This window comes from Streptomyces sp. NPDC038135 (assembly GCF_055601245.1).
The window spans coordinates 808,021-863,508 of record NZ_JBVJXS010000002.1 but is presented as its reverse complement, the minus strand read 5'-3'; the positions used below and the strand labels follow the sequence as shown (position 1 = coordinate 863,508).

Annotated in this window: 54 protein-coding genes (2 of these 54 cut by a window edge); 34 read left to right on the top strand and 20 right to left on the bottom strand. The window is 71.4% G+C overall.

All coding sequences use genetic code 11. The features are described 5' to 3' along the window. Nucleotides 1-718, bottom strand: the 5' portion of a protein-coding gene (locus ACZ7JA_RS08240; protein WP_470807699.1) for a hypothetical protein. The gene continues 47 nt to the left of window position 1, outside the view; the window shows 718 of its 765 coding nt (coding positions 1-718); it begins with the start codon at nucleotides 716-718; its stop codon lies beyond the left edge, outside the window. Between the two features lie 91 nt (nucleotides 719-809). On the opposite strand from ACZ7JA_RS08240, the gene ACZ7JA_RS08235 reads away from it, so the two are divergent. The 9 genes from ACZ7JA_RS08235 to ACZ7JA_RS08195 all read left to right on the top strand — a co-directional run bounded on the left by ACZ7JA_RS08235 (nucleotide 810) and on the right by ACZ7JA_RS08195 (nucleotide 12,941). Next, nucleotides 810-1,595: an adenosylcobinamide-GDP ribazoletransferase gene (locus ACZ7JA_RS08235; protein WP_351670717.1), complete on the top strand. Its 786-nt coding sequence runs from the start codon at nucleotides 810-812 to the stop codon at nucleotides 1,593-1,595. Nucleotides 1,596-1,622: 27 nt separating this feature from the next. Then, nucleotides 1,623-2,297, top strand: a complete 675-nt coding sequence (locus ACZ7JA_RS08230) for an RDD family protein (RefSeq protein WP_351670714.1) — start codon at nucleotides 1,623-1,625, stop codon at nucleotides 2,295-2,297. Nucleotides 2,298-2,463: 166 nt separating this feature from the next. Continuing rightward, nucleotides 2,464-3,990, top strand: a complete 1,527-nt coding sequence (locus ACZ7JA_RS08225; protein ID WP_351670711.1) for a leucyl aminopeptidase — start codon at nucleotides 2,464-2,466, stop codon at nucleotides 3,988-3,990. 283 nt (nucleotides 3,991-4,273) lie between these two features. Beyond that, entirely contained in the window at nucleotides 4,274-5,662 is a 1,389-nt protein-coding gene (gene lpdA, locus ACZ7JA_RS08220) for a dihydrolipoyl dehydrogenase (RefSeq protein WP_174266524.1), read from the top strand. A gap of 62 nt (nucleotides 5,663-5,724) precedes the next feature. Further along, nucleotides 5,725-7,527 carry a 2-oxoglutarate dehydrogenase, E2 component, dihydrolipoamide succinyltransferase gene (gene sucB / locus ACZ7JA_RS08215; RefSeq protein WP_403678373.1) on the top strand — a complete coding sequence of 601 codons (1,803 nt, stop codon included), beginning with the start codon at nucleotides 5,725-5,727 and terminating at the stop codon, nucleotides 7,525-7,527. A 175-nt stretch (nucleotides 7,528-7,702) separates the two neighbouring features. Next, nucleotides 7,703-8,326, top strand: a complete 624-nt coding sequence (locus ACZ7JA_RS08210) for a GntR family transcriptional regulator (RefSeq protein WP_351670704.1) — start codon at nucleotides 7,703-7,705, stop codon at nucleotides 8,324-8,326. 272 nt (nucleotides 8,327-8,598) lie between these two features. Beyond that, nucleotides 8,599-11,301, top strand: a complete 2,703-nt coding sequence (aceE, locus tag ACZ7JA_RS08205) for a pyruvate dehydrogenase (acetyl-transferring), homodimeric type (protein WP_470807698.1) — start codon at nucleotides 8,599-8,601, stop codon at nucleotides 11,299-11,301. A 78-nt stretch (nucleotides 11,302-11,379) separates the two neighbouring features. Next, the gene (locus ACZ7JA_RS08200; protein ID WP_470807697.1) at nucleotides 11,380-12,366 is read left to right on the top strand and encodes a helix-turn-helix transcriptional regulator; all 987 of its coding nucleotides are present in this window, start codon (nucleotides 11,380-11,382) and stop codon (nucleotides 12,364-12,366) included. Nucleotides 12,367-12,422: 56 nt separating this feature from the next. After that, nucleotides 12,423-12,941, top strand: a complete 519-nt coding sequence (locus ACZ7JA_RS08195; protein WP_351670785.1) for a DUF4240 domain-containing protein — start codon at nucleotides 12,423-12,425, stop codon at nucleotides 12,939-12,941. 549 nt (nucleotides 12,942-13,490) lie between these two features. Here the strand turns inward: ACZ7JA_RS08195 and ACZ7JA_RS08190 are convergent. Continuing rightward, nucleotides 13,491-14,318: a peptidoglycan recognition protein family protein gene (locus ACZ7JA_RS08190; RefSeq protein WP_389306154.1), complete on the bottom strand. Its 828-nt coding sequence runs from the start codon at nucleotides 14,316-14,318 to the stop codon at nucleotides 13,491-13,493. Nucleotides 14,319-14,517: 199 nt separating this feature from the next. Here ACZ7JA_RS08190 and ACZ7JA_RS08185 point away from each other — a divergent pair, with 199 nt between their 5' ends. Continuing rightward, a complete protein-coding gene (locus ACZ7JA_RS08185; protein WP_470807696.1) occupies nucleotides 14,518-15,711 on the top strand; it encodes a MarP family serine protease in 1,194 nt (397 codons plus the stop codon). A 75-nt stretch (nucleotides 15,712-15,786) separates the two neighbouring features. On the opposite strand, the gene ACZ7JA_RS08180 is transcribed toward ACZ7JA_RS08185, so the two are convergent. Then, entirely contained in the window at nucleotides 15,787-16,269 is a 483-nt protein-coding gene (locus ACZ7JA_RS08180) for a GNAT family N-acetyltransferase (protein ID WP_351670689.1), read from the bottom strand. A 56-nt stretch (nucleotides 16,270-16,325) separates the two neighbouring features. Between ACZ7JA_RS08180 and ACZ7JA_RS08175 the strand changes: the two genes are divergently transcribed. Both ACZ7JA_RS08175 and ACZ7JA_RS08170 read left to right on the top strand, forming a co-directional pair. Then, complete coding sequence (locus tag ACZ7JA_RS08175; protein WP_351670686.1) at nucleotides 16,326-17,219, top strand: TIGR01777 family oxidoreductase; 894 nt, start codon at nucleotides 16,326-16,328, stop codon at nucleotides 17,217-17,219. 214 nt (nucleotides 17,220-17,433) lie between these two features. Next, the gene (locus ACZ7JA_RS08170) at nucleotides 17,434-18,798 is read left to right on the top strand and encodes an NAD(P)/FAD-dependent oxidoreductase (RefSeq protein ID WP_351670683.1); all 1,365 of its coding nucleotides are present in this window, start codon (nucleotides 17,434-17,436) and stop codon (nucleotides 18,796-18,798) included. Between the two features lie 108 nt (nucleotides 18,799-18,906). Here the strand turns inward: ACZ7JA_RS08170 and ACZ7JA_RS08165 are convergent, their stop codons facing one another. After that, a complete protein-coding gene (locus ACZ7JA_RS08165; RefSeq protein ID WP_351670680.1) occupies nucleotides 18,907-20,373 on the bottom strand; it encodes a regulator in 1,467 nt (488 codons plus the stop codon). A gap of 239 nt (nucleotides 20,374-20,612) precedes the next feature. Here ACZ7JA_RS08165 and lipB point away from each other — a divergent pair, with 239 nt between their 5' ends. The 4 genes from lipB (at nucleotide 20,613) to ACZ7JA_RS08145 (ending at nucleotide 23,671) form a co-directional block, all read left to right on the top strand. Continuing rightward, the gene (gene lipB, locus ACZ7JA_RS08160; RefSeq protein WP_351670677.1) at nucleotides 20,613-21,410 is read left to right on the top strand and encodes a lipoyl(octanoyl) transferase LipB; all 798 of its coding nucleotides are present in this window, start codon (nucleotides 20,613-20,615) and stop codon (nucleotides 21,408-21,410) included. Nucleotides 21,411-21,517: 107 nt separating this feature from the next. Beyond that, nucleotides 21,518-22,483, top strand: coding sequence for a lipoyl synthase (gene lipA, locus ACZ7JA_RS08155; RefSeq protein ID WP_389306146.1), 966 nt, complete (start codon nucleotides 21,518-21,520; stop codon nucleotides 22,481-22,483). 227 nt (nucleotides 22,484-22,710) lie between these two features. After that, the gene (locus tag ACZ7JA_RS08150; RefSeq protein WP_351670671.1) at nucleotides 22,711-22,908 is read left to right on the top strand and encodes an SCO2195 family GlnR-regulated protein; all 198 of its coding nucleotides are present in this window, start codon (nucleotides 22,711-22,713) and stop codon (nucleotides 22,906-22,908) included. 61 nt (nucleotides 22,909-22,969) lie between these two features. After that, nucleotides 22,970-23,671, top strand: a complete 702-nt coding sequence (locus tag ACZ7JA_RS08145; RefSeq protein WP_351670668.1) for a DUF4191 domain-containing protein — start codon at nucleotides 22,970-22,972, stop codon at nucleotides 23,669-23,671. A 72-nt stretch (nucleotides 23,672-23,743) separates the two neighbouring features. Here ACZ7JA_RS08145 and ACZ7JA_RS08140 read toward each other — a convergent pair whose 3' ends face one another. Beyond that, nucleotides 23,744-24,211 carry an RDD family protein gene (locus ACZ7JA_RS08140; RefSeq protein WP_351670665.1) on the bottom strand — a complete coding sequence of 156 codons (468 nt, stop codon included), beginning with the start codon at nucleotides 24,209-24,211 and terminating at the stop codon, nucleotides 23,744-23,746. A gap of 209 nt (nucleotides 24,212-24,420) precedes the next feature. Between ACZ7JA_RS08140 and glnA the strand changes: the two genes are divergently transcribed. Both glnA and ACZ7JA_RS08130 read left to right on the top strand, forming a co-directional pair. Further along, entirely contained in the window at nucleotides 24,421-25,830 is a 1,410-nt protein-coding gene (gene glnA / locus ACZ7JA_RS08135; protein WP_351670662.1) for a type I glutamate--ammonia ligase, read from the top strand. 237 nt (nucleotides 25,831-26,067) lie between these two features. Continuing rightward, complete coding sequence (locus tag ACZ7JA_RS08130; protein WP_470807695.1) at nucleotides 26,068-27,000, top strand: SRA domain-containing endonuclease; 933 nt, start codon at nucleotides 26,068-26,070, stop codon at nucleotides 26,998-27,000. Between the two features lie 373 nt (nucleotides 27,001-27,373). Here the strand turns inward: ACZ7JA_RS08130 and ACZ7JA_RS08125 are convergent, their stop codons facing one another. From ACZ7JA_RS08125 to ACZ7JA_RS08075, 11 genes are all read right to left on the bottom strand, one after another. Beyond that, the gene (locus tag ACZ7JA_RS08125; protein ID WP_470807694.1) at nucleotides 27,374-28,615 is read right to left on the bottom strand and encodes a tyrosine-type recombinase/integrase; all 1,242 of its coding nucleotides are present in this window, start codon (nucleotides 28,613-28,615) and stop codon (nucleotides 27,374-27,376) included. A gap of 79 nt (nucleotides 28,616-28,694) precedes the next feature. Continuing rightward, nucleotides 28,695-28,934 carry a helix-turn-helix domain-containing protein gene (locus tag ACZ7JA_RS08120; protein WP_470807693.1) on the bottom strand — a complete coding sequence of 80 codons (240 nt, stop codon included), beginning with the start codon at nucleotides 28,932-28,934 and terminating at the stop codon, nucleotides 28,695-28,697. A gap of 446 nt (nucleotides 28,935-29,380) precedes the next feature. Then, nucleotides 29,381-30,856, bottom strand: coding sequence for an ATP-binding protein (locus ACZ7JA_RS08115; protein ID WP_470807692.1), 1,476 nt, complete (start codon nucleotides 30,854-30,856; stop codon nucleotides 29,381-29,383). A 2-nt stretch (nucleotides 30,857-30,858) separates the two neighbouring features. Further along, nucleotides 30,859-31,719, bottom strand: coding sequence for a bifunctional DNA primase/polymerase (locus tag ACZ7JA_RS08110; protein ID WP_470807691.1), 861 nt, complete (start codon nucleotides 31,717-31,719; stop codon nucleotides 30,859-30,861). 89 nt (nucleotides 31,720-31,808) lie between these two features. Next, a complete protein-coding gene (locus ACZ7JA_RS08105) occupies nucleotides 31,809-32,012 on the bottom strand; it encodes a hypothetical protein (RefSeq protein ID WP_470807690.1) in 204 nt (67 codons plus the stop codon). Between the two features lie 13 nt (nucleotides 32,013-32,025). Next, nucleotides 32,026-32,490 carry a hypothetical protein gene (locus ACZ7JA_RS08100; protein ID WP_470807689.1) on the bottom strand — a complete coding sequence of 155 codons (465 nt, stop codon included), beginning with the start codon at nucleotides 32,488-32,490 and terminating at the stop codon, nucleotides 32,026-32,028. A 204-nt stretch (nucleotides 32,491-32,694) separates the two neighbouring features. Then, on the bottom strand, nucleotides 32,695-34,812 hold the full coding sequence (locus ACZ7JA_RS08095; RefSeq protein WP_470807688.1) for an ATP-binding protein: 2,118 nt from the start codon (nucleotides 34,810-34,812) through the stop codon (nucleotides 32,695-32,697). A 34-nt stretch (nucleotides 34,813-34,846) separates the two neighbouring features. Next, nucleotides 34,847-35,164 carry a hypothetical protein gene (locus ACZ7JA_RS08090; protein ID WP_470807687.1) on the bottom strand — a complete coding sequence of 106 codons (318 nt, stop codon included), beginning with the start codon at nucleotides 35,162-35,164 and terminating at the stop codon, nucleotides 34,847-34,849. 1 nt (nucleotide 35,165) lies between these two features. Next, on the bottom strand, nucleotides 35,166-35,507 hold the full coding sequence (locus ACZ7JA_RS08085; RefSeq protein ID WP_470807686.1) for an RRQRL motif-containing zinc-binding protein: 342 nt from the start codon (nucleotides 35,505-35,507) through the stop codon (nucleotides 35,166-35,168). Next, the gene (locus ACZ7JA_RS08080; RefSeq protein WP_470807715.1) at nucleotides 35,507-36,580 is read right to left on the bottom strand and encodes a conjugal transfer protein; all 1,074 of its coding nucleotides are present in this window, start codon (nucleotides 36,578-36,580) and stop codon (nucleotides 35,507-35,509) included. The genes ACZ7JA_RS08085 and ACZ7JA_RS08080 overlap by 1 nt, the downstream gene beginning before the upstream one ends. Nucleotides 36,581-36,639: 59 nt before the next feature. Then, nucleotides 36,640-36,909: a DUF6284 family protein gene (locus tag ACZ7JA_RS08075; RefSeq protein WP_470807685.1), complete on the bottom strand. Its 270-nt coding sequence runs from the start codon at nucleotides 36,907-36,909 to the stop codon at nucleotides 36,640-36,642. Between the two features lie 443 nt (nucleotides 36,910-37,352). Here ACZ7JA_RS08075 and ACZ7JA_RS08070 point away from each other — a divergent pair, with 443 nt between their 5' ends. The 3 genes from ACZ7JA_RS08070 to ACZ7JA_RS08060 all read left to right on the top strand — a co-directional run bounded on the left by ACZ7JA_RS08070 (nucleotide 37,353) and on the right by ACZ7JA_RS08060 (nucleotide 39,701). Beyond that, a complete protein-coding gene (locus tag ACZ7JA_RS08070; RefSeq protein ID WP_470807684.1) occupies nucleotides 37,353-38,147 on the top strand; it encodes a GntR family transcriptional regulator in 795 nt (264 codons plus the stop codon). Further along, nucleotides 38,144-38,809, top strand: a complete 666-nt coding sequence (locus tag ACZ7JA_RS08065; protein ID WP_470807683.1) for a YdcF family protein — start codon at nucleotides 38,144-38,146, stop codon at nucleotides 38,807-38,809. The genes ACZ7JA_RS08070 and ACZ7JA_RS08065 overlap by 4 nt, the downstream gene beginning before the upstream one ends. A 235-nt stretch (nucleotides 38,810-39,044) precedes the next feature. After that, nucleotides 39,045-39,701 carry a hypothetical protein gene (locus ACZ7JA_RS08060; RefSeq protein WP_470807682.1) on the top strand — a complete coding sequence of 219 codons (657 nt, stop codon included), beginning with the start codon at nucleotides 39,045-39,047 and terminating at the stop codon, nucleotides 39,699-39,701. Between the two features lie 446 nt (nucleotides 39,702-40,147). Here the strand turns inward: ACZ7JA_RS08060 and ACZ7JA_RS08055 are convergent, their stop codons facing one another. Both ACZ7JA_RS08055 and ACZ7JA_RS08050 read right to left on the bottom strand, forming a co-directional pair. Then, nucleotides 40,148-40,669 carry a hypothetical protein gene (locus ACZ7JA_RS08055; protein ID WP_470807681.1) on the bottom strand — a complete coding sequence of 174 codons (522 nt, stop codon included), beginning with the start codon at nucleotides 40,667-40,669 and terminating at the stop codon, nucleotides 40,148-40,150. A gap of 2,070 nt (nucleotides 40,670-42,739) precedes the next feature. Continuing rightward, entirely contained in the window at nucleotides 42,740-42,985 is a 246-nt protein-coding gene (locus tag ACZ7JA_RS08050; RefSeq protein WP_351670659.1) for a hypothetical protein, read from the bottom strand. Between the two features lie 271 nt (nucleotides 42,986-43,256). On the opposite strand from ACZ7JA_RS08050, the gene ACZ7JA_RS08045 reads away from it, so the two are divergent. From ACZ7JA_RS08045 to pspAB, 3 genes are all read left to right on the top strand, one after another. Then, nucleotides 43,257-43,514, top strand: a complete 258-nt coding sequence (locus ACZ7JA_RS08045; RefSeq protein WP_470807678.1) for an SCO2583/SCO2584 N-terminal domain-containing protein — start codon at nucleotides 43,257-43,259, stop codon at nucleotides 43,512-43,514. A 102-nt stretch (nucleotides 43,515-43,616) separates the two neighbouring features. Beyond that, complete coding sequence (gene htpX, locus ACZ7JA_RS08040; RefSeq protein WP_351670782.1) at nucleotides 43,617-44,537, top strand: zinc metalloprotease HtpX; 921 nt, start codon at nucleotides 43,617-43,619, stop codon at nucleotides 44,535-44,537. Between the two features lie 2 nt (nucleotides 44,538-44,539). After that, the gene (gene pspAB / locus ACZ7JA_RS08035) at nucleotides 44,540-45,124 is read left to right on the top strand and encodes a PspA-associated protein PspAB (protein ID WP_470807675.1); all 585 of its coding nucleotides are present in this window, start codon (nucleotides 44,540-44,542) and stop codon (nucleotides 45,122-45,124) included. Nucleotides 45,125-45,174: 50 nt separating this feature from the next. Here pspAB and ACZ7JA_RS08030 read toward each other — a convergent pair whose 3' ends face one another. After that, complete coding sequence (locus tag ACZ7JA_RS08030; RefSeq protein WP_351670651.1) at nucleotides 45,175-45,447, bottom strand: hypothetical protein; 273 nt, start codon at nucleotides 45,445-45,447, stop codon at nucleotides 45,175-45,177. A gap of 131 nt (nucleotides 45,448-45,578) precedes the next feature. Here ACZ7JA_RS08030 and ACZ7JA_RS08025 point away from each other — a divergent pair, with 131 nt between their 5' ends. Next, the gene (locus ACZ7JA_RS08025) at nucleotides 45,579-47,237 is read left to right on the top strand and encodes an alpha/beta fold hydrolase (RefSeq protein ID WP_470807714.1); all 1,659 of its coding nucleotides are present in this window, start codon (nucleotides 45,579-45,581) and stop codon (nucleotides 47,235-47,237) included. 80 nt (nucleotides 47,238-47,317) lie between these two features. Continuing rightward, on the top strand, nucleotides 47,318-48,499 hold the full coding sequence (locus ACZ7JA_RS08020) for a winged helix DNA-binding domain-containing protein (RefSeq protein WP_351670776.1): 1,182 nt from the start codon (nucleotides 47,318-47,320) through the stop codon (nucleotides 48,497-48,499). A 45-nt stretch (nucleotides 48,500-48,544) separates the two neighbouring features. Here ACZ7JA_RS08020 and ACZ7JA_RS08015 read toward each other — a convergent pair whose 3' ends face one another. Continuing rightward, complete coding sequence (locus tag ACZ7JA_RS08015; protein WP_389306137.1) at nucleotides 48,545-48,859, bottom strand: hypothetical protein; 315 nt, start codon at nucleotides 48,857-48,859, stop codon at nucleotides 48,545-48,547. A gap of 259 nt (nucleotides 48,860-49,118) precedes the next feature. Between ACZ7JA_RS08015 and ACZ7JA_RS08010 the strand changes: the two genes are divergently transcribed. The 8 genes from ACZ7JA_RS08010 to ACZ7JA_RS07975 form a co-directional block, all read left to right on the top strand. Then, nucleotides 49,119-49,487, top strand: coding sequence for an arsenate reductase family protein (locus ACZ7JA_RS08010; RefSeq protein ID WP_351670647.1), 369 nt, complete (start codon nucleotides 49,119-49,121; stop codon nucleotides 49,485-49,487). 120 nt (nucleotides 49,488-49,607) lie between these two features. Continuing rightward, nucleotides 49,608-50,351, top strand: a complete 744-nt coding sequence (locus tag ACZ7JA_RS08005) for a hypothetical protein (protein WP_389306135.1) — start codon at nucleotides 49,608-49,610, stop codon at nucleotides 50,349-50,351. A 357-nt stretch (nucleotides 50,352-50,708) separates the two neighbouring features. Then, nucleotides 50,709-51,740: a glutamine synthetase gene (gene glnII, locus ACZ7JA_RS08000; RefSeq protein ID WP_470807670.1), complete on the top strand. Its 1,032-nt coding sequence runs from the start codon at nucleotides 50,709-50,711 to the stop codon at nucleotides 51,738-51,740. Nucleotides 51,741-51,895: 155 nt separating this feature from the next. Beyond that, nucleotides 51,896-52,018, top strand: coding sequence for a hypothetical protein (locus ACZ7JA_RS07995; protein ID WP_268894189.1), 123 nt, complete (start codon nucleotides 51,896-51,898; stop codon nucleotides 52,016-52,018). A 119-nt stretch (nucleotides 52,019-52,137) separates the two neighbouring features. Continuing rightward, nucleotides 52,138-52,725: a winged helix-turn-helix domain-containing protein gene (locus tag ACZ7JA_RS07990; protein ID WP_351670637.1), complete on the top strand. Its 588-nt coding sequence runs from the start codon at nucleotides 52,138-52,140 to the stop codon at nucleotides 52,723-52,725. Between the two features lie 67 nt (nucleotides 52,726-52,792). Continuing rightward, complete coding sequence (locus tag ACZ7JA_RS07985) at nucleotides 52,793-53,818, top strand: NAD-dependent epimerase/dehydratase family protein (RefSeq protein WP_351670634.1); 1,026 nt, start codon at nucleotides 52,793-52,795, stop codon at nucleotides 53,816-53,818. Between the two features lie 52 nt (nucleotides 53,819-53,870). After that, nucleotides 53,871-55,142 (top strand): sensor histidine kinase, encoded by a 1,272-nt coding sequence (locus ACZ7JA_RS07980; RefSeq protein WP_351670631.1) that lies wholly within the window; start codon nucleotides 53,871-53,873, stop codon nucleotides 55,140-55,142. Continuing rightward, nucleotides 55,127-55,488, top strand: partial view of a response regulator transcription factor gene (locus tag ACZ7JA_RS07975; RefSeq protein WP_351670628.1) — the 5' portion only. Its footprint extends 292 nt past the window's final position; only the first 362 of its 654 coding nucleotides appear in the window; it begins with the start codon at nucleotides 55,127-55,129; its stop codon lies off the right edge, out of view. The genes ACZ7JA_RS07980 and ACZ7JA_RS07975 overlap by 16 nt, the downstream gene beginning before the upstream one ends.

Genomic DNA, 55,488 nt, shown 5'->3' with positions numbered 1-55,488 from the left:
CGATCCAGTCCTGGACGACGCGGCGGGGGCCGGACCAGCGCCGGTCGTGGCGGTAGGCGCGCAGGGCGGCCTTGGCGCGGGCGCGGGGGCGGCGGCCGTAGAAGCGGCGGGCCCACAGGGAGCCGGGGCGGGCCAGCCGGACCGCGCCGACGAGCGCGACCAGCGGCACGATCGCCCCGAACACCGCGACGCGGGCCTTGCCCTTGCTCAGGGCGACCAGCGCGAAGAGGAAGTTCATCGCGATCGTGCCGATGACGCCGCCCCGGTCCTGCAGCTCCTGCTCGGACAGGTCGTTGACGCCGAACGGCGCGAAGCCGGCCAGCAGCAGGCCGACCAGGGCCGCGGTGAGGGCGACCGCCTCGACGCTCTTGCGGCCCTCCGCGGTCCAGTAGACGTCGTCGAGGTGCAGGATCAGCGCGAACTCGTCCAGGACGAGACCCGCGCCCATGCCGAAGACCACGGCCGCGAGGGCCCCGCCGGCGCCGTTGCGCTCGCTGGCGACCGCGCCGAACCCGCCGACGACGGTGAGCACCACACCGGGGACCACGTGGTGGATGTGCAGCCCGCCCGCCTTGACGTTGCCGAACGGGCCCCTGCCGGCCCGGATCAGCCGGGTGATGACCCGGGTGACGACGAAGGTCAGCACGAAGGCGGCGAGGGCGAGCAGCAGCGGGAGCTTGCCCGGCTCCATGATGTTCCGCTCCCACCAGTGCCCCATGTGCGCACATTACCCGGAATCACCCCGTCTCTCAGTGCCGTTCGTCCGGGCGCCCGCCGGGGGCCGGACCGGCGCCCGGTAGCCTGCGCCGGTGTCCAGGACCCCCGCCCTCCACGGCCTCCGCTTCGCCTTCGGCACGCTCACCGTGCTGCCCGTCCGGGTGCACCGCTGGGACCGGGAGGCCGCCCGCGGTGGCATGCTGAACGCCCCGGTGGCCGGACTGGCCGTCGGCGCCTGCGCGGCCGGGCTGGGACTGCTGCTGCTCCTGCTGGGCGCCGGCCCGCTGCTCGCCGCCGTGGCCTCGGTGGCCGTGCCGGCCGCGCTGACCCGCGGACTGCACCTCGACGGGCTCGCCGACACCGCCGACGGCTTGGGCAGCGGCAAGCCGGCCGAGGACGCGCTGCGGATCATGAAGCGGTCGGACATCGGGCCGTTCGGCGTCATCACGCTCCTGCTCGTGCTGCTGGCCCAGGTGGCCGCGCTGGCGCAGCTCTACGGCGACTCCTGGACCCGGGGCGCCACCGCCGCGCTGATCTCGGCGGTCACGGCCCGGCTGGCGCTCACCCTGGCCGCGCGCACCGGGGTGCCGGCCGCCCGGCCGGAGGGGCTGGGCGCGGCGGTCGCCGGGGTGGCGCCGGTGCCGGGCGCGCTGGCCGTCGCGGCGGCCGTCACGGTCGTCTCGGCCGCCTGCGGCGCGGCCCTCGGCCCGTACGGGGCGCTGCGCGCCGCGGCGGCCGTGGTGCTCGCGCTGGCCGCCGCGGAACTCCTGCTGCGCCACTGCACCCGGCGCTTCGGCGGGGTCACCGGCGACGTGTTCGGCGCCCTCGCGGAGACGGCCGCGACGAGCGCCCTCGTCGTGCTGGCCCTCGGCCGCTAGTCTCTGGGCCCTACACGGACGTCGGGAATGATCGGGGGATCATCCGTGCTCACCGTGCGCCGCGCGCTGGCCTGGTCGGTCGACTTCGCGCTGGTCCTGACGGCGGCCTGGCTGCTGGCCGCGCTCACCTTCCACCGGATCACCGCGCTCGTCACCGACGTGCCGGAGCTGGCCGCCCGCGGCGGCTTCGACCTGCTGACCTCGCGCGGCGACGTCCTCGACGCCTCCGAGACGGTCGGCCTCTCGCTGTGGAACGAGGCGGTGCTGGACGTCGAGGAGGCCTTCGGGGCGCTCGTGCTCGCCGCCTTCCTCTACCAGTGGGCCTGTCTCGCGCTGCTCGGCCGCACCCTGGGCAAGGGCCTGCTCGGACTGCGGGTCACCCCGCGCCTGTCCCGCCGGGCGCTGCGCCGGGCCGCCGTCACCACCGCCGCCGACGTCGCCGTGTACGCCCTGGCCTGCGTGCTGCTGATAGAGGGCCGGTTCCTGCTGTCCGTGCTGGTGTGGGCGGCCGCCGTGACGCTCTTCCTGGTGAACGCGCTGCCGGTGCTCTCCCCCGGCCGCCGCTCCCTCGCCGACCGCCTGGCCGGCACCTCGGTCGCCGCGGTGACCCTGCGCGCCGGGGATCCGGGGGATAGGGATTACCCGAAGACATGGCCGAGGGATTACCCCAGGGCATGGCCCGGGGACCACCCGCAGGGCTGAGGGAACGGGCGTACGCGCGTAGTCTCGTCCCGGGTGTTCGCCGACAGGGTGAAGGCCCCGGTTGCCACCCGCCTCCAGGCCTGGGCCTAGGGTCGGCTGTCGGGCCCGGTCGACCCACCCCATTTCGGCCACTGCAACTTCACATCGGAAGCGAGATTTCACCACCGTGACTGCTCTGACTCTCAGCACCGCCGCGGCGCCCGGCCTGCGGGCCGACGCGATCGTGATCGGTGTCGCCAAGGGTGCCAAGGGGCCCGTCGTCGCGCCGGGCGCCGAGGCCGTGGACAAGGCGTACGACGGCAAGCTGGCCGGCGTCCTGGAGACCCTCGGCGCCGCCGGTGCCGAGGGCGAGCTGACGAAGCTGCCCGCCCCGGCCGGCTTCAAGGCGCCGCTCGTGGTGGCGGTGGGCCTGGGCGCGGAGCCCGAGAAGGACGCCGGGTACGACGCCGAGGCCCTGCGCAAGGCCGCCGGCGTGGCCGCCCGGACCCTGACCGGCGCCCGCAAGGCCGCGTTCGCGCTGCCCGTCGACGGCCCCGGCGCCATCGGCGCGATCGGTGAGGGCGTGCTGCTCGGCGCGTACGCCTTCGACACCTACAAGGAGAGCGCCAAGGACGCGCGGGCCAAGAACGGCAAGGCCCCGCTGGCCGAGGCCGTGGTGCTCGGCGGCAAGCCGCGCGACGCCGCCCACAAGGGCGCCGTGGCCCGTGCCGTCGCGGTCTGCGAGGAGCTGAACCGCGCCCGCGACCTGATCAACATGCCGCCGAACGACCTCACCCCGCAGGCGTTCGCGGGCGTCGCGCAGAACGCGGCCAAGGAGCACGGCCTCAAGATCCAGGTGCTCGACGAGAAGGCCCTCGTCAAGGGCGGCTACGGCGGCATCCTGGGCGTCGGCGGCGGCTCGGCCGCGACCCCGCGGCTGGTCAAGCTGTCCTACTCGCACCCCAAGGCGGACAAGCACCTCGCCCTCGTCGGCAAGGGCATCACCTACGACTCGGGCGGCATCTCGCTGAAGCCGGCGGGCCACAACGAGACGATGAAGTGCGACATGAGCGGCGCCGCCGCCGTGTTCGCCGCGGTCGTCGCCGCCGCCCGGCTCGGCCTCAGGGTCAACGTCACCGGCTGGCTGGCGCTGGCCGAGAACATGCCCTCGGGTTCCGCCGTCCGCCCCGGCGACGTGCTGCACATGTACAGCGGCAAGACGGTCGAGGTGCTCAACACCGACGCCGAGGGCCGGCTGGTGCTCGCCGACGCGCTGTGGGCGGCCTCGCAGGAGGCGCCGGACGCGATCGTGGACGTCGCCACCCTGACCGGCGCGATGGTGCTGGCGCTGGGCAGCCGGACGTTCGGCATCATGGCGAACGACGACGCGTTCCGCTCCGCGCTGCACGAGGCCGCCGAGGAGGTCGGCGAGCCCGCGTGGCAGATGCCGCTGCCCGAGCACCTGCGCAAGGGCATGGACTCGTCCGTCGCCGACATCGCCAACATGGGTGAGCGCATGGGCGGCGGCCTGGTCGCCGGCCTGTTCCTGCGCGAGTTCGTGGGCGAGGGGATCACCTGGGCGCACCTCGACATCGCGGGTCCCGCGTTCAACGAGGGCGGCCCGTTCGGCTACACCCCGAAGGGCGGCACCGGTTCCGCCGTCCGCACGCTGGTGCGGCTGGCCGAGCTGACCGCGGCGGGTGACCTGGGCTGATGAACGCCCGGTAGCCCGGGCCGCCCCCCGGCGGGGCGGCCGCGGGAGCGCGGGGACCGTTCGCGCGGTCCCCGCTTCCGCGTCCCCGCGCGCCTTGGTTTGCGGGGGTACGTGGGGTGTCTCACACTGAGGCCCCGCGTCTCGTCCGCCTCGAACAAGTGCAAAGATGGAGCCCGGCAGGACAGGGCCCCCACCGAAGGGCCGAAGCATCAAGCGGCCGGACACCAGCCGCCCGCCGGTCATCGGAGATCGGCGCAAGGCGCACATGCATGGAGGACGTGACGTGGCGAACGACGCCAGCACCGTTTTCGACCTAGTGATCCTCGGCGGTGGTAGCGGTGGTTACGCCGCGGCCCTGCGCGGGGCGCAGCTGGGCCTGGACGTCGCCCTGATCGAGAAGGACAAGGTCGGCGGCACCTGCCTGCACCGGGGTTGCATCCCCACCAAGGCCCTGCTGCACGCGGGCGAGGTCGCCGACCAGGCCCGCGAGAGCGCGCAGTTCGGCGTCAAGGCCACCTTCGAGGGCATCGACATCGCCGGGGTCCACAAGTACAAGGACGGTGTCATCTCCGGCCTGTACAAGGGCCTGCAGGGTCTCGTCGCCTCCCGCAAGGTGACGTACATCGAGGGTGAGGGCCGGCTGTCCTCCCCCACCTCCGTCGACGTGAACGGCCAGCGGATCCAGGGCCGCCACGTCCTGCTGGCGACCGGCTCCGTGCCGAAGTCGCTGCCGGGCCTGGAGATCGACGGCGACCGGATCATCTCCTCCGACCACGCCCTCGTCCTGGACCGCGTGCCGAAGTCCGCGATCATCCTGGGCGGCGGTGTCATCGGCGTCGAGTTCGCCTCGGCGTGGAAGTCCTTCGGCGCCGACGTCACGGTCGTCGAGGGCCTGAAGCACCTCGTCCCGGTCGAGGACGAGAACAGCTCGAAGCTGCTCGAGCGCGCCTTCCGCAAGCGCGGCATCAAGTTCAACCTCGGCACCTTCTTCCAGAAGGCCGAGTACACCCAGGACGGCGTGAAGGTCACCCTCGCCGACGGCAAGGAGTTCGAGGCCGAGGTCCTGCTCGTCGCCGTCGGCCGCGGCCCGGTCTCCCAGGGCCTCGGCTACGAGGAGCAGGGCGTCGCCATGGACCGCGGCTACGTCCTGGTCGACGAGTACATGCGCACCAACGTCCCGACCATCTCCGCCGTCGGTGACCTGGTCCCGACGCTCCAGCTCGCGCACGTCGGCTTCGCCGAGGGCATCCTGGTGGCGGAGCGTCTGGCCGGTCTGAAGACCGTCCCGATCGACTACGACGGTGTCCCGCGGGTGACGTACTGCCACCCGGAGGTCGCCTCCGTCGGCATCACCGAGGCCAAGGCCAAGGAGATCTACGGCGCGGACAAGGTCGTCGCTCTGAAGTACAACCTGGCGGGCAACGGAAAGAGCAAGATCCTCAACACCGCGGGCGAGATCAAGCTCGTCCAGGTGAAGGACGGTGCCGTGGTCGGCGTCCACATGGTCGGCGACCGCATGGGTGAGCAGGTCGGCGAGGCCCAGCTGATCTACAACTGGGAGGCGCTGCCGGCCGAGGTCGCCCAGCTCATCCACGCCCACCCGACGCAGAACGAGGCCCTCGGCGAGGCGCACCTGGCACTGGCCGGCAAGCCGCTGCACTCCCACGACTGAGCCTTCGGTCAACGGGCGCGACGACACAGACTTTCCGCAATTCGTAAGGAGCAACCGAAACCATGGCGGTTTCCGTAACCCTTCCGGCGCTCGGTGAGAGCGTCACCGAGGGCACTGTCACCCGCTGGCTGAAGGCCGAGGGCGAGCGCGTCGAGGCCGACGAGCCGCTGCTCGAGGTCTCGACCGACAAGGTCGACACCGAGATCCCCTCGCCCGCCGCCGGCGTGCTGGCCTCCATCAAGGTCGCCGAGGACGAGACCGTCGAGGTCGGCGCCGAGCTGGCCGTCATCGACGACGGCTCCGGCGCCCCCGCGGCCGCTCCGGCCCCGGCCGCCGAGCCGGCTCCGGCCGCCGAGCCCGAGCCCGCTCCGCAGGCCGCCCCGTCCACCGAGCAGGCGGCCCCCGCCCCGGCCCCGACCGCCGAGGCGGCCTCCGGCGGCGGTTCCGCCGAGGGCACCGACGTGGTCCTGCCCGCGCTCGGTGAGTCCGTCACCGAGGGCACCGTCACCCGCTGGCTGAAGTCGGTCGGCGACTCCGTCGAGGCCGACGAGCCGCTGCTCGAGGTCTCCACGGACAAGGTCGACACCGAGATCCCGGCGCCCGCCTCCGGCGTGCTGCTCGAGATCGTGGTGAACGAGGACGAGACCGCCGAGGTCGGCGCCAAGCTCGCCGTCATCGGCGCCCCGGGTGCCGCCCCGGCCGCCGCTCCGGCTCCGGCCGCCCCGGCGCCCGCCGCCGCTGCCCCGGCCGCTCCGGCCCCGGCCCCGGCCGCTCCCGCCGCCCCGGCCCCTGCTCCGGCGCCCGCCGCCGCTCCGGCGCCGGCCCAGCCCGCCGCTCCGGCCCAGCCGGCGGCTCCGGCCCCCGCCCCGGCCGCTCCGGCCCCGGCTCCGGTCACCCCGGCGGCCGCGCCGACCGCGCCGACCGCCACCCAGGCGACCGACGAGGGCGCCTACGTGACCCCGCTGGTGCGCAAGCTCGCCGCCGAGAACGGCGTCGACCTGGCCGCCGTCAAGGGCACCGGCGTCGGCGGCCGTATCCGCAAGCAGGACGTCCTCGCCGCCGCCGAGGCCGCCAAGGCCCCCGCGCCGGCCCCGGCCGCCGCCCCGGCCGCGGCCAAGAAGGCCCCGGCGCTCGAGGTCTCCCCGCTGCGCGGCCAGACCGTCAAGATGACCCGCATCCGCAAGGTCATCGGCGACAACATGGTCAAGGCCCTGCACGAGCAGGCCCAGCTGTCGTCGGTCGTCGAGGTCGACGTCACCCGTCTGATGAAGCTGCGCGGCAAGGCGAAGGACTCCTTCGCCGCCCGTGAGGGCGTCAAGCTCTCCCCGATGCCGTTCTTCGTCAAGGCCGCCGCCCAGGCGCTGAAGGCCCACCCGGTCATCAACGCCCGGATCAACGAGGCCGAGGGCACCATCACCTACTTCGACGCCGAGAACATCGGTATCGCGGTGGACTCGGAGAAGGGCCTGATGACCCCGGTCATCAAGGGCGCCGGCGACCTCAACATCGCGGGCATCGCCAAGGCCACGGCCGACCTGGCGGGCAAGGTCCGCGCCAACAAGATCACCCCGGACGAGCTGTCCGGCGCGACCTTCACCATCTCCAACACCGGTTCGCGCGGCGCGCTGTTCGACACGATCATCGTGCCGCCGAACCAGGTCGCGATCCTCGGCATCGGTGCCACGGTCAAGCGTCCGGCCGTCATCGAGACCGAGGAGGGCACGGTCATCGGCGTCCGCGACATGACGTACCTGACCCTCTCCTACGACCACCGCCTGGTGGACGGCGCCGACGCGGCCCGCTACCTGTCGGCGGTCAAGGCGATCCTGGAGGCCGGCGAGTTCGAGGTCGAGCTCGGCCTCTGACCAGCCTGATCGGCAGTGCGGCACCCCGCCCGGAGCGTTCCGGGCGGGGTGTTCGCGTTTGTCGGGGTGCGCGCCGTGTAAGCCTCGTCTCACCTGCGTCAAAGCACCCCGCGCGCCCTCTGCGCGGCGCGAACCCGCCGTATTGTCTAAACGTCAGCCCCTGGGAGGAGCCCCCATGACCGCGCCCGTCGTCCACTCGCTGCGCGAACAGATCCGCGAGCACATCGTGGAGGGAATCGTCAGCGGGCGCTGGCAGCCGGGCGAGCGCATCGTGGAGCGGCGGATCGCCACCGAGCTCGAGGTCAGCCAGACGCCGGTGCGGGAGGCCCTGCGCGAGCTGGAGTCCCTCCGTCTGATCGAGTCGGCCCCCAACAAGGGCGTGCGGGTCCGCAACCTCACCGCCGCCGACCTGGAGGAGAGCTACCCCGTCCGGGCCGGCCTGGAGGCCATCGCGGCGGAGCTGGCGGCCGAGCGCCTCGCCGGCGACTGCTCGGCCCTGGAGCCGCACGTCCTGGCCCTGTACGAGGCCGACCGCGCGGCCGACGGCACGGCCCAGGTGCGCCACACGGTCGGCTTCCACCGGGAGCTGGTGCGCGCGGCCGGCAACTCCGTGCTGCTGCACACCTGGGAGGGCCTGGGCATCGAGGTGTTCACGGCGCTGTCCATCCGCTGGCTGGGCACGGTCCAGCAGAGCTACGCGGAGGAGCACGAGGAGCTGGTGCAGGCGTTCCAGCGCCGCGATCCCCGGATCGCCGAGCTGGTGAAGGCCCACGTGCTGGGCTGCGCTCCGCGCGCCTGACCCAGTCGAGCACACCCCCGCTCATACGCCGTCCGACCTGCGAAAACCCCTCACCGATCACGACACTGGGTGCCCCTGCGCGAGGCACCCCGTGCCGACTTTCTCGATATCGAGAAGTTTTCCCCCTCCAACCTTTGATCGATCATCGATCACGGAGTTAGAGTCTCGGCGGACCTCCACCGAGGTCCGCTGCCCTGTCCTGCCAAAGACCAAGGGCAACCCCGAACCCTTAAACGATGAGGGAACCCCCTTCGACTGAGGAAGGCGGCGACATGACCGACCCCAACGCCATCCAGCCGAGCGCGCTCGACCAGCTCCCGGACCGCGACCCGGAGGAGACCGCCGAATGGCAGGCCTCCCTGGACGCCGTGGCCAGGGAGGCCGGGCCGCACCGCGCCGCCTACCTGATGCGGCGCACGCTGGAGCGTGCCGAGGCGGGCGGCGTCGCGCTGCCGAAGCTCCTCGAGACGGACTACGTCAACACCATCCCCACCTCCGCCGAGCCGGCCCTGCCCGGCGACCCGGAGATGGAGGCCCGGATCACCGCCTGGAACCGCTGGAACGCGGCCGCCATGGTGACCCGCGGCGCGAAGCACGGCGTCGGCGGCCACATCGCCACCTTCGCCTCCGCGGCCTGGCTCTACGAGACCGGCTTCAACTACTTCTTCCGGGGCAAGGAGCAGGACGGCTCCGGCGACCAGCTCTACATCCAGGGCCACGCCTCCCCCGGCATCTACGCCCGCGCCTTCCTCGACGGCCGGCTGAACGAGGGACACCTCGACAACTTCCGCCAGGAGTCCGGCGGCAACGGCCTGCCCTCGTACCCGCACCCGCGCCGGCTGCCCTGGCTGTGGGAGTTCCCGACGGTGTCGATGGGCCTCGGCCCGCTCTCCGCGATCTACCAGGCGCGCTTCAACCGGTACCTCACCAACCGCGGCGTCAAGGACGTCTCCGCCTCCCACGTCTGGGCCTTCCTGGGCGACGGCGAGATGGACGAGCCCGAGTCGACGGCCGCGCTCGCGCTGGCCGCCCGTGAGGAACTGGACAACCTCACCTTCGTCATCAACTGCAACCTGCAGCGCCTCGACGGCCCGGTCCGCGCCAACTTCAAGATCGTGCAGGAGCTGGAGGCCCAGTTCCGCGGCGCCGGCTGGAACGTCGTCAAGACGCTCTGGGGCTCGGCCTGGGACGAGCTGTTCGCCCTGGACACCACGGGCGCGCTGGTACGCCGGCTGCGCCAGGTGCCGGACGCGCAGGTCCAGACGTACCAGACCCGCGACGCCGCCTACATCCGCCAGGACTTCTTCGGCGCCGACCCGGCGCTCGTGGAGATGGCGAAGCTGCTGAGCGACGACAAGATCCTCGAGTGCTTCCACCTGTCCCGCGGCGGCCACGAGGCCCGCAAGGTCTACGCCGCGTACAAGGCGGCCGTCGAGCACAAGGGCGCGCCGACCGTGATCCTGGCCCAGACGGTCAAGGGCCACACCCTGGGCAGCGGCTTCGCGTCGAAGAACGCCAACCACCAGATGAAGAAGCTCTCGGTGGACGAGTTCAAGGCGATGCGCGACCTGCTGGAGCTGCCGATCAAGGACGGCGACTTCGCCGACGGCGTCGTCCCCTACGGCCACCCCGGCGCCGACTCCCCCGAGGTCCGCTACCTGCAGGAGCGGCGCGCGGCCCTCGGCGGCCCGGCCCCGGCCCGCCGCGTCCACGCGCCGGCCCCGCTGCCCGCCCCCGCCGAGAAGGCCTTCGCCGCCTTCGACAAGGGCTCCGGCTCCCAGAACGTCGCCACCACCATGGCGTTCGTCCGCCTGGTCAAGGACCTGGTCCGCGACAAGGAGACCGGCAGGCGCTGGGTGCCGATCGTCCCGGACGAGGCGCGCACCTTCGGCATGGAGAGCCTCTTCCCGTCCCTCGGCATCTACTCGCCGAAGGGCCAGACGTACGAGCCGGTCGACCGCGACCAGCTCATGTACTACAAGGAGGCCAAGAACGGCCAGATCCTCAACGAGGGGATCACCGAGGCCGGTTCGATGGCCGACTTCATCGCCGCGTCCAGCGCGTACGCGACGCACGGCGAGGCGATGATCCCGTTCTACATCTTCTACTCGATGTTCGGCTGGCAGCGCACCGCCGACCAGATGTGGCAGCTCGCCGACCAGCTCGGCCGCGGCTTCCTGGTCGGCGCCACGGCGGGCCGTACGACGCTGACCGGCGAGGGCCTGCAGCACGCCGACGGCCACTCCCCGGTGATCGCCGCCACCAACCCGGCCGCGCTCAGCTACGACCCCGCCTTCGCCTACGAGGTCGCGGTGATCGTCCGCGAGGGTCTGCGCCGGATGTACGGCGAGGCCAAGCCGGGCGAGGACCAGAACGTCTTCTACTACCTCACCGTCTACAACGAGCCGCTGCCCCAGCCGGCCAAGCCGGCCGCGCCCGGCGTCGACGAGGGCATCGTCAAGGGCCTGTACCGCTTCAACACGGCGGAGTCCGCGGGCGTGACCGTCCCGGCCAACGCCCCGCGCATCCAGCTCCTCGGCTCGGGCACGGCGATCCACTGGGCCCTCGACGCGCAGAAGCTGCTCGCCGAGGAGTGGGGCGTGGCCGCCGACGTGTGGTCCGCGACCTCCTGGGGCGAGCTGCGCCGCGACGCGCTCGACGCCGACGCGGCCTTGCTGCGCGGCGAGGAGCGGGTGCCGTACGTCCGGCAGGCGCTGCAGGGCGCCGAGGGCCCGGTGCTGGCCGTGTCCGACTACATGCGGCAGGTCCCGGACCAGATCGCGCAGTGGGTGGAGCAGGACTGGTCCTCGCTGGGCGCGGACGGCTTCGGCCTCTCCGACACCCGTGAGGCGGCCCGCCGCCACTTCGGCGTCGACGCCCAGTCGATCGTCGTCGCCGCGCTCGCCCAGCTCGCCAAGCGCGGCGAGGTCCAGGCGACGGCGGTGAAGGAGGCCCGGGCGAAGTACGGGCTGTAGTCACCGGCTTGTCCACGGAAGGGGTACGGCGGTCGCCGTACCCCTTCCGCTGTCGGTGGCCCCCGGCAGGATGGGGCCATGCGTGCCGCCCGCCTCATCAAGATGGTGCTCCTCCTCCAGTCCCGGCCCTCCATGACCGCCGCCGAGCTGGCGCGGGAGCTCGAGGTGTCGGAGCGGACGGTCACCCGGGACGCGCAGGCGCTGTCGGAGGCGGGCGTGCCGGTGTACGCGGACCGGGGGCGGGCCGGCGGCTACCGGCTGGTCGGCGGGTACCGGACGCGGCTGACGGGGCTGGCGCGCACCGAGGCCGAGGCGCTGTTCCTGAGCGGGGTGCCGGGCGCGCTGCGCGAGATGGGGCTGCAGGACGCGGCGGGCGCCGCCCGGCTGAAGGTGTCCGCCGCGCTGCTGCCCTCCCTGCGGGACGCGCCGGACAGCGCCGCCCGGCGGTTCCACCTGGACGCGCCGGCCTGGTTCCAGGAGCCGGAGACGCCCGCGCCGCTGCCGGTGATCGCCGAGGCGGTGTGGGCCGACCGGCGGATCCGCGCGGTGTACCGGCGCGGGGAGCGGCCGGTGGAGCGGGAGCTGGAGCCGTACGGACTCGTGCTGAAGGCCGGCGTCTGGTACCTGTGCGCGCGGGTGACCGACGGCGGCGCCTTCCGGACGTACCGGATCGACCGGTTCGGCGCCGTCGACGCCCTCGGCGAGCGCTTCGACCGGGTGCCGGACTTCGATCTGGCTGCCTTCTGGGCCGGGCAGGCCGAGCGGTTCGCCCGGTCGATCCTGCGCGCCGAGGTCGTCGTGCGGCTGTCCCCCGGCGGCGTGCGCAGGCTGCCGTACGCCGTGGACCCGGTGGCCGCGCGCGAGGCGCTCGTGGGCGCGGGCGAGCCGGACGGCGAGGGCTGGGTGACGGTGACGGTGCCGGTGGAGTCGGAGGAGGTGGCGCACGAGCAGCTGACGGCGCTGGGTCCGGAGGCGGAGGTGCTGGCGCCGGCGGGGCTGCGGGAGCGGTTCGCGGCGGACGCGGTCCGGCTCGCCGCGCGCTACGGGCGCGCGGACGGCGCATAACGATCCGCCACACTCCGCGTGCGCCCCACCGGTGGAGGCCCGATGCTGGTGCCGTGATGGACGAGACGGAGTTCTGGGAGCTGATCGACGCGGCCCGCGAGGCCGCCGAGGGCGATCCGGAGGAGCAGGCGGACCTGCTCGTGGAACGGCTGCTCCAACTGGACCCGGAGCTGGTCCTGGACTTCGCCCGTCACTTCGAGGCCCGGTACAACCGGGCGTACCACTGGGACCTGTGGGGCGCCGCCTGGGTCCTGCTGGGCGGGGCCAGCGACGACGCGTTCGACTACTTCCGGTGCTGGCTGATCGGCCAGGGCCGGGAGGTCTTCGAGGGCGCCCTGCACGACCCGGACTCCCTGGCCGACCTGCTCGAGGACTTCGACGAGGAGATCGACGGGGACGGCGAGGAGCTGGGCTACGCGGCGGACGAGGCCTACGAGCAGCTCACCGGCACCGTCGCCCCGGACCTCGGCATCGCCCCGGCGCCGGCCGAGCCGGAGGGCACCGCGCTCTCCTTCGAGAACGAGCGGGTGCTCGCCGAGCGCTATCCCCGGCTGTGGGAGCGCTTCAGGGAGTAGCCGGGCCGGGCACGGACGGCACCGGACCGCCGCTTCATGCGCCCGTGCGCCTCCCGGTGGTGTCCGCCGGCGGCCGGTTCATGCGCCCGTGCGCCTCCTGGTGGTGTCCGCGGGCGGGCGGTTCATGCGCCCGTGCGCCTCCCGGTGGTGTCCGCGGGCGGGCGGTCGGACGTGCCGGCCGGCGGCGGGTGGTGCGGGGGCGCGGCGTCGGCCCGGTCGAGGGCGGAGGCGGTGCGGCGGCCGGGCCGAGGATCACCGCCGCGACCGCCCACACCACCGCCCAGGGGCCGCGCGCCGGCCTCGTCCGTCCAGCCCGCCCGGTGAACCGCCCGCGCCCGCCGTTCACGGTCCCCGCCTCCACTCGTCCGGCGCCGTGCCCGGCGCCGCGTCCCCTGCCCCGCCCGGCGCGGTCGTGCCGCGCCCGTGCCCGGCGCCGCGTCCCCTGCCCCGCCCGGCGCGGTCGTGCCGCGCCGGTGCGAGGCACGACGCGCCTTCCCGTGCCGTGCCCCGGACGGTAGGGCGCGCGGCTCGGAGCGGGCTGCGGGCCGGCTACGGCCCCGCTGTGGGCGTCCTGCCCTGCAGCCGGGCCGCCCGCTGCCTGATCTCCGGCAGCCGGGCGGTGAGGGCGGCGCCGGGGCAGGTGGTCCTGAACCCCTCGTCGTGGCCGGCCACGGCGGGCAGGGTGGTGGCGGTGCCCGCCTTGAAGCGGCTGAGTCCGTTGCTGGAGACCAGGCGGGCCCGGGCGCGCGGGTCGACGTCGGCGAGGCCGAGCTTCCAGGCGGCGAGGGCGGCGATCGCGTCGGTCATGGCCCGCGGCACGGGCACGCCGGCGGTGAAGGTGCCGAGGGCGGCGATGCCCGCGGTGCGGTGGTTGAAGCCCTGGGTGTGGGCGCCGGTGACCGGCCGGTCCACGCCTCCGGCGCGGCCCTCGTAGATGGTGCCGCAGCGGTCCACGAGGAAGTTGTAGCCGATGTCGTCCCAGCTCCGGCTGCCGGTCTGGCCGGCGTACAGGGCGCGGATGATGCGGGGCGTGTCGGCGCAGTCGTACCCGTTGGGCGAGTCGGTGTGGTGGACGAAGACGGCGACCACCTTGTCGTCGTAGCGCGGGGGCGGCTGACGGGCCGGGGCGGCGGCCCGGTCCAGCCAGACGGAGCGGGTCAGGATGCGCGGCCGGGCGGCGTGGTGGGCCGGGGCCTGCGGGTCGGCGCCGGGCCGGGCGAGGCGGACCGGGGCGGCGCTCTCGACGCCCCGGGCGCACAGGGCGAGCGCCACGACGGCCATCAGGCCGGGCAGGCAGCCGAGCAGCACCAGTACGGCACCGGGGACGCGGGCGGGCCGCCGTCGTTGCGTTCCCGGCGCTCTTCGGGGGACGCGCATGGTCCCACTGTCGGCTCGGCGCGCCGTGCCCGCGATGTGGGGTGTGCCACCTGGTGGAACCATCGTCCTTGTCCAGGCCGTTTCTGGGGATATACGCACCACGTGGCCGGTCGGCGGTCCGGTTGGCCGCTCGCGCACGCGACTGATCACCGGGGCCGCCCGGCCCGTATCTCAGGGGGTCCGAGAGAAAGGCGGCTCCGTGGACCTGCTCGACCTGGTGCTCGCACTGGTGGCCGTCGCCTACGCGGTGTCCGGTTACCGGCGCGGGCTGGTGGCCGGCTGCCTGTCCCTGGCCGGGTTCGTGGGCGGCGCGGTGGTCGGCGTGTGGGCGCTGCCGTGGGTGACCGGGCTGGCCGAGCGCGGGTCGGCGGCGGCGACCGTGCTGGCGGTGCTGACCGTGCTGGTGCCGGGTGTGGTGGGGCACGAGCTGGCGGCCCGGCCGGCCCTGCGGCTGCGGCGTCAGTTCGACCGGGAGGGGCGGGGTCCGCTGCGGGTGGCGGACGGCGCGGGGGGCGCGGTGGCGAACGCGGCCGCCGTGCTGATCGTGGCCTGGGTCGCGGCGAGTGTGCTCGGCGCCTCTTCCTCGCAGACCGTGACCACGGCGATCCGGAACTCGGCGGTGCTGGGCGCGGTGCAGGAGGCGATGCCGGAGACCACCCCGGTGTGGTTCTCGCGGGCCACCGCCGCGCTGACGGAGGCGGGTTTCCCGCAGGTCTTCAACCCCTTCGAGAACGAGTCGACGGCCCGGGTGCCCCGGCCCACCGGCGACAGCGTCACGTCCGCGGCGGCGAACGCGGCGCGGCGCAGCTCGGTGAAGATCGAGGGGGCCTCCGGCACCGAGGGGCGGGAGGGCAGCGGCTTCGTGTACTCGGCGCGGCACGTGATGACCAACGCGCACGTGGTGGCGGGCATCGACCGGCCGAGCGTGCGGGTGGGCGGGGTCGGTGCGGCGTACCGGGCCCGGGTGGTGCTCTTCGACCCGGACCGGGACGTGGCGGTGCTGTACGTGCCCCGGCTGCGCGCCCCGGTGCTGCGGTTCGACCACGGCGCGGTGCGCGGCGAGCCGGCGGTGGTGGCGGGCTATCCGCAGGACGGCGGCCTCGACCTGCAGGCGGCCACGGTGGCGAACCGGGTCCGGGCGCGGGGCCAGAACATCTACGGCACCCGTACGGTCACCCGGGAGATCTACTCGATCCGCTCGACGGTCCGGCCGGGCAACTCCGGCGGCCCGCTGCTGTCCGCCGACGGCCGGGTGTTCGGCATGGTCTTCGCCCGGTCCACCTCGGACGCCGAGACGGGGTACGCGCTGACGGCGGACGAGGTGGCGGCCGACGCCTCGACCGCGGCCACGGCGACGGCGCCGGTCGGGACCGGCCACCTCGTCACGTCGTAGCGCGCGGGCCGCGCCGGGGGCCGCCCGGGAGCACGCCGGTGGCGCTTCGGTGGCACTCCGGGAGGGGCAGGGTCCTCAGAGGGCGCGGCCCATGAGCACGTCGTCGACGAAGGCGCCCTCGATCAGCCACTCCCCGGGCAGCACGCCCTCGACCACGAAGCCCTGGGACTCGTACAGGCGCCGGGCCGGGGTGTTGTGGCCGAGCACGCGGAGGGTGAGGCGGCGCGCGCCCCGCGCCCGCGCCTCCTCGACGGCGGCCCGGACCAGCGCCCCGCCGACGCCCCTGCCGCGGGCCTCGTCGGAGACGACCAGGCCCTGGATCTGGCGGACGTGCGCGTTGGCGGCCAGCGCGGTGGGCAGGACGAGGCGGATGTACCCGGCGATGCGCCCGTCCAGTTCGGCGACGAGGTAGTCCCCCGGCCGGTGGCGCTCGTCGAAGAAGGGCGGGTACGGCGGCCGCGGTGCGGGCAGTACGGCGTGCAGCGGGGACCACGCGGCCCGGTCGAGGAGGGCCAGTTCCTCCTCGTCGGCGGGCAGGGCGATGCGTATGGACGGCATGGGGCTCACCCTAAGCAGACCGGGGAGGAACGGCCGCGGCGGGGAAGGATGGGCGCATGGAACGTTCGCGAATCGCGGTGGCCGGTGCGTCCGGTCTCATCGGCAGCGCCCTGGTGCGGTCCCTGACGGCCGACGGGCACGAGGTGGTGCGCCTGGTCCGCCGCGCGCCCCGGGGCGGAGACGAGGTCCGCTGGGACCCGGAGCGGCAGCAGGTGGACGCGGCCGGGCTGGCGGGCTGCGACGCGGTGGTCAACCTCGCCGGGGCGGGGATCGGCGACCGGCGCTGGACACCGGAGTACAAGCGGCTGATCCGGGACAGCCGGGTGCTCGGCACGGCCGCGCTGGCGGAGGCGGTGGCCTCGCTGGACACCCCGCCGCGGGTCTATGTGAGCGGCAGCGCGATGGGGATCTACGGCGACACCGGTGACCGCGCGGTGGACGAGGACGCGCCGCCGGGCGACGGCTTCCTGCCCTCGCTGTGCGTGGAGTGGGAGGAGGCCGCGGCGCCCGTGCAGGAGGCGGGGGTGCGGACGGTGTTCCTGCGCACGGGTCTGGTGGTGGCGCGGGGCGGCGGGGCCTGGGGCCGGCTGTTCCCGTTGTTCAAGGCGGGGCTCGGGGGCCGGCTGGGGAGCGGGCGGCAGTACTGGTCGTACATCGCGCTGCACGACGAGGTGGCCGCGATCCGGCACCTCATCGACGACGGCACCGCGTCCGGGCCGTACAACCTGACCGCGCCGCAGCCGCTGACGAACCGTGAGGTCACGGAGGCGATGGGCCGGGTGCTGCACCGGCCGACGCTGTTCGCGGTGCCGGAGCCGGTGCTGCGGGCGGCGCTGGGCGAGATGGCCGGGGACGTGCTGGGCAGTCAGCGGGTGCTGCCGAAGCGGCTGCTGGAGTCGGGGTTCACGTTCGCGTTCCCGGGCATCGAGGATGCGATCCGCGCCGCCTGACCGCCGGCCGGGCGCCCGTCGGCGGCTTGTGAGGGCTCGTGTGATCTGTTGAGTTCTCTTGTGACCGTATGCGACCGCCGTGCGACCGTGCCCTGTCGATGCGCGGACCACTCCTGTCCGGTCAGGGACCTAACCTCAAGCCGAACTCGGGTATCCCCGGAGCCAGTTGGGGGCATGACGTCTCCACCGGCCGCGCAACCACAGGAGGGGCCTCGTGCTTGAGCCCGCGTACCAGGTGGACGTCGTCATCGTGGGAGCCGGGATCGCCGGACTCTCGGCGGCTCACCGGCTCACCAGCGCAGGAGTAACCACCGCAGTCCTGGAGGCCGCCCCGTGTGCGGGCGGCCGCATGTCGACCGAGAAGGTCGACGGCTTCCGGCTCGACCGCATAGGACAGCTGCTGTCCACGTCGTATCCCGAACTCCGGCTGACGCCGGGGCTGGGCGCGCTCGCCCTGCGCCGGTTCGCGCCGGGCGTGCTGCTGCATCGCGACGGGCGCACGCACCGCGCGGGCGCACCGGCGGTCACGGGGAGCGCAAGGGGCGCACTTCATGTGGTGCGCGCCCTCGCGAGCGCCCCTCGCGGTCCGGCGGCCCCGCCGGGCCGGACCGGCGCGCCGGTCGGCGGCGCGGTCGACCAGGCCCGGCTCGGCACCGCGCTGGGCCGGATCGCCACCACCCCGGTCGAGCGCCTGCTGTCCCGGCCCGAACTTCCCGCGGCGCAGGCGCTCGCGGCCCGGGGGGTGCCGGCGCGCACCGTCGAGGGCTTCCTGCGCCCGCTGCTCGCCGCGCTGCTGTGCGATCCGGAGCTGTCCACGTCCAGCCGGTGCGCGGACCTGGCGCTGCACGCCTTCGCGAGCGGCCGGCTGTGCGTGCCGGAGGGCGGCGCCGAGGCGCTGCCCGAGCTGCTGGCCCGGACGCTGCCGCCCGGCACCGTGCGCACCGGGGTGCGGGTCACCTCGGTGTCCACGACCTCGGTGACCACCGCCGAACACGGCGAGGTCCGCTGCCGCGCGGTGCTGGTGGCGACCGACGCGCGGGCCGCGGCGCAGCTGCTGCCGGGCCTGAGGGTGCCGGACTTCCACCCGGTGACGGTCCTGCACCACACCACCGACGACCCGGCGCCGGCCTTCGCCGCCGGCACCTCGCTGCTGCTGGACGCCGACCGCGGCGGACCGGTCGCGCACACGGCGGTGCTGAGCAACGTCGACCCGGGCCGGGCGCCGGCGGGGCGCGTGCTGATCTCCTCGACCGTGCTGGGCGCCCCGCCCGACGGCGTCGACACGGCCGTGCGCATCCACCTGTCCCGGCTCTACGGCACCTCGACCCGGCGCTGGGAGACGCTGGCCGTGCACCACACCCCGGAAGCGGTGCCCGCCATGCGCCCGCCGCACGACCTGCGCCGCCCGGTGCGGCTGCTGGCCGGCCTGTACGTCTGCGGCGACCACCGCGACACCAGCACCGTCCAGGGCGCCCTGCACTCGGCCCACCGGGCGGCCGCGGCCGTCCTCGCGGACCTGGGGGCGACGGGGTCGATGCACCGGTCGGACCCCGCGCCCACCCTGCCGAGCGCCGCCTGACCCGCCGCGGCCGGGGCCCGTCCGCGTGATCCGCCGGGACGGGCCGCGTCCGCGAGGTCGCGTCGCGGGCGTGGCTTCGCGTCCGCGAGGTCGCGTCGCGGACCCGGGCTAGCCGAGCGCGGCCACCTTCTCGCGGTAGCCCCGCACGGGCGCCGCGTCCCGGTACGGCTCCAGGCGCCGCTCGAAGTCCCTGACGTACTCGACGGCCCGCACGGACCGCATCTGGGCCGCCTGGCCGGCGGCCTCCGCCGCCAGCGCGCACGCCTGGTCCAGCTCGCCGAGGCCGAGCCGGGCGGTGGCGAGGACGACCCGGCAGAACAGGCGGCTGCGGGCGTACGCGGGCGCGCGCAGCTGCAGGGAGCGCTCGGCGTGCTGCGCCGCCGCCCGGAACTGCTGGAGATCGCGGTGGCAGTGCCCGAACTCGTCCGCGAGCTGCGCCTCGTCGAAGAACCGGGCCCAGTACGGCACCTCGTCCCCGGGCCGGGCCGCCTCCAGGGCGCGCTCGGCCCGCACCAGCGCGCCGGTGCACGCCCTGACCTCGCCCAGCACCCCGTGCGCGCGGGCCTCGGCGCAGTGCAGCAGCGCCTGCACGACCGGCGGGGCGCCGGTCCCCACGCCCTGCTGGGCCACCCGCGCGAGCTGCACGGCCTCCCTGCCGTGCCCGAGGTAGACGGCCTGGCGGCTCATGGTGACCAGCACATAGGCGCCGTAGGACCGGTCGCCGGCCGCCTGGGCGAGCCGCAGGGCCTGCACGAAGTAGCGCTGGGCGAGTCCGTGCGCGGCGATGTCGTACGAGGTCCAGCCGGCGAGCCGGGTCAGGTCGGCGGCCGCGGCGAACAGGCGCCGCCCGGTCTGCTCGTCGTAGGCGCCGCGCAGCAGCGGCTCGCACTCGTGCTCCAGGTAGCGCACCAGGGCCTGCCGGGCGTGGCCGCCGCCGTAGGCGTCGTCGAGGGTGCGGAACAGCTCGCCCACCGAGCGCAGCGCGGCGATGTCCCCGCCGGTGACCCGCTGGCCCGGCGCCCGCTCGGCCCGGCCGCCGGGCCGGGCCGGGGCGGTCACGGCCTCCAGCCGGCTCCGGACGGCGGCCGGGCGGCCCTGGGCGGGCACCCGGGCCACCGCATCGCGGGCCACCCGGTCGTCGGCCTTGCCGATCAGCCAGTCCCTGCTGGGCACGACCAGACCGGCCGGGGTGAAGGCGATCTTGCGCAGCTCGGCGTGGCTGCCGGAGTCCTTGCGCCACAGCCCGCTGACGATGTCCACGGCCTCCTCCGGGGTGGACGCGAACTCGAGCCCGGCGTACACCGGCGCGCAGGCGTCCAGGCCGAGATCCTGGGCGGTGAGCCGGCGTCCGAGCCGGCGGGTGAACACCTCGGCGATCAGCGCCGGCGTCGTCCCCCTGGGCTGCTGGCCGCGCAGCCAGCGGGTGACCGAGGTCTTGTCGTATCGGAGGTCCAGGCCGTGCTCCAGGCCGAGCTGGTCGACGCGACGGGCGAGACCCGCGTTGGAGAACCCCGCTTCTGCGATGAGCGCGGCGAGCTGTCGGTTGGGGGTGCGCTGCGCGGGTCGGTCCGTCATCTGCGGTGCGTTCTCCTGCCTTACGGCTCTGCTGTCGTGCCCGGATTGCCGGTGAGCAGCCCTTATGGCCTCATGGACGGCGCGAATGTAGCGGAGAGTGAGCAGACGATCGCATAGATCCCCGTTCATTCATCCGATCGTGTGAGGATTGCCCGCAGGGCTGACGTACGCCGGACGGTCGTACAGTGGCGTGGGCGCGTCACGCGCCTGACACCGGTTCGCTGAGGGAGGCGCTTGCCGTGAGTGAGTTGCGGTTCGTCCGCATGGGGTTCGGCGCGGACGCCGTCGAGTACCAGGAGGCGTGGGACGAGCAGCGCCGGGTGCACGCGGCCCGGTTCGCCGACGAGATCCCGGACACGGTCATCCTGCTGGAGCACCCCCCGGTCTACACGGCGGGCCGCCGCACCGAGGAGAGCGAGCGCCCGCTCGACGGCACCCCGGTCGTCGACGTGGACCGCGGTGGCAAGATCACCTGGCACGGGCCGGGCCAGCTCGTGGGCTACCCGATCCAGAAGCTGCCCCGCCCGGTGGACGTGGTCGCCCATGTGCGCCGCCTCGAGGAGGCCCTGATCCGCACCTGCGCCGAGTTCGGCCTGGAGACCACCCGGGTCGAGGGCCGCAGCGGGGTGTGGGTGCTGGGCGACCCGGTCGAGCGGCGGCCGGCGCTCGGAGGGCTCTCCCTCGACTTCGACCCGCGCCTGACGGACGAGGAGTTCGACCCCCGGCTGAACGGCCCCGAGTACGCCCCCTCCAACGCCGGCCAGCGCCGCGAGGACCGCAAGATCGCCGCCATCGGCATCCGCGTGGCCAAGGGCGTCACGATGCACGGGTTCGCGCTCAACGTGAACCCGGACAACAAGTGGTTCGACCGGATCATCCCGTGCGGCATCCGGGACGCCGGCGTGGCGTCGCTCGCCGCCGAGCTGGGCCGGGACATCACCGTGGAGGACGTCCTGCCGGTGGTCGAGCGGCACCTGCGGGACGTGCTGCAGAACGCGGACCTCAAGCCGCGCGTCGTGGAGAAGGCGTCCGCCTGACCCGCTCACGCGCCCTGCGGCCCCGGGGTCGGCCTCGGCGGCAGGGCTCAGTAAATACGGGCGTACCCTGGTGTACGCCGAGGAATCGAAGTCACAGGGAGCCGGTCGTGTCCGCAGTCGCACCCGACGGACGCAAGATGCTGCGCCTGGAGGTCCGCAACAGCCAGACCCCCATCGAGCGCAAGCCCGAGTGGATCAAGACCCGGGCGAAAATGGGTCCCGAGTACACGAAGATGCAGAACCTCGTGAAGAGCGAGGGCCTGCACACGGTCTGCCAGGAAGCCGGCTGCCCGAACATCTACGAGTGCTGGGAGGACCGCGAGGCGACCTTCCTCATCGGCGGCGACCAGTGCACCCGGCGCTGCGACTTCTGCCAGATCGACACCGGCAAGCCCGAGGCGCTGGACCGCGACGAACCCCGCCGCGTGGGCGAGTCCGTGGTCACCATGGACCTGAACTACGCCACCATCACCGGCGTCGCCCGCGACGACCTGGAGGACGGCGGCGCCTGGCTGTACGCGGAGACCGTGCGCCAGATCCACGCGCAGACGGCGGAGCGCGAGGCCGGCCGGACCAAGGTCGAACTGCTCGCCCCCGACTTCAACGCGGTCCCGGAGCAGCTCGCCGAGGTCTTCGAGTCCCGGCCCGAGGTGTTCGCGCACAACGTCGAGACGGTGCCGCGGATCTTCAAGCGCATCCGCCCCGGCTTCCGCTACGAGCGCTCCCTGAAGGTCATCACCGAGGCCCGCGACTTCGGCCTGGTGACCAAGTCCAACCTGATCCTCGGCATGGGCGAGACCCGCGAGGAGGTCAGCGAGGCGCTGAAGCAGCTGCACGACGCCGGCTGCGAGCTGGTCACCATCACGCAGTACCTGCGTCCGTCCGTGCGCCACCACCCGGTGGAGCGCTGGGTGAAGCCGCACGAGTTCGTCGAGCTGAAGGAGGAGGCCGAGCAGATCGGCTTCTCCGGTGTGATGTCCGGCCCGCTGGTGCGGTCCTCGTACCGTGCGGGACGCCTTTACCAGATGGCCGTCGAGAAGCGGGGCTCCTACATCGCCGTCCAGGCCGTGTGAGCCGAGCGTGTGAAGTCACGCACAAGTTACTACCGGCCAGTAATGGCCGAGTCGACGCGGTCCCGGCCGTCCTCGCTGATGAGGGCGCTACCGGGGCCGCGTCGGCGTTCTCGGGTTCCACATCGAGGCTTCACGGGCGTTTGACCGGCCGGTCACGCCCTGGTAACACCATTCAGTGACTCTGGTATCACGCCCCGTATCCCGACAGTGACGAAGGGGACCCGATCATGCAGGCCGCGCCCGTTCGCGCCACACCCATCCCGTCCTTCACCGACGCGCTCCGCGCCGTCGAGTCCCTGCTCATGAGCGGTGGGCAGCGCACCGCCCGCCGCAACGCCTGGAACTCCGTCCTGGAGGACCGCCGCCGCGCCAAGGACCGGTTCGAGGCGCAGCTCGTGCTCGAGCGGGCCGCCGACCGCTCCTGAACCTCCTCCCCCGCGGGCACTGCCGTCGTGGGCGCTCCCGCGGCCACGTAGACTTCGTGGCATGGCGAGGAAGGAAAACGCGGCGGACGCCGCGAACGCAGGGCGACTGAAGCAGATCGCCCTCACGTACAAGATGACCCGCAAGGCCGACAAGAAACTCGGTCTTGTACTCGCGGCTGTCGGTATCGGCACCTTCGGTGTCTTCCTCGCGATCGGTTTCTTGATCGGCCACCCGTACTACCTGGGCATCCTGGGCCTGCTGCTGGGCGTCCTGGCCACGGCGATCGTGTTCGGCCGCCGGGCCGAGCGGGCCGCCTTCGGGCAGATGGAGGGCCAGCCGGGCGCCGCCGCGGCCGTGCTGGACAACATCGGCCGGGGCTGGACCACGACTCCGGCGGTGGCGATGAACCGCAGCCAGGACGTGGTGCACCGGGCGGTCGGCAAGGCGGGCATCGTGCTGGTCGCGGAGGGCAACCCGAACCGCGTGAAGAGCCTGCTGGCCGCCGAGAAGAAGAAGATGAACCGCATCGTCGCGGACGTCCCGGTGCACGACGTGATCGTCGGCACCGGCGAGGGCCAGGTCGAGCTGAAGAAGCTGCGCACGACCATGCTGAAGTACCCGCGCGTGCTGACCGGCCCGCAGGTCACGGCCACCAACGACCGGCTGCGCGCCCTCGGCGACCTGATGACCAACATGCCGCTGCCGAAGGGCCCGATGCCCAAGGGCATGCGGATGCCGCGGGGCGGCCCGAAGGCCCGCTAGAACGCCTCGTACGAGCAAGGGGGCCGCCCGGACCTGGTCCGGGCGGCCCCCTTCGTCATGGGGTCGCGGGCGCTACCGGCGGACCTCGACGGTCTTCGCGAGCCGGTCGTGCAGACCGCGGCCGTCCCGGTCCCAGATCAGCGCCGGGATCGCGAGGCACAGCAGAACGGAGCGCAGCAGCGCGCGCCCTGGGTTCACGGTGCCGGTCTCCAGGGCCACGACCCGGATGCCGAAGAGGCGCTTGCCGGGGGTGAAGCCGATGGTGCCGACGGTCAGGACGCTCATGGCGAAGAAGACGAGCAGGGCCCAGTTGCTGGTCGCCGGGCTGTTGCCGTGCGTGATGAGGCCGTATGCGATCAGGACGCACAGACCCCAGTCGACGGCCAGCGCGCCCAGGCGCCTGCCGGGCCGGGCGATCGAGTTCGGCCCCTCCTCGGGCAGACCGAGCTGCTCGCCCCGGTATCCGAAGTCGGCGCCGGCGTCTTCCAGCGCCGCGCGCGGCCCGGAGAGCCACGATCCCATTGCTTGCCTGTTGTCCACCCGTCCACGGTACTGCGCCCCGGTTCGGGCACGGCGCACCGGGGTGTGTCGGGGCTAGGGTGGTGGGGTAGGCGGTTAACTTCTGCGAAACAAACGGGTCACGCCCGAGAAATCACCCGTCCCTAGGGTCGAGGGCAGCGTGTGCCACCGCACTGGCCGCACGAACGATCTACCACCCCGGCGGGATGGTCGGGAGTAGGAGGAGCTGGATGTTCCAGAACGCCGACGAGGCCAAGAAGTTCATCGCGGACGAGGACGTCAAGTTCATCGACGTCCGTTTCTGCGACCTGCCGGGCGTCATGCAGCACTTCACGTTGCCCGCCGAGGCGTTCGACCCCGACGACGAGCAGGCCTTCGACGGGTCGTCGATCCGCGGCTTCCAGGCCATCCACGAGTCGGACATGTCCCTGCGCCCCGACCTGTCGACCGCGCGCGTGGACCCGTTCCGCCGGGACAAGACGCTCAACATCAACTTCTTCATCCACGACCCGATCACCGGTGAGCAGTACTCCCGTGACCCGCGCAACGTGGCGAAGAAGGCCGAGGCCTACCTCGCCTCGACCGGTATCGCGGACACCGCGTACTTCGGTCCCGAGGCCGAGTTCTACGTCTTCGACTCCGTCCGCTTCGCGACGGGCGCGAACGAGTCCTTCTACCACATCGACTCCGAGGCGGGTGCCTGGAACACCGGCGCCCTGGAGAACAACCGTGGTTACAAGGTCCGCTACAAGGGCGGCTACTTCCCGGTCCCGCCGGTCGACCACTTCGCCGACCTGCGCGCCGAGATCTCCCTGGAGCTGGAGCGGTCCGGCCTGAAGGTCGAGCGCCAGCACCACGAGGTGGGCACCGCCGGCCAGGCCGAGATCAACTACAAGTTCAACACGCTGCTCGCCGCCGCCGACGACCTCATGCTCTTCAAGTACATCGTGAAGAACGTGGCGTGGAAGAACGGCAAGACGGCGACCTTCATGCCGAAGCCGATCTTCGGTGACAACGGCTCGGGCATGCACGTGCACCAGTCGCTGTGGAGCAACGGCGACCCGCTGTTCTACGACGAGGCGGGCTACGCGGGCCTGTCCGACACCGCCCGCTACTACATCGGCGGCATCCTCAAGCACGCCCCGTCGCTGCTGGCCTTCACCAACCCGACGGTGAACTCCTACCACCGCCTGGTGCCGGGCTTCGAGGCGCCGATCAACCTGGTGTACTCGCAGCGCAACCGCTCCGCCGCGATGCGCATCCCGATCACCGGCTCGAACCCGAAGGCCAAGCGCGTCGAGTTCCGTGCCCCGGACTCCTCCGGCAACCCGTACCTGGCGTTCTCCGCGCTGCTGCTCGCGGGCCTGGACGGCATCAAGAACAAGATCGAGCCGGCCGAGCCGATCGACAAGGACCTCTACGAGCTGGCTCCCGAGGAGCACGCCAACGTGGCCCAGGTCCCGACCTCGCTCGGCGCCGTCCTCGACCGCCTCGAGGCCGACCACGAGTTCCTCCTCCAGGGCGACGTCTTCACGCCGGACCTGATCGAGACGTGGATCGACTACAAGCGCACCAACGAGATCGCCCCGCTGCAGCTGCGCCCGCACCCGCACGAGTTCGAGCTCTACTTCGACGTGTGATATCGCCCCAGGTCAGAGCGGGCTTCCGCTCTCCTGGGCCGTCTCTGGGCCGTCGGCCGGCTCTCCTCACTCAGGAGAGCCGGCCGACGGCTTTTGTTTTGCCGACCGCGCAGGCATTTGGGGCCCGGCATTTTTTGCTTCCGCGGGGGCGACGTGCATTTCACGAGAAAGTTGCCCAGTCGGGTGGCGCTTAGGGTACAGTTTTAGGTGCCGAAACGGACCTAAACGAGGACAGGGATGAGTGATAGGGCGGCAGCAGCGGACCCGAGCCAGTGGGACATCGCCATTGGCGATGTCGTGAAGCGTGTCGACCTGCACGAGCGATACGGGGGACGACGGCAAGGCGGCATCGGACCGTCGCGCGTCTCATCCAACGTGTTCCTCTTCACCGATCCAGCCAAGGGCCACAAGCACGGCTACTTCGATGGCTGGGGCGAGGACAGGCTCTACCACTACGCCGGAGAGGGCCAACTCGGCGACCAGAAGATGACGCAGGGCAACCTAGCCATCCTGAAGCACAAGCAGGAACACCGGGCCCTGCGCCTCTTCAAGGGAGTCTCCTCAGGTCGGTGTGAGTACCTCGGCGAGTTCACGCTTCCTGCGGAGCGCCCCTGGTACCGCACCGATGCGCCGGAGACGAATGGCGGCCCCATCCGCAGCGTGATCATGTTTCGACTCCAACCGGTCTCGGCAGTGACGCCGGTCGGAACGCAGCTTCCCCACACGCCCAGCATCGAGCCGGTGGTGGAGTCGATAGACGTGGAGGCTCAGCACACTGAGCGCATGCTTGTGGATCCGTCGCGCGAACCGTATGAGGCCGAGCGGGCAGAGGCGAGCCTCGTTCGTGCCTACGCCGAGCACCTGCGGCTCCAGGGGCACGCTGTAAACCGACACCGGATCGCTCCGGCCGGCGTCGCGAAGCTCTTGCTCACGGACCTCTACGACGCCACAGCCAATCGGCTGTACGAAGCCAAGGGCTCAGTTTCCCGCCAAGCGATTCGCATGGCGATCGGCCAGCTCTTCGACTACGCGCGGTTCCTGCCGCAGCCACGTCTGGGCTTGCTCGTGCCGTCGCAGCCTGAGCCCGACCTGCTCGATCTGTGCGCTCTGCTACAGATCGTCGTCGTGTGGCCGGAGGGAGACGGATACGCGTCCACCGACGCGGCTTGACCGCACACCACGGAGGTGGTGCCCGAAAAGGGAGCAGGCCACCCGCGGCGCCTGGAAACGATGCGGGTGGCCCTTGCTCACAGCCCCTTGAAAGAAACCGGAGCAAGTCAAGTATGTCCGAAGAGCCGAAGGGCTACGTAGCCCTGCTCGTGCGAGCCGGAATGTTTTGCACCACGCTCATGGCCGGCGTTGTGCTGGTGGTGTTCGGGAAGACGACTAGCGAGGCTTCCATGTACGTCGCGCCGTTCCTGATGTCGCTCCCAAAGGGCGCCGCAGCACCCGCGCCGTCTAGGAGCAGCCGGAAGCAGTCGCCGTCCCGCGAGTAGCGGCCGGCCGTGAGGTGATCGGTCCCCGGGACCTACCCGGGGACCGATCACGCGGCGTCTTCTTGCCACCCTCTGAGTGCCTGATCAATAGCCCTGCGGGCTCGATCCTGGCTGTTCGGCAACAGGTGTGTGTACGTGCGCAGGGTGAAGCCGGGATCTGCGTGGCCAAGGTACTCCGCCAGAGCCTTGACGTTCTCCCCAGCGTCCAGGAGAACCGACGCGTAGTAGTGCCTCAGCGCATGCATGCCGTACTCGCGCGACTCCTTGAACCGTTCCCCTGGTGATCGCTCAGGGATAACGCCAGCTGAGACGAGAGCGGGTTTCCAGAGATACGGGTTGAAATAGTTGCGGTTCAGCGCCCTCCGTTCCCGTGAGTAGAACAGCAGCGTGGCCGTCACCGGGGGTCCGTCGGGCGTCTTCCACGGCAGGGTTACCTCCAGGGGAGGCCTGCGTGTGATGTGCGCCGTGAGTGCGTCCGACACGACCTCGGGAAGCGGCACGTCACGCAACTTTGCCCCCTTGGGTGGGGCGAAGACCATGTGTGCGCCGACGAGCTTGACCTGCCGCACGACGTGGACCACTCCCCCGATGAAGTCCACCTCATCCACGGCAAGCCCAAAGATCTCTCCCTGCCGCAGGCCGCAACCGGCCCCGACGTCGACCGTCGCCGCGTAAGCCTCCGGAAGTCCGTCGCGGACCGCCTTCACTCGATCTGCGGTCCACGGCTTGACCTTTCGGGGATCGAGTTTGGGAGCTCTGACAGAACCCACGCGGCAGGGGTTCCGGGCGATGAGGCCGTCGTCTACGGCAGCACCGAAGACTGCCGAGACGTTCGCGAACACGGTTCGCTGGTACGACGCAGCCATTCCGGAGTCTTTGAGAGCGCGTGCCCATGCTCGGATGTGCGCGGGTTGGAATGTGCTCATGGACCGCGTGCCCATGTACGGGAAGGCATGCAGCCGAAACCGCAGCTCCATGTTGATGATGGTGGATGGGTCAGTGGTCTGGGATGCCAGCCACTGAGTGGCGAAGTCCCTGAACGTGACTTTCCCTGCCGTAGGGTCGACATACTGTCCTCGCGCCAGGTCGGCCGCGATCTGCGTCAGCCACGTCTCCGCCAGCCGCTTCTGCTTGTCCGGGAAGGACTTGCTGCGCTCAGTGCCGTCCGGGGCCACGTAGCGGGCGCGGTAGCGCATGCCCGTGCCGTATCGATCGGTTTTGACCTTGCGTGTCTTGCCATCAGTTCCAGGCTCCGTCTTGAACCAACGGTCTTGAATGTGGCCGGCCATGTCGCGGCGTCCCCTTCTGAACATGCCGAGGGGAGAGCCGCTGTTGCGGCTCTCCCCTCCTGCTTCTGGTGTGTGCTTGTCAGGCCTCGCGGTCGGCGTCCTTGCGGCTGGTGACGTATGCGCGCACGTCTGCAGGGTCGTAACGGATGTACTTGCCGATGCGAAAGCCGGGCGGACCGATGCGCTTCTTGCGCCACTGGTAGACGGTTTCCTTGGGCACCTCGAAGATCGTGGCGATGTCGTCGGCGGTGAGGTACCGATCCGGGAGACCTCCCCGGAGGGTGGCGCGGGGGTCTTGGACGGAGGCGGGCGCGCTCACTGAATCCTCCACGAGTTGGGACGTGGTCGTTTGCGGGAACCCGCGCCTGTCCGAGGTGCGGATTTCTGCGTCACAGCGTCATCAGCGTCATTTGAGGCTCTGACCTGCGACTTTGAGTGACGTAGCGGTTTGGGAGTGCGTCACCGGTGCGTCATGGGCTGCGTCACCGGGTGACGCAGGTGACGCAGGATGACGCAGGCGCCGCCGTCTGCGTCACGGCTGTATTGGCAGGTCAGGATCCGTAGTTCGGCTTGCGTGACGCAGGTGACGCAGCGTCTTCCCTCTTAGGACAAGAGAGGGGATGTCTGGCGTAGTGCGGGCTCTCTTCAAGCGTGAAGAAGGAGCCGCTGCGCGGCGCCACCTTGGGGCGGCGTTCCGCCCAACAGCAAGAAGAGCACGCGGGCGCCGGTGCTCTTCTTGCTTGTCCGGGCGAGCGCGGTCGCGGGTTAGAACATCGGCTTGTGCTGGTGTGGGGGCGGGTTGGCCGTGCGGGTCATTTCGAGGTAGCGGCCTTCCCTGGTGCGGCCCGAGTCGATGAGGACGCCACGGGCGGCCAGGGTCGGCTGGAGGCGCTTGAGCCGGTCGGAAAGGACTTTCCCCGTGGTCGGCCAGCTCTTGGGCAGGGACCGCAGTTCGTCGCTGCTGTAGAGGCCGCTGAGGTGGTGCAGCCACTCAGTGGACGTCATGCGCTGCGCGCCGCCCGTTTGCATGGTGTCGGCGTGCTTGAGGACGGTCTGGGCGAGCAGGTCGCCCTCGATGACGTCGTCGTTGAGGTCGTCCAGGCTGGCCCGGTAGGCGGTGAGAGCTCCCAGCCCGGTCGCTGCGTCGAGCTGCGCGCACAGGTGAGCGAAGTCCGCCATGCGCAGGTCGGCGGGCGTCTCCGCCTCAGCCGCGCGGACCTTCACGGTGAGGTCCAGGAGGGAACCGAGAACGACGGGCAGTACCTCCGCGTAATCCGCCCACAGTTCCGCCTCGGTGCGCCGGACGCTAGGCCGTTCCAGACGCAGCGGCAAGAGCCGTTCGGCGAGGTCGGGCCGGATGACGCCGACGTCGATGCCGGTCAGGAGCAGGGGGCGGCGGTAGCCGACGCGGAAGACGTCGCCGTCGGTGAACAGGGCGCGCTTGACGTTCTCGGCGCCGGTGACGATGCAGCACATGGCGTCGGACAGGTCCGGGGTCATGTGGGAGAGGTTGTCCAGGGCGGTGACCCACCCTGCCGCCACTGCGGCGATGAGGTTCTCCTCGTCCTTCGGCGCGCGGCGCAGGTCGCCGCTCATGCCCTCGATGATGCGCACGAGCATGCGGCCGCCGGTGGACTTGCCCGCGCCTTGGGGCCCGGTGAGGAACGGCGCCGGGACGGGCACGGAGGGTGCAAGGCAGCCAATAAGCCAGGCGATGGCCAGGCACTCGGTCTCAGCGTTCGCGAAGTTGCACAGCCGCATCAGCAGGTCGATGCCTTTGCCGTCGGTGTCCTTGGCCGGCAGGGGCAGTTCTCCGGTGAGCTGGGTGCGCCGCCAGCACACCTCCCGGGGGTTGGGGATGGCGATGTCCCAGCCGGTGGGGTGGATGCGGACGGACTGCCCGTCATCGCGGCCCAGGTCCAGCCACGTCGCCCCGTCGAATCCGGGGGCGACGCGGATGTGGACGGGCTGCACCGCCTCGGACAGCGCGAGCGCTTCGATCAAGTCCAGCGCCTCCTTGAGCGCTGTCCCGTTGAACACGCCGAGCCCGTCCTTGAACAGGCCGACCATGAGTTCCTGCCGGTGGCTGCCCGTCGTGCCCTGCGAACGCATCGGACGGGCCACAGGGTGGCCATTGCGCTGCGCGTAGACGGTCCCGTCGGCGGTGCGGAAGTACCGGAAGTGCGCTTGCGCGTAGTCGGCGATGACCTCGCGGGCCGGGGTCTTCTCATCCTCGGACATAGCTACAATCCCAACCTGGTGCGGGCGTTGGCCCACGCATCGGTGCAGTGCCGGGGGGATTCGCCCTTGGCCTGCGCGGCGGTGAACAGTCGGGCGACGTGGGAGTCGGTGAGGCACCCGCACCGGCCGTGGGTGGACAGCACGGCGAGGAACGTCCGGTAGACCGTGGCGTGGATCGCGCTGCGGGCCTCAGTGATGCGCTGCTCCGCCATAGTGAGGCCACGGTGCAGGTAGGCGGGCGTGCGGTGAGGACATTTACCGTCCCCGGCCCGTGCGGGCACGCTCACGGCCTGCGGCGCCGGCCGAACCTTAGGAGGCTCCTTCACGGCTAGTGCGCATACGGCGTCGGGCAGATCGGCCATAGTGCCGGTGCCAGGTCCCAGCCAGCGGGCGTAGGCCATCGTGGACTTGATGTCCACGCCCGGCCGGACCGCGTTCACCGATCGCACGGCACCCCGGTAGATCCAGTGCTCTCCGCGCGTGCTGGCCACGGTGAGGGTGGCGGGCAGCGTCTCATGGGCCCAGGCGACGGCGGCCGCGTTGTCCAGGTCCACGACAGTTAGGCCGGCGCCGCCGGGGTGGTAGGCCACCGCCGCCGCCTCGCGCCACGCTCGTGCCCACGTGGGCGAGTCGATGGTGTGGGTGTCGGTGGTGGCGGCGGCCCAGCCGTGGCACGGCTGCGGGCAGGTACAGGGGCCGGGAGTCTTCATGTTCGGCCGGCCGCCGCACGCGTTCTCCGCACAGCGGCGGCAGTTCCCGAACGGCACCTTCCCGGCCCGTAACGGCAGCACCGGCACGCCGGAGGCTGCCAGGCAGAGAGCAGCACGCAAGTGCACTCCCCGAACGTCGGTCGGTTGCGTCATGCTGGATATCTCCAGTTCCTTGGGAATCGGTGCTGGGACAAGGGCGGCCCCGCGGCTTTGGCGAGACGGTGGGGCCGCCCTTGGCGTAGCTAGCGGTCGGCGGGCAGGTACCAGGGCCACTGCGTCATGCCGTCGACCTCGGCGGCCGGGAGGTCAGCCGTGAGGTACAGGCGGACGCGGTCCCCGTCGCGGGTGGGGAACCGACGGGCGGGCCCGGCGGCGAACACCGTGCCTAGGGCAGTGGTGATGCTGTCGGCGTCGGCGGGGTCGCAGACGATGCGGATCTCGAACACTGATGGCTCCTGTTCAGCCGTGGAAGTGGTTGCGCTTGAAGATGGCTTTGTGGATGTGGACCGTGGTTCCGGTGCCATGGCGGTTGGCGGTGACGACCTGGACGGCGATCCAGCCGCCGAAGATGACGGCGGCGAGGGTGATGAGCTGGGTGATGAGTGCGGTCAGTGCGGCGATGAACGTGGTCAGCAGCAGCAGTCCGCCGGACACCGCGAGGAACCCGACACCGCCGAGGGCGACGTTCACCGCCGTCCGGGAGACGATCGGCTTGGCCGCGACCGGTTCCGGCCGGGCGTTATTGATGGCGTAGCCGGTGACGATCCGACCGTCCGGCAGGACGATGCTCGCCACGGTCGGAATGGCGCCCGGCTGTACCGGCATCACGGGTGCCGGGATGACGGCGGCCGGGGTGAGCGGAGTCGGGTGGTGGAGGTCGACGGCCCGGCCGGCGGGCGCGGTCGGGGTGGGTTCGGGGTACATGCGGAATCCCTTCCGGTGCTAGGTCAGGGAGGCGGAGGCACGCCCTTGGGGATGGCGTGTAGAGGGGGTTTCGGGCCTCTGAGCTGAGGTGCCTCCCTGACTCTCTGAGCGATCATTTCCGCTGGTCAGGTCCAGGGAGGCGGGTCAGGGAGGGGGTGAGGGACTTCTCCCTGCCTCCCTGACCCGGGCGGGGTCGGCTCCCTGTCATTCGGGCGCGGAAGCGGAACCGTCGGTGTCGCGGTTGGCGAGGGCGCGGGCGAGCTGGTCGCGGGAGACGACCATGCGGCCGTCGGACTTGTACGGCTCGGCGCCGGTGCCCTCCAGGACGCGCGTGAGGTCGACCGGCGACCAGTCGCCGTAGGCCTCGGTGTTCAGCGCGGACAGCCGCTTGATGACGTCCTGGGTGCGCAGCCGCGGGGCGTCGCCGATCGCGGCGGCGATATCGGCCAGCGGGTCACGTTCCTCACCGCGCTCGACGGCGTGCAGGGTGGTGACGCCGTCGCGCAGGGCCTTGGCCCGGTCGGTGATGGCTGCGGCGGTGTCGTCATCGATGTAGTGCGTGCGCACGGTGATGGACGACTGGCCGGCCGGAATCTGGATGCCGTCGGAGGCGACGACCAGGGTTCCCCGGTCCAGACCCGGACGCAGCAGGTTCGGGGCCGCGCCGCCGTCGACGGCCTTGTCCCCCAGCGCCATGCGGGCCTGCGACTCCGTGCCCAGCGCGAGGGAGGCGCGGGTGTGGGCGCCCTCGCGCACGAGCTTGGGCAGGTTCTCGTTGGTGGGGTCCTGGGTGCCCTGCCACATCAGGACGTTGACGGCACGGCCCTGGTTGTGGATTTTGCGGACGGCCATGAAGTACCGGGAGTTGGCCTTCGCTCCGCCGTAAGGGCGCTTGTCCTCGTCCTTGGCCGGACACATGAACGCCACCTGCGCCTCATCGACCAGGACGATGAGCGGCGGGAACGTGGTGCCGGGCGGGGCCTGGATACGGCGGTTCATCTCCTCGACCGCGCCCTCGACCATCTCGGTCACCTGGATCACGTGCTCATCCGTCGGGCCCTGGATCAAGGTGAGGGCGAGGCCGTCGAACATGGCCCAGTCGCCCACGCCCTTGAGGTCACCCATCAGGAACTGCACCGAGCGGTCCAGCGACAGCCACAGCGCCAGCGACCGCAGGGCCACGGTCTTGCCCTGGTTCGACAGACCCGTGATGAGCAGGTGCCGCTGATACAGGCTCAGGGCGGCGGCGTCACCGCGCAGGTCCTGACCCCACGGGGCGCGGCCCTTGGCGTAGTCGGCGGTCATCGTGTCGTCGGTGGCCAGCGGCGAGGGGCCGATCGGTTCATCGAGTGCCCCGGAGTCGGCCACCCACAGGCGGACCGTGCGGGCCGCTTGCGGGATGGTGATGAACACTTCGTGTTCGTGCCGGGACAGGTTCTCAGCGAGCTTGCGCCGCTTGCCCTGGATCTCGTTGGTGGACACCCCGGAGGGGAGGGTGACGTCGACTTCGACGCCGCATCCGGCGATCACGATCGGGGACAGCATCGACGCGCCCGCGTCGCCCATCTCGGTGATGGCCTTGCGCAGTGCCGGGATGCCCAGGTCGCGCAGGGCCTTGACCACGATCGACGGGGTGATCGGCTCACCCTCACTGGAACGGACGTGGGCGGGCAGTGCCCACTGGGGTGCGGCCTGCTGGTGTGCGCCGACCGACCACAGGGCGAGCAGAGCCAGGAACGGCCCGATGGAGATCAGCGGCCCCCAAACCACCTGCGCGATGGCGATCAGTAGGTTGATGAACTTCACGACCGCCATCAGCGGCGTGATCACGTCCGTCGGGTCCGTCGTAGCAACGGCCATGGAAACGCCGAGCAGGATCAGTCCGCCGATGCCCATGCCGACGGTGACGGCCGCGCCCTTGGCGGCGTCCAGGGGCGAGTGGAGCAGGTCCATGCGGCGGCGGTGGCGGGCGTCGCGGAAGCGCTGCCCGCGCTCCTCCCACTCAGCGGCGGCCTCGAAGTTGCCCGCGGCTTCCGCCGCCCGCAGCATCCGCTCATAGCGGGCGGCGGTGCGGCCGTCCCACGCCCGGCGAGCCACGATCCGCGCCCCACCCGCCACATACAGGGAATGCCGGGCAAGAGCGCGGGCGGTGGTCTTCGTCGTCTCGTGCGTGACGGCCGCGCGGACGGCACGGCCGGAGCGCACCCACAGGGGTACGGCCGCGGCGGCCGGCGGGTCGGGGACCACGGTCAGCGTGGTCACGGTCGCGGGCTCGGCGGGCAGTTCAGGGTTCTTGTGCAGGTGAACGACGGTGTCACTCATGACGAAAGGACTCCTGACGGTGGACGGGCGGGGGTCAGAACCACCCGGAGGACTTCTTAGCGGCCTTGGCCTGCGCGGCCTCGCGCTCGATCCGGGCCCGCTCGACCTGCATGGCGGTGATCTCCGCGAGCAGACGCGTCTCCGCGCTCTGCCACGCGGTCTCGATGCGCTGCTCGGCACGGCCGGTGCTGCGGCCCCGGACGATCCGGTAGGAGCCGCCGGCGAGGGCACCGAGGACGGCGCGGCGCTCGCGGCCGTCCAGCGGCCACATCTCCCGGTTGCGGACCGCTTCGAGCTTGCGGGTCGCCTGCTGGATCTCCCGGTCCAGGCGGCGGGTGTCGGGCTTGCCCATGTCAGGCACTCCTCAGCGAGGGGGAAGGGGAAGCGCAGGGCACGCAGGTGCCGAGCGAGGTGGGGATGACGTAGCCCGCATCACGACGGCAGGTGGGGCAGGTTCGGCGGGCGGTGTTGGCCTTTGCCAGCGCCGCCCATCGCGCCGGCGTCATGGGACGGACCGGCTTGGCGAGGTCGACGTGGTAGAGGTAGGCGACCAGCGGGGACCGGCGGCGGCGCGGCCGTTCGAGCTGCGCCGCCACTTCCTGGCCACCCGGCCGCAGGCCCCGTGCACGGAGCTGGCGGCGGGTGGCGTAGCCGTCCGGGGCGAGTCGCCACCGGTAGACGGGCAGTGCTCCCATCAGGCCGCCCGTTCGGCGAGCAGTGCGTCACGGAGCTTGCGTGCGTTGACCGGGGAGACGTGCAGGGCCCGGCGGATGCCCTCGGCCGTGACCTTCGCGTCGGGCCAGTCGGCGGTGACGGTCCGGGCCTCGGTGAGGAGCTGTTCCGGGCTGCGGCGGGTCCTGGGTGTCTTGGCGGCGTCCGGGACCCGATACGTCGCCTGAGGCTGCCGGGTCGACTCAGCCGCCACCGACCGAGCCGCGATCGACCGGGGCGGGGCTGTCTCGACCGGGGCGGGAAGTGCGGGGATCGGCTTGAGTGGAAGGCTCGACTTTCCCGCGTCCGCGGGAATCGGGTCGGGTACCGGGAGGCGGGTCAGGGTGATCGTGACTGGGGTCGATTCCGGCTGGTCAGCCGTAGACTGAATCCTCTCGGTCTCGGTGGATTCCTCCGTATTCGCGCTCGTAGGGGATTCGAGGCCGATTGGGTCGGGCGAGGGCAGTGCCGGCGGGTCGGTCGGGGTGGTGAACATTCCCGCGAGCGCGGCATCCGCGCCTGCCGTGACGCGCTGGCGCTGCACGTCGAGCAGCCGCGTTCCGAGGGTGTGGTCACCGGTGCCGACCCTGCGGGCCAGCCGCCACGACCTGCGCTCGGACCACTTCTTGACGCGGTCGCTGGGGTGGTTGGCGGCAACCGCCCGGTGATAGGCCAACTGCCGCACGACGGCCGCCGCGCGGGCTTCGGCCTCGGCGTCGTGGCCGTCGGTGTGGACGACGATCCGCCGGGCCAGGAACGCCATGCCCTCCGCCGACACGCACATGCCCATCGGGGTCACGGCGTAGATGACGGTGCGGCCGGCGTCCGGCCCCGCCATCGCGGCCATGACCGAGGCGGCGGCGGGCAGCGCCCACAGCCCCAGCCGGACGATCCGGGGCGAGGACTGGCCGAGCATGGTCAGGCCGAGCAGGACCAGGCCGAGGACGGCGGTGGCGCCCTCGCCAGCCGCGACGGCACCGAGCGCGGTGCCGGTGCCGTAGGCGTGGCCGATGTTGGCGAACGTGCCATACCCGCCGACGCCGCCGACGGCGGCCATGATGACGAACGCGGCCCCCAGGACGATGCGCTGCGGGGTTGTCAGTTCCTTGCGGTCCGTCACGCCGCACCGCCCGGGAGGCTCGTGCCAGCCGCCCGGTTGACCAACGCGACCCGCGCGGCGAGCGCACGGCGGCGGGCTCGGCGGATGCGGCGGGCGTCCAGCTCGGTCGGGACGCGGTCCAGGGTGACAATCTGTGCGTCCAGCAGCTCGACGTCCGCCAGGATCAGCGGCATCTCACGCTCGATCGCGTCCAGCTCCGCATCCGTCGGCTCCAAGAAGTCGGCGAACGCGGTAACAACGTCCTGAACAGTAACGATGTGGTCCATTGGGTCGTGTTCTCCCTTGCAGGTGGAACGGCCCGAACAGCACCCCCGGAGTAGCCGCTCCGGGGGTGCGTGCCGTTGATGGAGAGCCGCGCTTCATACGCGGCACGGTCACTGAGCAGTGGCCGCAGTGCCCCGGACCGGACTTGAACCGATCGGACTGCTGTACGGGGCACGCCGGTCTTCTCCGCCTTGTTTCCGACCCCTTCGGGCAGGCGGACCACGGGTTACCGGCAGTTCCCTGTGTGGAGTTTTCAAGGCGCTTGCGCTTCCTTCGAGCCCGTTTCACGGAGCCCTCCGGGCGGCTTAGGAGCAGCCCAATAGGGCCACCCCGAGCTCGCTGTCCTAGGACTGCGAGCCGGTTGGTATGACGATGACGCACAGTCCCGGGACTGTCAACAGTCCTGGGACTGTGTTTCACTGGTCGGTGTCGAGAGGAGAGCTGCATGGCGCCCAAGTGGCGGGAGCTGGCGGACCGATTGGCCGAACAGATCAGGAACGGTGAGTACGCGCCCGGTGCTCAGTTGCCGCAGATCAGGGACCTAGTGGAAGCGGGTGAAGGCTCGAAGTCCACGGTCCATGCGGCCTATAAGGCGTTGGAGGCCGAAGGGCTGGTCACATCGTCGCGGGGACACGGAACGGTCGTCCGTGAGCGGGCCCCGCTCAAGCGACTCGGCATCGCGCGATACGACAAGGCCAAGTGGCGGGATGGCGATGAGGTGGCGTTCATCGCAGACCGTGTTGCGTCCGGCCGCACTTACAAGCGGAACGAACAGACGCAGACCGTCAGCCGTGTGCCAGCGCCGGCCGCCGTCGCCCAGGCGCACGGTCTGCCGGAAGGCGCGGAGGTCTACGCACGCGCGCGCGTGGTCAAGGAAGGCTCGCAGCCAACGCACACGCTGACGAGCTACTACCGTCCCGAGCACGTGGAAGGGACGCGCATCGTCGACCCGACGCCGGGGCCCGCCGGCCGGGGCGGTGGCTTCCGCGTCCTGTACGACGCCGGATACGAGATCGACCACATGCAGGAGACACTGTTCGCGCGCATCCCCACGGCGGACGAGGTCCAGCTCCTCCAGCTCGCGCCGGGCGAATGGGTGGTGGAGCTGCACCGGACGACGTATACGGCTGATGGCACCGTCGTGGAGTTCGCAATCGGCGTTCACGCGGCGACACGATTCGCCTGGACGTACGACTTCAAGGTCCCCGACTCAGCGAAAGCGGAGGGCGAGAGCACGTGATCTCAGCACAGGCATGGGCCGACGCTCAACGGCTCTGGGACTTTCAGCAGATGGGCCATGACCCGCGCCTATGCTCAGTCGCGATCGGACTGGGCAGTCACGACCTCGGAGTCGCGGACACAACCGCCGCTCTCTACCACCGGGGGATGATGCCGCTGATCGTCTTCACAGGGGCCACCAGCCGCACCACACGTGACCGCATGCCACGTGGCGAGGCTGAGCACTACCGTGAGCGTGCGATGGAACTGGGGGTGCCGGCTGATGCCATCCTCGTTGAGCCGCGGGCCCGGAACACAGGAGAGAACATCCGCTTCTCTCGCGCACTCCTCGAGCAGCACCAGGTCGCCGTGGCATCCGCCCTGTTGGTGAGCAAGCCGTACGAGGAACGACGAGCCTACGCGACCGCCCGCAAACTGTGGCCCGAAGTTGAGTGGGTCAGCGCTTCCACACATATGAGCCTGACTGACTACGTCGACTCGATCGGAGACGCGCGCTTGGTCATCGACATGTTGGCTGGCGCGCAGCAGCGGCTCATGATCTACCCGCAACAGGGATTTATGATCGAACAACCCGTACCCAAGGACGTGGCCGCAGCATACGAGCGCCTGCGCGACGCCGGGTTCACAAGCCGCCTCGCCGAGGACACCACAAAGCGAGCGTAACGACATCAACTGATGCGCTCACAGCAGCACACAGTTACGGCTACTACACCGACATCCCAGCCGCCTATGATCAGGCGACGTCCACCAGGACGTGCCTGCTGGCACCTGGGACCTGAAAGAGGTCGCCACCTACGTTTCAGCTGCCTCGGGGCAAAGGGCCACTGGTCGCCGCAGGGCCTCGCTCTGAGCGAGAGTGTTGTAAGGCGCGGCAACGGTTTGAACAGGGGGAGCGAATATGCCTGAAGTGCATTCGGACGGATTTGAACTCGATGGAGTAACGCACGAATGGCAAACGGGGAGAATGCCAGAGGCTGAGCAGGACTGGATCACCGAGTACCGACTCCTGCTCAAGCAAAGCGTGATGAGACTCCGCATCTGGGACAAAAGCACTAGAGAAGTGGAAAGCCTCACCGAACAGCTACTCGCCCTTCAGCAGGAGCATCAGGAACTCACATCAGAGCAACGTCAGCAAATATATCAAATAGGTAAGCGCCCAGAAACACCTAAAGAAGTCGACGCCGAGGTACGTCTACGTGAGACGGAGCGGCGTTGGGAAGTAGAACTTGCAGATCGGCGACATCGGGCAGATCTTGCCTATCAACACTCTGGTCTAATACGACGCGCTGAAGGTGTTCGAGGATGGGCGCTGGTTGCCGTGGTTTTCTCCATCATTGCCTCCCCATGGGTAGCTATGATTACAGGGATCGCGGCAAAGGATTTCAGTCTTTACATCACCCCGGTCACTGGAATTGCCGGTGCCATTATTGGTTACTGGTTCGGTCAAGGGCAGCAGAACACGCTTCAGCCTCCTACGATCACTGACTCCTTGGCCCGCACGCCAACACCACCCTCCGGGTCGTCAGAGGCAACAGCCGAACAGCGCCCTCGCTAATCAGCAGCCTTCCGGACGTGGCCGCAAGTGCCTCAACTTGCGGCTCGCTAGGTGACCTCGACAAGGATGGATCCTGGTCGATCACTTGCTGCTGTCCCGAACGCTAATAGCGCGATCAAACGGGTGGTACGGGAAGCTGCGTGATATGACTCGCGGGCATCCCTTTACGGACGATTATTTCTTCGGCCTTCTTCTTGATTACCACAGTAGAAGTGTCATAGATGTTTTGAATGGTGCGGTCAAGGATATCCACCGCATCCAGTACGTCGGATCATATTTCACTTCCATGACCACCGGCATTGCCGGGCCACTTCACGGCCAGTACGAGGTCGGCGACCTCTGCAGAGACGTACCTTGACAGTTGCCGCACGACATGACCGGAAGGGCGGCACCCTCCGCACAGGGCGCCGATCATTCTGCGCGCAAGGACGGCTGACGCCCTATAGCTATTGAAGGGCACTCATGTCTAGCACCGCTTCGCGATCGGCCAGGAACTGCCCAAGGGTGGCGCCTTCCAGGATCCTGAATCTTGCATCCATCAAGCTCTGGTAGTAATGCGCAAGTCCGAATACATAGCCGGGGATAGCAACTCCTCCTATGCCCGGTTCTCCTTGAGCTAGGTATCGGCCGTAGCAAATTCCAATGACGACCCCTCTACCTTCCGCAACCGGTGCGCGGAGCTGAAGCAGAGGTGCGCCGCTAAGCCCACCGGGCGTTGGCATATCAAGCTCCCAGGACGGGCGAATCTCTCCGGTTGGCAGCTCATACTTAAAAGCTCTTGTTACGTAGCCTTCGAGCCAGCGCGACTGCTGATCGAACGAAAGATCCCCTAGCACCTTTCCTTCCGGGAGTCGTCCGTATGTGCCAGGGTATCCGAAAGTCCCAACATCTTGCCCGATGCCGGGAGAGTTGATCCCCAATATCAAGCCAGAATCATTGGTTTGTACGGTTGCCGCGGCCATATCCATGCCGCTTTCCTCGAAGCAGAGGTTACTCAGCCGTTCGCTTGAGAATGTACCTGGCGCTAGCTCTATTGCTCCCGCAATGTACTCAGAGTGCGCCAGGGTGGAGTCAACGCAGTGACGACATGTAATCAAGATTCCGCCTGGAAGAATGAAGCCGGTGCCTAGGAATCTGACGGGTTGCGCACCACCGGAGCTTTTCTTCATCACATAAAGAGGGCGTATCCATCGATCTAGCTTAAATGTCATTGATTAACCCTGTTGGCTGGGGGGTCGATAGAGAGGGGAGGCCGGCGGAATGAGCGCCCCTGGTGGATCAAAGAACCTATCTTCGTCCACCCAATAGGAATTTCTCAATCTTTGATAATCGAAGTCGCTACCCTGAGGGGTGCGCTTCACCAATAGGAAGCCATTATGTTCAAGCTCTTTCCTTGCTTTAGTCCACGTGTTATGGGAGAGGCCGTATGAACTGCGTCGTTCGCTGGGAATATAACGCGGCTCGGTATAGCCGCCCAGCGCTTCGAGGAGCACAAAGAGAAGAGCTATGCCTGTGGCGCTGAGATGAACTATCCAGCCCTCACTCCAGAATTCCATAGGTATCCCGACATATCGCCCTTGTTCGCTCGCCCGGACGTACGGTCCATCGGGATCTTCTGTGGAAATGAGTTTGATGCTGGGCGTATTTCCCCGTCGCGGCTCAAGCTTGATAAACCCATTATCATTCAGCCACTTTAGGTTGCTGTTTACACGTCGCGGGCCTGTGTCCGGCGGCAATGCCAGCATGCGGGCCCACGCGTGCGGAGCGGGCGGTTGACGGATGTCATGCGGGGCGGCCGTAGCCATCATCGTGATGCACAGGTAGAGCCTGAGGCGAACCTCGCCGCCTCTCCCGCCCTGTACGAGTCGCGCAAGCGGTGGCTGTCTTCCGTCCACCTGGGACCTGACGAAAGTAGGTGAGAACGGCACCTTCCCGCGTCTTGCAGCACGGGTGACGGCTTTCTGAAGTTGCACGACTGCAGCGGGGTAAAGAGGGTTCGGCAAGTTCGCCTACCTTCTTGAAGGAGAAACAGGGGTACAGGGGTCCCAGGGGTACCAGGGGGTTCAGGAGGTACCTCCTTATACCTTCCTGCAAGGCCGCGCAAGGTCTTCTCCGTAGACGCTGTTGCACTCCTGCGAAGGAGCCGAAGCACTCCAGCGTGATAGCGACCTGTCTCCTTCAGGAAGCCATTAGACCTGCTTTGACCTGCACTTTCTCATCTGTCACCTTGAATTCGTCGCCGCCAGGGGAGGCGGCGACGAACGATGCATCTCAGCGCGGGCGCGCTGAGGGAAGGAGATCAGGTGAACGGGAACGACCCTTCCCAGCGGGGCATCTGGCTGGCGATCATCCTTCTGGCCAGTGTGGGCACAGCCGCCGTGGCAGGCGCCCTCTTCCATCTGGCCGGAGCAGCAACGCCAGAGGCGATAGGAGCTGGCGGAGCGGCCTTCATGGGTGCTGCAAGCCTCGGTCTTGCGGCACACCGCTTCATGACAGAGTGAGCCGTAGGCCACCGGCGGTGCACGCGGCGTGGACGGCAAGACCCCGTGAGCTGCGGCCTTTAAGCATTGCTGCAGCTCAGAGCACGGACGAGAAGCCGAGCGTGATCCGTCTGGAAATGTGCCGAGCCGCCTGGGCTGGGCCGTCTCTGGGCCGTCCGAGGGTGGCCGGAGACGACCAACAACGACAGACAACGACGACGTCTCGGCTGGTCAGAGCATCCCTGCGAACAGGGCTCCGAGGTAGCGCAGCCGCAACATCACTTCTTCGACGTGTGATATCGCCCCAGGTCAGAGCGGCTTCCCGCGCTGACCTGGGCCGTCTGTGAGCCGTAGGCCGTGCTTCCCTACCCCGGGGAGCACGGCCTACGGCTTACTCGGGGTCAGAGCCTGCTCATGCCGGCCGGTCTCGTGCTGGTCTGGCGGGCCCAGGGCCGGCGGCCTCGCGAGGCGCCCCGTCCGAGGTGGGACTCCCGCGCCGGACTGCGGAGGGCCGCCACCCGGAGCGTGTCCGGGTGGCGGCCCTGCGTCGTGCTTCCGTCAGCTCACCACGACGATGACGACCGGTACTCCGCCGTTGTTGAAGTTGTTGCGGAAGAAGTCGCCCCGGTCGAAGCGGTCGAAGCAGTTGCCCCACCAGCCGCAGCCCCGGTTGGTGCTGACCTGCGTGACGTGGTTCGGGGTGGCTGCCGATGCGCCGGCCGCCGAGGTGACGACGGCTCCGCCGGCCATCAGGACGCCGACGGCGGACACTGCGGCGAGACGCCTCGCGCGATGTGCTTTCATGGATCCACCTTCCTTCCACCCCTCGTGCGGCTTTCCGGGCACGAGTCGGATGGCCGCGGTCTCGGAGCGAGAGTCCGGCGCGGTCGTAGGGGGGCCGCACGAATGTCGTGGCAGGGCGTCACCATGAAGCACCCCGCAGTGCGGCTTCTCATGTCGATGCTAGCCGTCCGGTGGTCACCCAGCATCCTGGGCAACCTTTGCGGCTTCCCATGGCTCCTACTCTCGGGAGATCATCGCCCTGGCTCTGTCCGACGAGAGAGGTTGAACGGGGATGTCCGAACAGGACGACTGGGAGAAAGAGTTCGATCACAGGTGGGCGAACTCGGCTAAGCACAAAGAGCCTTCGGCCCGCGCCCGGATGCTCGCCGCCCGCTGGAAGGAGAACCCGCCGGACCCGGCGCCCTTCCGCGCCGACCCGGAGCGCTCGGCGCCCCGCCGGTCCTCGTGGATATCGACGGTCGTGGTCCTCGGCTGCGTCGCCGCGGTGATAGTCCTGCTCGGCTACGCCCAGCTGCACTCGCCGTACTAGTCCGTCACTCCGCGTGAACGGCCCGTCCGCAGTCCCCCGCAGGGGTACCCGCAGGTGCACACTGGACAGCGGGACGAGTGCCTGACCCTGGGGTGGTGCAAGATGCAGAGCCGCTTCCGGAGCGATCGGCGGCTGACCGTACGGATGTCGGTCACGCTGTTCCTGCTCGGACTGCTGTACGTGGCCTTCGTCGCCGCGTTGATCGTGTTGCTCAAGTCCTGGCTGCTGGTCGTCGTGGTGGTCGGGGCGATGTTCGTCGCGCAGTTCTGGTTCTCCGACCGGATCGCGATGTTCGCCATGCGCGGGCGGGTCGTGGAGCGGGAGGAGTATCCCGAACTGCACGCCGTGGTCGACCGGCTGTGCGCGATCGCGGACATGCCGAAACCGGTGATCGCCGTCTCCGAGATGGGCATGCCGAACGCGTTCGCGACCGGGCGCAGCCCCGACCACGCCGTGGTCTGCGTGACGACCGGGCTGCTGCGCCGGCTGGAGCCCGCCGAGCTGGAGGGCGTGCTGGCGCACGAGCTGTCGCACGTGGCGCACAAGGACGTCGCCGTGATCACCATCGCGTCGTTCCTCGGCGTGATCGCCGGACTGGTCGTGCGGTTCGCGTTCTACTCGCAGGTCCTCGGCGGCGGCCGCAGGGACCAGAACACGGCCGCCGTCTTCGCCGCAGTGATGGCCGTCTCCGCGGCCGTGTACGCGATCAGCTTCCTGCTGATCCGGGCGCTGTCCCGGTACCGGGAGCTGGCGGCCGACCGGGCCGCGGCGCACCTGACCGGCCGGCCTTCGGCGCTGGCGTCGGCCCTCACCAAGGTGTCCGGGGACATCGCCCGGATCCCGACCGAGGACCTGCGCACGGCCCAGGCCTTCAACGCCTTCTACTTCACCCCGGCGACCGGCAGGGAGCCCGGCATCGAGCGGTTCTTCTCCACCCACCCGACGCTGCAGCAGCGGCTCGACCAGCTCGGGCGGATCTCCGCCGAGCTCGGTGAGGCGGCCACTCCGGGCAAGGCGGGCTGAGCATGGGGCTGCTGGACATCCTGCTCGGCCGTACGAAGCCGGTCGCGCCGGACTTGGACCAGTTGTTCGCGCTGCCCTCGGCCGCGATCACGCTGGAGGCGGCGGCCGGCTTCCGCCCGGCCGGCGTCGGCGCGGTGTGCTTCGCCACGGTCGAGGGCGCGGCCTTCGAGCAGACGCACCGCGAGATCCAGGCGCTGCTCGACGCGGACGCCGACCGGGCGGGGAACCCGGTGGGCCTCACCCAGGACGGCTACGGCTACTCCTGGCTGATCTCCCGCCGTCCCCCCGAGCAGCTCATCGAGCTGGTCAACGACCTGCACGCGGTGAACACCTCCCTGGAGGCCAACGGCTTCGGCCCCCAGCTCCTGTGCTCACTGGCAGCCTTCACCGACGACGCCGGCCGCCGGCTGGCCCTCGTCTACCTGTACAAGCGGGGCACCTTCTTCCCCTTCGCCCCGCTCCCCGGCGGCGCCGAACGCCGGGACAGCGCGCTGGAGCTGCGGGTGAAGGCGGCGCTCGGCAGCGATCTGCGGATCGAGCCGGATCTCGGCCGGTGGTTCCCGGTGTGGGGCGCCCCCGGTCTGTGACGGACGGGAGCGAGGCGCCCCAGGTCAGCGACGACCGGGGGCGCCTGTGCTCACCTGCTCTTCTCGCGCGCCTGGCGCCGGGTCTCGAAGGGGCGCTCGCGGCGGTAGCGGCGCTCCCACTTGGCCTGGCGGTCCCGGCGTTCCCGGTACGCCCGGTAGGAGTCGGGCACCGGGCCCGCGCCGCCGGACGGCGGTGCGGCGGGCGCGCCCCGGCCGTACTTCGCGTACAGGTACAGCAGCGCGCCGGCGGCGAGCCACCAGGTGTGGTTGCCGAATCCGAGGATCACCAGGACGACGGTCCCGGCGCTGACGATGCCACGCATGACGGACCTCCTCCATGAGGTGAGCGAGGGCGGGGTGTCGGCTTCGTGCCGTTTGTTCAGAGTAGGGAGGCGGATCGCCGGTCCGCACCCCGTTTTCCGCGCGGTCCGCCGCTCGTGAGTGAATGGCACGTATGGGCGAACTCCCGCTGTTCACGAGCGAGTACGAGGACTTCGTGTGCGGGCACGACGGCGAGCGGATCAGCGGGGTGAGCGCCGGTCCGCCCGGACGGGCGACGGCGGTGCTCCTGCACGGCGCGGGGAACGGCAGCAAGGAGCGTTTGCTGCCGCTGCTCGCAGAGTTCGCCGGACAGGGCGCCCACGCGCTGGCCTTCGACTTCTCCGGGCACGGCGGGAGCAGCGGCGCGCTCGCGGAGTCGAGCCTGCGGCGGCGGTTCGCGCAGGCGGTCGCGGTGATCGACGCGCAGGCCCCGGCGGACGATCCGCTGGTGCTGGTCGGGTTCAGCATGAGCGGGCAGACGGTCGCGGACCTGGTCCGGCACTACGGGCGCCGGGTGGTGGCGGTGGGCCTGTGCGCGCCCGCCGTGTACGCGCCGGAGGCCTGGGACGAGCCCTTCGGCAGCGGCGATCGGCGGTTCAGCACGATCATCCGTACGCCCGGGAGCTGGCGGACCTCACGGGCGCTGGAGGCGCTGCGCGCGTTCGAGGGGCGGGCGGTGCTCGCGGTGCCGGGCACGGACGACGTGATCCCGCCGGAGGTGACGGAGGCGGTGCAGGACGCGCTGTCCGCGCGCGCCCAGTTCACCCGGCTCGAACTGCCGGACGCCGGGCACCGGTTGGGTCTGTGGTTCCAGGACCACGCCGAGGACCGGCGGGCCCTGGCGGCCGCGCTGCTGGGCGGTGTCGAGGACGGCGCCTGGGCGGCGACCCGGCGCTGGGTGGCCGGACGGCTGCCGGGGGGCCGCGGGGTCGTGGGCTCCCGTCCGCTGTCCGGGGGCTGGTCCGCGCAGATGCGGGGGCTCACGCTGGACGACGGGGAGGAGCTGGTGCTGCGCACGTTCGTGCGGCCGTTCTTCCGGCGGCACGCCCCGGGCCTGCTGTCCCGGGAGGCGGCGGTGCTCGGTCTGCTCGCCGGGCAGGAGGGCGTTCCGGCCCCGGCGCTGGTCGCCGTCGACGCCACCGCGGAGCACTGCGACCACCCCAGTCTGCTGATGACCCGGATGCCGGGTCTGGTGCGGGTGGACGACGAGGACGGGGAGTTCTTGGACCGGCGGCTGGACCTGCTCGCGGCCCAGCTGGTCCGCATCCACGCGGTCGAGCCGGCGGAGCGCCCCCGCCCGTACCAGGCGTGGACCTCGCCGGAGAGGGTGCGCACGCCGGGGGGCGCGCTGTGGGAGCGGGCGGTGGACGTGATCCGGCGCGATCCGCCGCCGTTCCGCGGCCGGTTCCTGCACCGGGACTACCATCCCGGCAACGTGCTGTTCACGGGGGCCGGGGACGGGCTCCGGGTGAGCGGGGTCGTCGACTGGGTGGAGACCTCCTGGGGTCCGGCCGACCTGGACGTCGCCCACTGCTCGACTGCGCTGGCGCTGCTGCACGGCCCCGAGTGCGGGCTGGCCTTCCGGGACCGGTACGAGCGGCACGGCGGTCACGGTCTGGCGGACGGGCCGGACCACCTGTACTGGCGGCTGCTCGACGCGCTGGCCTACTCCCCCGACGCGGCCAAGCTGGCCGGGCCCTGGCGCGAGCTGGGCCGCACCGATCTGACGCCCGGGGTGCTGGGCGAGCGGCTGGCGGCGTACGTGGGCGGGCTGATGGAGCGGTACGGCTGAATCGGGTGCGCCGGGCACCGGCCGGCGGCCGGGTCGGCGAGGATGCCGGGGACGGCACGGTGAGCGACGGGGAGGCCGGTATGGGCGACGGACGGCGGCGCATCGGTACGGCGGAGCGGCGGGCGCGGCTGGCGCTGCGCCACCGGCTCGCGGACACGGCGCGGGCGGCGGTCCCCGAGGAGGTGGCCGGCGCCCTGGTGGCCCTGCACGGCACCGACCCGGCGACGGTGTACCTGGCGGTGGCGGCGCGGCTGGCCGACGCGGCGAGGGCGGTGCCGGAGACGGAACGCGCGCTGTACGAGGACCGGACGCTGGTCCGTATGCACGGCATGCGGCACACGGTGTTCGTGTTCCCCACCGAGCTGACCGCCGTGGTGCACGCGTCGACGGGGCTCACGGTGGCCGCGCGGGAACGCGCCTCGCTGGTCAAGGACATGGCCGCGGCGGGCGCCCCGGACGCGGCCTGGCTGGCGGAGGTGGAGGCGTCCGCGCTGGCGGCGCTGGCCCGGCGCGGGCAGGCGACGGCCGCGGAGCTGACGGCGGACGAGCCGAGGCTGCGGGTGCAGTTCCCGTACGCGGCGGGCAGGAGCTACGAGGGGGTCCACACGGTCTCCTCGCGCTTGCTGCGGGTGCTCGGCGTGGAGGGCAAGGTGGTCCGGGGCCGCCCGCTCGGCTCCTGGACGTCCAGCCGGTTCCGCTGGGCGCCGGCGCCGCCGCACCCGGAGCTGGACCCGGCGGCGGCGCAGGCCGGTCTGCTGGAGCGCTGGCTGCGGGCCTGCGGGCCCGCGACGGAGGCGGACCTGAAGTGGTGGACCGGGTGGCGGGTGACGGAGGTGCGCCGCGCCCTGGCCGCGATCGGCGCGCACGAGGTCGCCCTGGAGGAGGGCACGGGGTTCGTGGCGGCCGGGGACCTGGACCCGGTGGCGGCTCCCGGCCGGCCCTGGGCGGCCCTGCTGCCGGCGCTGGACCCGACGGCCATGGCCTGGCAGCGGCGCGACTGGTACCTGCCGGACGAGCTGCGCCCGGAGCTCTTCGACCGCAGCGGCAACGTGGGCCCGACCGTGTGGTGGAACGGCCGGGTGGTGGGCGGCTGGGCGCAGCGCGCGGACGGCGGGATCGTGTGGCGGATCGCGGACGCCGGCGTCCGCCGGGAGGCGGAGCCGGCGGTGGCGGCGGAGGCGGAACGGCTGCGCGGCTGGCTGGGCGCGACGAGGGTCACCCCGCGGTTCCGCACCCCGCTGGAGCGGGAGTTGTCGGCCTGACGGTCCGGGTGCCCCGCGCCGGCCCGGGGCACCCGGCGCCGTTCCTCACCGGGTGTAGCGCATCAGCGCCCGCACCATGTGGCACGTGGTGGCGGACGGCGGGTGCACGCCGATCCGCTCGGCGGTGCCGCGGATCGCCTCGTCGTGGGCCTGGTTCGGCAGGTAGACGCCGGTGTCGAGCAGGGCTATGGCGAGGCGCATGGCCTTCAGGCGCCGGTTGTGGGTGACGTACCACTCGCGGGGCCGCCCGGCCGGCAGCGGGCGCTTCTCCGCCGGCGCGTAGGGCGAGTCGAGCCGGACGGCGCGCTTGGCGGTGGACTGGGTCGGCAGCGGCTTGGACTTCAGGGCGGCAGCGGGCACGGGCATCCTCCTGTCGCGGTCAGGGCGTCCGCCGGAAGGTCTCCGGCGATTCCCTCGAACACTGCTCCCATTCTACTGCCGGGCACTGACATTCAGGCAGTCCGAGCGGACCTCGAATACGCAGGTGAGAGCGGAAGTTGTCGCACCGTCACGGCAGTTCCGCAAGGTGCGCATGAGGTCGCGGAAAATCGAACATCCCCGGCGCTCCGGGGCGGCCGGGCGGCGGGCGCCGGTCCGGTCCTCGCGTACGGTGTGCCGCATGGAGATCTGGATCAACCCGGCCTGTTCCAAGTGCCGCAGCGCCATCAGCCTGCTCGACGCCGAGGGGGCCGACTACACCGTCCGCCGCTATCTGGAGGACGTGCCGAGCGAGGACGAGATCAGGGCCGTGCTGGACCGGCTCGGGCTCGAGCCGTGGGACATCACCCGCACCCAGGAAGCCGCCGCCAAGGAGCTGGGGCTCAAGGACTGGGCGCGGGACGAGGGCGCGCGGGACCGGTGGATCGCCGCCCTCGCCGCGCACCCGAAGCTGATCCAGCGGCCGATCATCACGGCGGACGACGGGACCGCCCTGGTGGGCCGGTCCGAGGAGGCCGTGCGGGACGCGGTGTCCCGGAGCAGGGGCTGAACGAAACTCAACCCTGCTGTGACGCAGGTTACTTGGACGAACTCCGGTGACCGCTGAGTAACCCTGTTCGGGATCTCGTACATAGCGGCGTACGCTCCCCTACCTCTTCAGGAGGCGCGCATGTCGCGCAGGAGAACTCTCGGCACGAAGAAGAAGCTCGCGCTGCTCGTCAGCGCCGCGGCGGTGGCGGGCGGCGGGGCCTTCGCGCTGGCGTCCACCTCGAACGCCGCGCAGAGCCCGCAGAACGCCCGGACGCTGTCCGCCGGGGACTCGACGGTGTGCCAGGGGCTGGCGACGGCCCACGGCAACAACGACCGGTTCATCGCGGACCAGAAGGCGAACCCGGACGCGCAGTCGGCGGCCCGGATCGCCAACCGCGAGGCCGTCCTCAAGCAGATCGAGGTCCAGCAGAAGGCCGCCGGATGCACCGTTGGGGAGTCGGCTCAGGGCTCCCAGGCGGCACAGGGCGGCCAGCAGGGCAACGGGCAGCAGGGCAACGGACAACAGGGAGCCGGCGCGCAGCAGGGGGCGGGCGCGCAGGCCGGCGGGGCGCAGCAGTCCGCGCCGCCCTCGGACCCGGCGGCCGGCGGGAACGGCGGCGGCGCCGCGGCCTCGGGCCAGCAGGTGTGCAAGGGCTCGACCGTCACGCTGTCCGGCGAGGGGGGCGCCCCGGCCGCGTCCAGCAACCAGTTCCCGGCCGGCACCACCCTGAAGGTCACCAACCTGGACAACAACAAGTCCACGACGGTGAAGGTCACCTCGGTCAGCGGCAGTTGCGCGCTGCTGAACAACGCCGCCTTCGAACAGGTCCGGGAACCCGGCAAGTTCCTCATCCGCCGCGCGCTCATCGAGAAGGTGGGGTGAGGCCCGGCCGGTGAGGCGCGGGCCGCGAGGCACCGGCAGGGCGAGGGGTACGCCGCCTTGTGCCCGGCGGAGCAGGACGCCGGGCACAGGAGGAACAGGCGGCGTGCCCGGCCCGGCGCCTCGCGGCCCGCGCGCCGCCTCACCGGCTCCCGCGCCCCTCGTCGTACGCAACCGCGCGCCGCCTCACCGCGTGAGTCCGGCCACAGGACGGGCAGGTAACACGGGGTTCACATTCGGGCAATGGACGGGAAACTGCCTGTTGACAGGCTGCCGGGCAGATCGACGCGGCGCCCCGGCGCCGCAGCGCCGCGAGCACCCCGAGCGCACCCGACCCGCCCCCTAAGGATGTGGCCCCCCGTGACCTTCAAGGCTGAGTACATCTGGATCGACGGCACCGAGCCGACGGCCAAGCTGCGTTCCAAGACGAAGATCATCACGGGTGCTCCGGCCGGTCTCGACGCGCTGCCGATCTGGGGCTTCGACGGCTCCTCGACCAACCAGGCCGAGGGCCACTCCTCGGACCGCGTGCTCAAGCCGGTCTACACCTGCCCGGACCCGATCCGCGGCGGCGACGACATCCTCGTGCTGTGCGAGGTCCTCGACATCGACATGACCCCGCACCGGTCCAACACGCGCGCCGCGCTGGCCGAGGTCTCCGAGCGGTTCGCCGCCCAGGAGCCGATCTTCGGCATCGAGCAGGAGTACACCTTCTTCGACGGCGCCCGCCCGCTGGGCTTCCCCGAGAACGGCTTCCCGGCCCCGCAGGGCGGCTACTACTGCGGTGTCGGCGCCGACGAGATCTTCGGCCGCGACGTGGTCGAGGCGCACCTGGAGAACTGCCTGAAGGCGGGCCTGGGCATCTCCGGCATCAACGCCGAGGTCATGCCCGGCCAGTGGGAGTTCCAGGTCGGCCCGCTCGCCCCGCTGGAGGTCTCCGACCAGCTCTGGGTGGCCCGCTGGCTGCTGTACCGCACCGCCGAGGACTTCGGCGTCTCCGCGACCCTGGACCCCAAGCCGGTCAAGGGCGACTGGAACGGCGCCGGCGCGCACACCAACTTCTCCACCAAGGCGATGCGCGAGGGCTACGACGCGATCATCACCGCGTGCGAGTCCCTCGGTGAGGGCTCCAAGCCGCTGGACCACGTCAAGAACTACGGCGCCGGCATCGACGACCGCCTCACCGGCCTGCACGAGACCGCTCCGTGGAACGAGTACTCCTACGGCGTGTCGGACCGCGGCGCCTCGGTCCGCATCCCGTGGCAGGTCGAGAAGGACGGCAAGGGCTACATCGAGGACCGCCGCCCCAACGCCAACGTCGACCCGTACGTGGTGACCCGCCTGCTGGTGGACACCTGCTGCTCCGCGCTGGAGAAGGCCGGCCAGGTCTGATCCGCACCGCTTCCCCTCAGGGGCGCCCGCCAGGACGGCGGGCGCCCCTGAGGCGTCCCCGGCCGCCCGCACGCGGAGGCCGCCCCGAGCGGACCGGGCGTCCAAGCTGTGAGAGAGGGCTCCTGCCGGTGGCCCGCGTCTGCTTCAATGGGCCCATGGCCAGCTTCCAGAACCGCACCGCGACGGGTCGTCACGACCTCGAGCCGTTCTGGCCCTCCCGTCAGCACCACGACTTCGACCGGGTGTGTTGCCGCGCGGCGAACGCGCGGGCCCTCTAAAGCCGTACACCCCGGCCTTCGGCCAGCGCGGAACGACGTACGTCTCCCGGCGCGCCCGACCACGAATCGCGGCCGCCGCACCTTCCGACGAACTCCTCGCGCGAAAGAGCTGACCTCTCATGGCGACCACTCGTTCCCTCTCCACCGCCACCCTTCCCGCGCCCTCCCAGAGCGGCCCCCGGCACCGGCTGCGGTCCGTCGACCGGGACGAGGTCGTGGACGTCGCGGACTTCCTGCCGCCGGGCGCCACCTGGCTGCCCGCTCCCCAGCACACCCTGCCCACCCTGCCCGGACAGCCGCCGATGGTCGGCTACCTGGTGCTGGTCCCGGCCGACCAGCGGCCGCCGTTCCTCCCGGTCGCGCTGCCCGACGGGCCCGCGGCGGCGCAGGACCCGGCGGCCGGGGCGGACGGCGACCCGCGGGTGCGGATCGACCCGGTGCAGCGCACCGTCAGCGTCGACGGCCGCGAACTCGACCTCACCTACCTGGAGTTCGAGCTGCTGGCGCACCTGGTGGCGCACCCGAACCGGGTGCACACCCGCGACCAGCTCGTCACCACGGTGTGGGGCTACGGCCACGTCGGCGACGGCCGCACCGTCGACGTCCACATCGCCCGGCTGCGCCGCAAGCTGGGCGAGCGGCACCGCCGGTCGATCCAGACGGTGCGCCGGGTCGGCTACAAGTACACACCGGCCACCGGGGACTGAGCCCGGCCGTCTGCCCTCGGCAGACAGCCCTTCCCTCCGCGGGCCGGTACCGGGCACGCTCGCCGGCATGAGACTTCTGGTGCTGGGCGGGACCGAGTTCGTGGGCAGGACCGTCGTGGAGGCCGCGCTCGCGCGCGGCTGGGAGGTGACCGTCTTCCACCGGGGACGGCACGCGCCTCCCCCGGGCGTGCGGTCGCTGCACGGCGACCGCACCGCGCCCGACGGGCTCGCCGCCCTCGCGGGCGACGACGGCGCCTGGGACGCGGTGGTCGACACCTGGTCGGCCGCGCCCCGGGCGGTCCGGGACGCGGCGCGGCTGCTGCACGGCCGCGCCGGCCGGTACGTCTACGTCTCCAGCCGGTCGGTGTACGCCTGGCCGTGGCCCAGGGGCGCCCGTGAGGACGCGCCGCTGGTCGAGGGCGCCGCCGCCGGCGCCGCCGCGACCGACTACGCGCGGGACAAGCGGGGCGGCGAACTGGCGGCGGTGGAGGCCTTCGGCGCCGAGGACTCGCTGCTGGTCCGGGCCGGGCTGATCCTCGGCCCGTACGAGAACGTGGGCCGGCTGCCCTGGTGGCTGAACCGGATCGCCCGCGGCGGCCCGGTCCTGGCGCCGGGGCCGCGCGGCCTGGCCGTGCAGTACATCGACGTGCGCGACCTCGCCGGCTGGCTGCTGGGCGCGGTGGAACAGGGGCTGAGCGGCCCGTACGACCTGGTCGGGCCGCCGGGCACGGCCACCATGGGCGAGCTGCTCGAGGCATGCGTCCGGGTGACCGGCGCGGACGCAGAACTGTGCTGGACCGAGCCGCGGTTGATCCTGGATGCCGGGATCGAGCCGTGGACCGGGCTGCCGGTGTGGGTGCCGCCGGACGGCGAGATGTACGACGCCGTGCACCGCTCGGACGTCTCCCGCGCCCTGGCCACGGGACTGGAGTGCCGGCCCGCGGGCGAGACCGTCGCGGACACCTGGCGGTGGCTGACCGGTATCGGGGGCACGGCGCCGCAGCGGTCCGACCGGACCTCGGTGGGCGTCGACCCGCGGGTGGAGGCGCAGGTGCTCGCCGCGGCCCGGGGTGTACCTGGCACCACCTCCTGACCGGGGGCTTCGGGCGAGTGACCGCCGCCCGGGGGTCGGCCAGACTGGCCGCATGACTACCGACACGAAGGGCGGCACGGTGCGCGCGCGGGCACGGGACGCCGCACTCGCCGCCGTACGGGGGCTCGTACTGGCCGTGGCGACGCTGCCCGTCACGGTGCTGTGCCTGACGCTGAGCCTCGTCTCCATCGCGCTCATACCGATCGGCATCGGCATCGTCACGACCCCCTGGATCCTCGGCGGGGTGCGGGACGTCGCGGACACCCGGCGCCGGCTCGCGGCCGAGTGGGGCGGGGTGCCGATCCCGTCGGCGTACCGGCCCCTGCCCGCCGGCGCCAACCCCTGGACACGCACCTTCACGATGCTCCGGGACCGCCAGGTGCGGCGGGACCTGCTGTGGCTGCCGGTGGACATGACGGCGGGCTTCGTCACGGCGCTGCTGCCCGCGGTGCTGTGCCTGTACCCGTTCGAGGGCTTCGCGGTCGCCGCGGGGCTGTGGCGGGTGCTCGCGGACGGCGGGACGTACTGGTACGGCTTCGTGCCGGTCACCGACCAGCCGAGCGCGCTCGGCGCCGCCGCCACCGCGGTGGTCCTGCTGGTCGCCGCCTACCACCTCGCCCCCCGTCTGCTGACCGCGCACTTCCGCCTCACCCGGAACGTCCTCGGCGCGGACCGGGGCGAACTCGCCGAGCGGGTGCGGGTGCTGACCGAGACCCGGCGCGACGCCGTGGACACCTCGGCCGCCGAGCTGCGCCGCATCGAACGGGACCTGCACGACGGCGCGCAGGCCCGGCTGGTCGCGATGGGCATGGACCTCGGCACCGTCGAGATGCTGCTCGACAAGGACCCGGCGCAGGCCAAGCGGCTCCTCACCCAGGCCCGGCGCAACTCCGTGGAGGCGCTGGAGGAACTGCGCGACCTGGTCCGCGGCATCCATCCGCCGGTGCTGGCCGAGCGCGGACTCGGGGACGCGGTGCGGGCGTTGGCGCTGCGGCTGCCGGTGCCGAGCGAGGTGGCCGTGGAGCTGCCCGGCCGGGCGGACGCGCCGGTGGAGTCCGCCGCCTACTTCGCGGTCAGCGAGGTGCTCACCAACGCCGTCAAGCACTCCGGCGCCGACCGGCTCTGGGTGGACCTGCACCACGCCGACGGGATGCTGCGGATCACGGTCACCGACAACGGCAGGGGCGGCGCGGCGATCGGCGCGGGGTCCGGGCTGGCCGGGGTGGAGCGGCGGCTGGGTACATTCGACGGCGTCCTGGCCGTCAGCAGCCCCGCCGGCGGCCCCACCCTGGTCACCATGGAGCTCCCGTGCGCGTTGTCCTAGCCGAAGACCTCTTCCTGCTGCGCGACGGACTGGTCCGGCTGCTGGAGGCCTACGACTTCGAGATCGTGGCGGCCGTCGAGTCCGGTCCCGAACTCGACCGCGCCCTCGCGGAGCTGAAGCCGGACGTCGCCGTCGTCGACGTACGCCTGCCGCCCACGCACACCGACGAGGGCCTGCAGTGCGCGCTGCGGGCCCGGCGGGAGCGGCCCGGGCTGCCGGTGCTGGTGCTGTCCCAGCACGTCGAGCAGCTCTACGCGCGTGAGCTGCTGGCCGACGGCAGCGGCGCGGTGGGGTACCTGCTGAAGGACCGGGTGTTCGACGCCGACCAGTTCGTGGACGCGGTCCG

Coding starts and splice junctions, on each gene's coding strand:
- ACZ7JA_RS08230 (WP_351670714.1), top strand. CDS start 1,623: ATGATCGGGGGATCATCCGTGCTCACCGTGCGCCGCGCGCTGGCCTGG.
- sucB (WP_403678373.1), top strand. CDS start 5,725: ATGGCGGTTTCCGTAACCCTTCCGGCGCTCGGTGAGAGCGTCACCGAG.
- ACZ7JA_RS08210 (WP_351670704.1), top strand. CDS start 7,703: ATGACCGCGCCCGTCGTCCACTCGCTGCGCGAACAGATCCGCGAGCAC.
- aceE (WP_470807698.1), top strand. CDS start 8,599: ATGACCGACCCCAACGCCATCCAGCCGAGCGCGCTCGACCAGCTCCCG.
- ACZ7JA_RS08200 (WP_470807697.1), top strand. CDS start 11,380: ATGCGTGCCGCCCGCCTCATCAAGATGGTGCTCCTCCTCCAGTCCCGG.
- ACZ7JA_RS08195 (WP_351670785.1), top strand. CDS start 12,423: ATGGACGAGACGGAGTTCTGGGAGCTGATCGACGCGGCCCGCGAGGCC.
- ACZ7JA_RS08190 (WP_389306154.1), bottom strand. CDS start 14,318: ATGCGCGTCCCCCGAAGAGCGCCGGGAACGCAACGACGGCGGCCCGCC.
- ACZ7JA_RS08180 (WP_351670689.1), bottom strand. CDS start 16,269: ATGCCGTCCATACGCATCGCCCTGCCCGCCGACGAGGAGGAACTGGCC.
- ACZ7JA_RS08175 (WP_351670686.1), top strand. CDS start 16,326: ATGGAACGTTCGCGAATCGCGGTGGCCGGTGCGTCCGGTCTCATCGGC.
- ACZ7JA_RS08165 (WP_351670680.1), bottom strand. CDS start 20,373: ATGACGGACCGACCCGCGCAGCGCACCCCCAACCGACAGCTCGCCGCG.
- ACZ7JA_RS08150 (WP_351670671.1), top strand. CDS start 22,711: ATGCAGGCCGCGCCCGTTCGCGCCACACCCATCCCGTCCTTCACCGAC.
- ACZ7JA_RS08145 (WP_351670668.1), top strand. CDS start 22,970: ATGGCGAGGAAGGAAAACGCGGCGGACGCCGCGAACGCAGGGCGACTG.
- glnA (WP_351670662.1), top strand. CDS start 24,421: ATGTTCCAGAACGCCGACGAGGCCAAGAAGTTCATCGCGGACGAGGAC.
- ACZ7JA_RS08130 (WP_470807695.1), top strand. CDS start 26,068: ATGAGTGATAGGGCGGCAGCAGCGGACCCGAGCCAGTGGGACATCGCC.
- ACZ7JA_RS08125 (WP_470807694.1), bottom strand. CDS start 28,615: ATGGCCGGCCACATTCAAGACCGTTGGTTCAAGACGGAGCCTGGAACT.
- ACZ7JA_RS08115 (WP_470807692.1), bottom strand. CDS start 30,856: ATGTCCGAGGATGAGAAGACCCCGGCCCGCGAGGTCATCGCCGACTAC.
- ACZ7JA_RS08110 (WP_470807691.1), bottom strand. CDS start 31,719: ATGACGCAACCGACCGACGTTCGGGGAGTGCACTTGCGTGCTGCTCTC.
- ACZ7JA_RS08100 (WP_470807689.1), bottom strand. CDS start 32,490: ATGTACCCCGAACCCACCCCGACCGCGCCCGCCGGCCGGGCCGTCGAC.
- ACZ7JA_RS08095 (WP_470807688.1), bottom strand. CDS start 34,812: ATGAGTGACACCGTCGTTCACCTGCACAAGAACCCTGAACTGCCCGCC.
- ACZ7JA_RS08090 (WP_470807687.1), bottom strand. CDS start 35,164: ATGGGCAAGCCCGACACCCGCCGCCTGGACCGGGAGATCCAGCAGGCG.
- ACZ7JA_RS08085 (WP_470807686.1), bottom strand. CDS start 35,507: ATGGGAGCACTGCCCGTCTACCGGTGGCGACTCGCCCCGGACGGCTAC.
- ACZ7JA_RS08080 (WP_470807715.1), bottom strand. CDS start 36,580: ATGGCCGCCGTCGGCGGCGTCGGCGGGTATGGCACGTTCGCCAACATC.
- ACZ7JA_RS08075 (WP_470807685.1), bottom strand. CDS start 36,909: ATGGACCACATCGTTACTGTTCAGGACGTTGTTACCGCGTTCGCCGAC.
- ACZ7JA_RS08070 (WP_470807684.1), top strand. CDS start 37,353: ATGGCGCCCAAGTGGCGGGAGCTGGCGGACCGATTGGCCGAACAGATC.
- ACZ7JA_RS08060 (WP_470807682.1), top strand. CDS start 39,045: ATGCCTGAAGTGCATTCGGACGGATTTGAACTCGATGGAGTAACGCAC.
- ACZ7JA_RS08055 (WP_470807681.1), bottom strand. CDS start 40,669: ATGGATATGGCCGCGGCAACCGTACAAACCAATGATTCTGGCTTGATA.
- ACZ7JA_RS08050 (WP_351670659.1), bottom strand. CDS start 42,985: ATGAAAGCACATCGCGCGAGGCGTCTCGCCGCAGTGTCCGCCGTCGGC.
- ACZ7JA_RS08045 (WP_470807678.1), top strand. CDS start 43,257: ATGTCCGAACAGGACGACTGGGAGAAAGAGTTCGATCACAGGTGGGCG.
- htpX (WP_351670782.1), top strand. CDS start 43,617: ATGCAGAGCCGCTTCCGGAGCGATCGGCGGCTGACCGTACGGATGTCG.
- pspAB (WP_470807675.1), top strand. CDS start 44,540: ATGGGGCTGCTGGACATCCTGCTCGGCCGTACGAAGCCGGTCGCGCCG.
- ACZ7JA_RS08030 (WP_351670651.1), bottom strand. CDS start 45,447: ATGCGTGGCATCGTCAGCGCCGGGACCGTCGTCCTGGTGATCCTCGGA.
- ACZ7JA_RS08025 (WP_470807714.1), top strand. CDS start 45,579: ATGGGCGAACTCCCGCTGTTCACGAGCGAGTACGAGGACTTCGTGTGC.
- ACZ7JA_RS08020 (WP_351670776.1), top strand. CDS start 47,318: ATGGGCGACGGACGGCGGCGCATCGGTACGGCGGAGCGGCGGGCGCGG.
- ACZ7JA_RS08010 (WP_351670647.1), top strand. CDS start 49,119: ATGGAGATCTGGATCAACCCGGCCTGTTCCAAGTGCCGCAGCGCCATC.
- ACZ7JA_RS08005 (WP_389306135.1), top strand. CDS start 49,608: ATGTCGCGCAGGAGAACTCTCGGCACGAAGAAGAAGCTCGCGCTGCTC.
- ACZ7JA_RS07995 (WP_268894189.1), top strand. CDS start 51,896: ATGGCCAGCTTCCAGAACCGCACCGCGACGGGTCGTCACGACCTCGAG.
- ACZ7JA_RS07990 (WP_351670637.1), top strand. CDS start 52,138: ATGGCGACCACTCGTTCCCTCTCCACCGCCACCCTTCCCGCGCCCTCC.
- ACZ7JA_RS07985 (WP_351670634.1), top strand. CDS start 52,793: ATGAGACTTCTGGTGCTGGGCGGGACCGAGTTCGTGGGCAGGACCGTC.
- ACZ7JA_RS07980 (WP_351670631.1), top strand. CDS start 53,871: ATGACTACCGACACGAAGGGCGGCACGGTGCGCGCGCGGGCACGGGAC.